Source organism: Meiothermus luteus (assembly GCF_003574085.1).
GTDB classification, from domain to species: domain Bacteria; phylum Deinococcota; class Deinococci; order Deinococcales; family Thermaceae; genus Meiothermus; species Meiothermus luteus.
This window is the reverse complement of record NZ_QWKZ01000012.1, coordinates 1-41,420: the sequence shown is the minus strand read 5'-3', so window position 1 is coordinate 41,420 and position 41,420 is coordinate 1. Positions and strand designations below refer to the sequence as shown.

The window sequence follows — 41,420 nt, the reverse complement described above, 5'->3', positions numbered from 1 at the left end:
CACCACCCCCCAGATGACCGCCCAAAAGGCGATCCCCTCAAACCGCTCGGGGTCAAACCCCCAGCCCTTGAGCAGCCGTTTGGCAATCTCAAAGGCGGCGAAGATGGCCAGCACCAGGAAGAGGCCGTACCAGCGGATTTGCAGCGAACCAATCTCAACCAGGATGGGGTCCACGCAAGGCCTCCAGTTTCTTCTCTAGACGCTCCGGGGTGAACTTGCCCTCGAGCAGCACCCCTCCTCCCAGCAGGAGGACCGGCACCCGGAAGGTGTAGAGCTTCTTGAGCTCCGCATCGGCGTCCACATCCACCCACCGGTAGGCCAGCCCTCGGGCTTTGAGCAGGGCCTCGGCCTCCTCGCAGAGGTGGCAGCCTTTGCGGCTTATGAGCACCAGCTCCATCTGGACGAGTATACCTTTTTAGAGCCTCAGAAGATGGCCCGGAGGACCAGGAGGCCCATCAGGAGATGTATGAGGAACTTGCCCAGGATTCCCCCCAGGAGGCCTAGGATGGCCCCTTGGGTGCCCCTCAGGGCCTCGTCCAGGCTCCGCCCGGCCAGCCTTTCCCCCAAAAAAGCCCCCAGCAGCGGGAGCAGGAAGAGCCCCCAGGGGGGCAGCACGAACACCCCCGCGACGCCGCCAATGAAGGCCCCCCATACGCCGTAGCGGCTGCCGCCGTAGCGCCTGGCCCCAAGGGCCGCGGCGATGTTGTCCACCAAGGAGGAGAGCAGGGTAAGGACCCCTAGGGCTGCCCAGGTAAGGAGGGAAATCTCGGCGAATCCGGTGAAGAGCTCATGCAGGAGGGCCGCCCCGAGGATGATAAAACCGGCAGGGACTATAGGGATGAAGGTGGCTATGAGGGCGGCCCCCCAGACCCCCACGAAGAGCCAGTCAAGAAAGGCTTCCACCGGCCTGAGTCTACCATCAGCGGCCTCGGCCGCTCAGAAGAGGGCCAGCGGCCTGAACTCGGCCCCCAGCACTTCCTTGGGGTTGGCCTCAATCCACTGCAGGGCTGCGGCGTAGACATTGCGGAAGTCGGTCTGGTACTTGAGGGCGTTCAGCTCGAGGTCCTCCAGGTCGGGCTCCCCTCCGTAAAGCCCTCCTTTGACCCCCCCGCCCAGGACCAGCATCAGCCCGCCCTCGCCGTGGTCGGTGCCGTAGGAGGCGTTTTCGGCCACCTGCCGCCCAAACTCGCTGAAGACCAGGATGAGCACGTCCTTGTCCCGCCCTGCGGCCCGCATGTCGGTTCGGAAGGCGGCCAGCCCCTGGGCCAGGTAGCCCAGCAGTTCGGCCTGGCGGGGCGCCTGGCCGGCGTGGGTATCCCAGCCGCCCAGGGTGGTGTAGTAAACGCTGCTGCCCAGGCCCCCGGCAATCATCCGGGCGATGTCGGCCAGGCTTCTGCCAAAGGCGTTCTCGGGGTACTGGGCCTGGTTCTTGACCTGCCTGAGCTGGCCCACCCGGGTGAGGGCGGTGCGCAAGGAGCCCATGGCCCGGCGTACCTCCTCGGCGGTTCCGGAGCGGACCCGTTGCAGCTCCCGCTCAAAGGCCTCCTCCAGCCCCCTGGGCAGGCGTAGGCTAAAGGCGTCAATGCCGTTGATGGCGGGCGCGGTGCGCCGCTGGCCTACCTGGGCCAGCGGGGTGGCTCCCCCTAGAAAGGTTTCGCAAAAGGGGTCTTCCTGGGCATCGCCCCAGCGGCCCAGCCAGCCGGTTTCGGCCTTGCGGCTGGGATCGGCGGTATGCCAGATGGCGGTGGAGATAAAGTGGCTGCGGTTGGGGTTGGGGTAACCCACCTGAGGGATGAGGGCCAGCTCACCGCCCTCCCACATGGAGATCAAGGGCCTTAGGGCGGGGTGCAGCCCAAGCCGCTCGCCCCGCACCCCGAGCTCGAGCACCTCGCTACGGGGGATGGCGATGTGAGGCCGCAGGCGGTAGTACAGCTCGTTGCGGTAGGGCACCAGGGTGTTGAGCTGGTCGTTCCCGCCGAACAGGTTGACCACCACCAGGATTTTGCCCTCCGAGCGGGCGGCCAGGGCGGTGCGGGCCAGGAGCGAGGGGGCCCCTTGGCCCAGGGCCAGGGTTAGGAGGGACTTTTGGATGAACGCGCGCCGATTCATACGCACCTCTAAAGGAGCTGGGCCTCCGGCTTGACCAGGGCCAAGGTGCCGTCCCCCTGGTCCATGAAGACCGACAGGTCAAGGCGGGCCTCCCGCCCTGCGAAGGCGGCGAGCAGGTTGATGCGGGTTAGGAGGGGCGACTCGGCCAGCCAGCTCAAGCCTCCCTCCCAGCCCGACACGTTGGGGGGGTCAAAGGGAATCTGGCCCATGGCGGCCAGGGCCTGGTACAGGCGGCGACCGGACTGGGACGCAAACTCCACCCGGCTGACCCCCGCCGCGTACCACAGGCCCACCAGGTACTCCAGCGGGCTTTTGACCAGGCTGTTGCGGTAGGTGGGGCTGTAGAAGCTCTCGTGGGTGAAAAGCCAGCGCAAGAAGCCCCTGGTGCCATCGGCCTGCAGGACCCCTGCCCCCTCCTGCACCAGGGGCTCGGGGGGTGTAGGGGTTAGGTAGAAGCGGAGCAGCTTTTGGGCCACGAAGCGGTAGGTCTGGGGATGCTGGATGAGCACCTCCAGCACCTCCTCACCGGTTCGGAGCTTCCTTCCCAGGAAGGTCTTGACCCCTCCGTCGTGCCAGGCGGGGCGGAAAATGAACTCAAAGGGCACGTTGGCGCTGGCCTCGCGCGGGCGCAGCCCCCCTTTTAGCCGCACCGTCCATCCGGTAAAAGCCCGCGCGGCCTCCAGGATGTCCTCCTCGGTGTAGTGGCCAGGGCCCAGGGTGTAGAGCTCCAGCAGCTCCCGGGCCCAGTTCTGGTTGGGGTGTTCCTTGCGGCTTTCGGCGTTGTTGAGGTAGAGGAGCATCACCGGGTCCTGGGCGATGGCCTTGAGCAGCTCGCCGTAGGGCCCATACCCCAGCCGGCGAAAAGTGGCGAACTGGTTCCAGAAGTCAATTCCCTGGGCCCCCAGGGTCTCGCGAAACTCCGAGGTCAGATGGCCGTGCCAAAAGAGCACCAGCCGCTCCGCAGCCGGGGTGGGGGTGGTGAGCCAGTGGTTGAGCCAGAGCTGGCTTATCTCGAGGTGCTGCTGGGCGCGCTGGCTCCGGCTGGCGGCGGTCTGGTAGGGGGGGGCTGGGGCGGGTTCGCGGAGCAGGTGGTCCACGGCGGCCTCTAGGCCCATCTCCACCAGCTCTTGGGCCTCCTCCTTGCGCCCCCGGGCCGCAGCCCGGCGGAGGAGGTGGGCGGCTTCGGGGAAGGAAAACCGAATGGGCATGGGCGCTCCTTTTAGCCCTAGCCTACCCCGCTTTTCTGAACCTGCCCTTAAGACTGGCTTGGGCGGCTAGCCCCCCTCCTTCTCGCTTCGGCCCTCCTCGAGCCGGGCAAACTCGTCCAGGGCCGCGCGAATGCGGCTGTGCAGGCCCCGGTAGCCCTCTACCCGGCTCCCGCTCAGCAGCTCTAGGGCCTCCTCCACGGTTTCCACCGCATAGATGTGGAACTGCCCTTTCCGCACCGCCTCCAGCACCTCGGCCCGCAGGGTCAGGTTTGGCAGGTTGGCTCGAGGCAGGACGACCCCTTGGGTGCCGGTCATTCCCAGGGCCTGGCAGACCCGGAAAAAGCCCTCCACCTTGGCGTTGATGGCCCCCACCGCCAGTACCTTGCCGGTCTGGTCCACCGCCCCGGTCACCGCCAGGTCCTGCCGCAGCGGAAATTTACCGATGGCCGAAAGCGCCGCCACCAGCTCGGCGAGCCCCGCCGAGTCGCCGTCTATGGAGACATAGCTCTGCTCAAAGGCCAGGCTTATGGTGGCGGGCAGGGGCCCTGCGTCGGCGTAGCGGCTGCGCAGGTAGCCGGCCAGGGTGAGCACCGCCTTGTGGAATATCTGGCCCCCCAGGCCGGCCTCGCGGTCAATGGAGATCAGGTGATCGTGGCCTGGGGCGGCGCGGGCGGTGAGGCGGGCCGGCCGGCCCCAGTAGGGGGGGGCCTCAACGACCACCAGGCTGTTGACCTCCCCCACCCCCGTGCCCTGGGTCTTCAGACTCCAAACCCCTTCTTGGACCGCCCTGAGGAACTCCTCCTCGGAGAGGAAGCTGCGCGCCTCGCGGGCCGCCACCGCTTTGTCCACCGCCTCGGCGGTGAGGAGCCCCCCGCCCAGCACTGCGGCCTCCTCGGCCAGGGCCCGCAGCTCTACCAGCCGGGCATCCATGCGGTTTTTCTGCTCGGCCATCCGCCGAGCCTCGTCATAAAGCCGCACCAGGCCGCCCCGGGTCAGCCGGAAACCTTGGGCCTGGAGCCAGCCTCCCAGGGCGGTCATGTTCTCCTGGGTGGCCGCTAAGGTAGGGGAGAACTCCACGCGGATGCGGAATATCTCGCCGAAGGCAGGATCGTCCTCCAGCCCCTCAAAGGCCTCGGCGGTGCCCACCAGCATGACCTGCATCTGGATGGGAAAGGGCTCCACCTCGAGGCCGGCTGGGGCCTGGGGCTCGGTTACGGGCTCCACCTGTCCGTTGCGCAGGGCCCGCTTGAAGGCCTCCCAGGTGCCCTCGCGCTTGAGGCTGAGGGCGTCCAGGATCAGGTAGCCTCCCTGGGCCCGGTGCACCGCCCCGGGGCGGATGAGGCTCACATTTGTGCTCCACACCCCCTGCTCCACCACGTAGTCGAGCCGGCCAAAAAGGCGGGGGGCGGTGGCGTAGGGTTCGTAGACGATGGGGGGTGGGGCGCCGCTGCTGGAGGAGGTGAGCAGGTTGGGCCGCCACTGGGCAGGGTCTAGGGCCTCGCCGGTTTCAGCGTAGCGGGCCAGCCGGTTTTTTAGGGCTTCCAGGTAGCCCCGGGCTTGGGGGAACCGCTGAAGGAGCGGTTCAAGGCGGGCGTTCAGATAGTGCAGGGCCCACTCACGCCGCAGCCGCCGAAGGGCCACCTCGAGCGCGGCCCGGGCAGCCAGCCGGCCCAGGCTCACCTCTTCCAGCCTCGCGCTGAGGTCGGCGGGGACGGGGCCTGGCCCACTCAGCTCGAGCCGTTCCCCGTTTGCCAGTAGGGCAAACCCCGCGGCCTGGGCCTCCTGCCGCAACAAGGCGAGCTGGGCCCCTTGCTGCTCGGCAAACTGGGCTTCTAGGCGGCTCTTCTCCCGCAGGAAGGAGGCCTGGCGGAAGAGCTCGTCTAGGTGGCCCACCTCCAGCAGCAGGCCGTCCACCGCCTCGGCCAGCTCAATTTCCTGGCCGCTGGGCAGGGTTAGCACCGCCACCTTCCGTTCCGATAGGGGCACGTAGAGCAGGTCGGGGGGGGTCTCCACCCGCTGGCTGCTGAGGTAGGCCAGCAGGGCCTCGTGCTTTCCCAGGCCAGCAGGGCCCACCAGATAGGCGTGGAACCCCCCTTGCACGGCCAGCTCCAGGGCGGCTTTGGCCCGCTCCTGGCCGAAGAAGGGAGGGGGTGGGGGCAGGTCCAGCACCTGGTCCTGCTCGGGCAGGGGGGTGCGCCATTCCAGGGCCTCGTAGGAAAGCTCCATGGCGGGAAAAGTATACCCAGACCGTCAGGGCTGCCCTTTCGGAGTGAAGCCGCACCTGCTATCTTGGTCTCAAAGGAGGCAACTTTGTCATGGCGATGCGAGTTCTCGGGATGATTCTCGCGGGAGGGCAGGGCTCCCGGCTCTACCCGCTCACGGCCAAACGGGCCAAGCCGGCCGTGCCCTTCGGGGCCCGCTACCGCATCATTGACTTTGTGCTCAACAACTTCCTCAACTCGGGGATTTACGGCATCTACGTGCTCACCCAGTTTAAGGCCCAGTCCCTCACCGAGCACGTGCAGCGGCACTGGCGCTTCGGGGGCTTTCTGGAGGACGCCTTTATTCTGCTGGTGCCGGCCCAGATGTACCGCTACGAGGAGCTGGGGCCGGTCTGGTACCGGGGCACCGCCGATGCCATCTACCAGAACCTCCACCTCATCAACAACCACAAACCCGAGAATGTGGCGATTTTTGGCGGCGACCACATCTTCAAGATGAACATCGCCCACATGGTGGAGTACCACAACGACCACAAGGCCGACCTAACCATCGCCGCCTACCCGGTGCCCATAGAGCAGGCCAGCCGCTTCGGGGTGCTGCAGGTGGACGACCAGTGGCGGATGGTGGGCTTTCAGGAGAAGCCCAAGAACCCCACCCCCATCCCCGGCAGGCCCGATATGGCCCTGGTCTCAATGGGCAACTACATCTTCCGCACCGAGGCGCTGGTGGAGAAGCTCGAGCACGACGCCAAAGACCCCAACTCCTCGCACGACTTCGGCAAGGACGTGATTCCCCGGGCCCTGCAGGAGGGCTACCGCATCCAGGTCTACGACTTCAAGCGCAACCCCATCCCCGGCCAGCAGGGCCCCAACACCTACTGGCGCGACGTAGGGACCATCAGCGCCTACTTTGAAGCCAGCATGGACCTAATCCAGGTGACCCCGGAGTTTGACCTCTTCAACCCCGAGTGGCCCTTGCGGGCGGCCAACTTTAACTCGCCCCCCGCCAAGTTTGTGCACGAGGCCGGCGCCCGCACCGGACAGGCCTTCAACAGCCTGATTGCGGGGGGCTGTATCATCTCCGGGGGCACCATCCGCGAGTCGGTGGTCTTTCGCCGCTGCCGCATCAACTCCTACGCCTTAGTGGAGCGCAGCGTGCTTTTTGACGAGGTGGAGGTGGGCCGCTACTGCAAGATTAGAAACGCCATCGTGGACAAAAACGTCAAGATTCCGCCCCACACCGAAATTGGCTACGACCTGGAGGCCGACCGAGCCCGGGGCTTCACCGTAACCCCTGAGGGCATCGTGGTGGTGCCCAAGAGCTATACCTTCTAGCCCCATCTGGGCGGCCGGCTGCCACGGTGTCTATGGACAAGCACCCCGGCAAGGTTTTCTACCGCCTGACCCGTCTCTTTCCCGGCGATGCGCTGCCCATGGGGCGGGCACCGGCCGCTAAGGTCTACGCCAATCCCTTGGAGTCGGTGGAGCTATCGGAGCCCGTTCGGGACGGGGGCCCGGCGGTCTGGCGGGTGCTGGCCCGGGTGGCCGCCGCAGCGCCCAAGGTGGGCGCCTCGCTAACCCAGGCGGAAATCTCCCAGGTGCTGGCCCCTTTGGCAGTGCGCCGGGATGGGCGGGGCTACCCCTCGGCGGGGGGGGCCTATCCCCTCGAGGTCTACCTGGCCGTGCAGCGGCTGCAGGACACCTTTCCGGGTATCTACCACTACGCCGCCAAGCAGCACCAGCTAGAGCAGCTCTCCGCCCAGTTTGAGCTTGCCCGCTGGAAGGCCGCGCTGATGGACATGGAGGCGGTGGAGGCCTCGGCGGCGCTGGTGGTGTTCAGCGCGGTGCCGGAGCGCTCAGAGGCCGTTTTCGGACTGCGTGGCTTTCGCTATGCGCTGCTCGAGGTGGGCTACGCGGTGGGCGAGGTGCTGGTGGCGGCCACTGCCCTGGGGCTTCAGGCCTACCCTGCGGCCACCTTCTACGACGAGGAGGTGCGCCAACTTCTGGCTTTGCCGGAGGGCGAGCACCCAGTGGTGGTCCTCCTGCTGGGGAGATGATGGAGCCCGAGGCGGTTTTTGTGTACGGCACCCTAAAGCGGGGCCAGCGCAACTTCGGAGTGGCCCGGCGGGCGGGCTGGTTGCGTTCGGAGGCCGCCTACATAGAGGGCTTCCAGCTCTACCACCTGCCCCAGGGGGGTGGCCGGCTTTACCCGTACCCGGCGGTGGTTCGCGGCGAGGGGCGGGTCTGGGGCGAGGTGCAGTGGTTTGCCGGGCTGGCCCAGGCCCTCTCGCTTTTGGACCGGCTCGAGGACGAAGGGCAGGAGTACCGGCGCATCCCTGCCTGGGCCCACACCGAAAGGAGAGGGCTGGTGCGGGTCTGGCTTTATGTCTACCCGAGCCTAGACCAAGTGCGCAGGGCCCAAGGGCGGTGGTTGCCGGGGGGAGTTTGGCCCGGCTAGCGGGTGCCCGCACCCCGTTTAGATGGGCCGCAGGTCCTCCAGGAGCTGCCAACCCACCTCCTTGGGGGTGGCCTGCAGGTAGGGGTCCAGCTCGCGGCTGGCCCACTCGGCCAAGGGTTTTAGCTGGTCGGGCTCCTTTTCGCTGCGCACCAGGAGGGTCACCTGGTAGAACTGCTGGGTCTCGGCGGGCGTGCCGTCCTCAAAGGCGGCGATGGGAGGGGGTACTTTGTCCACCAGGACGTACACCTCCCCGAGCTGCCGGGGGAGCAGGCCCCTGGGGTCAAAGGCCAGCCCCTTGGGGTGCCACAGGTAGCCCTGGAAGAGCCGGATGGCCTGCATCGTTGCTATTTTGGGCCAAGCTCGAGGAGCAAATTGGCCCCCAACCCTCTTTTTCTGGGCGCAGCGTCGCTCACCCCACCCGGGCCACCTCCACTCCCCCCCGCAGGTAGACCCGGGCCAGCCGAGGAGAGAGCCGCACCGCAGGCTCGTAGCTGACCGTTCCGGTGAGCTCGGCCCAGCCCCAGAGGCTGCTGGTGGGGTCGTGATCGGCGGTGGCCACCTCAAAGACCTGGTCTAGCCCGACCGCCTCGGGCAGGCGCACAGTGATCTGGTCCATGGAGACCCTTCCCACCACCGGGCAGGCCAGGGGCTCGGCGCTGCCAGGGGGGCGGTAGCGCACGGTGGCCCGGTTGAAGACCAGCCGGGGTATCCCGTCGGCATAGCCTACCGGCAGGGTGGCGATCCACTCCTCGACTTGGGTGGTGTACAGGCCCCCGTAGCCGATCCGGTAGCCAGCCGGCAGCTTCCTTACCTGGGTGGGTTTGGCCAACAGGCGGGCGATGGGCCGTAAGCCCCAGCCCGGCAGCAAGCCGTAAAGTCCGATGCCGGGCCGCACCGCGCTTAGCCCACACCCGCCAAAGCCCAGCGTTCCGGCGGTGTTGCAGAGGTGGTAGAAGTAGCCGGGCCCAAAGGCCCGCCGTACCTCCATGAAGCGCTCAATCTGCTCCTCCGTCCAGCGGGCGTTCTCCTCGGCGTCGGCGAAGTGGGAGTAGATGCCTTGGATGAGCAGGTTCTCGTATTGGGCGAACCGCTCCCGCACCAGGTGGGCCTCCTCCACCGGGAAGCCTGAGCGGCCCAGGCCGGTGTCAAACTCCAGGTGCACCGGGATGGGCTTGCCAAGGGCGTTTAGGGCTTCGGCGCTCTGTAGGGTGGAGATGGAGGGGATGAGCTCGAGCTCAGCCACCGCCTGGGCCTGCTCGGGGTGTAGGCTGCCCAAAAGCAGGATGCGTCCCACCACCCCCGCCTCCCGCAGTGCCCGGGCCTCCTGGGGGGTGGCCACCGCCAGGCCCCAGGCCCCCAGCCGCAATAGCTCCTTGCCTATTTCCACCGCACCGTGCCCGTAGGCGTTGGCCTTGACCACGCCGATGACCTGGGCGCCGTTGGCCTTTTCCTTCAGCAAGTGGAAGTTGTGCGCGAGGGCGTCGAGGCTCACCTCCAGCCAGGCCGGACGCATGGAAGACAGTTTAGGCTCGAGCCGCCCAACCGAAAAGCCGCCGGACTCAAAGGGCGGGCCGGGAGGTCAACCACTCCTCGGGGAGCAGGCTGTACATGTAGAAGTCCCAAGGCTCCCCGCGAATCCACCGCCAGCGGCGCAGAAGCCCTTCGCGCCTAAAGCCCAACTTCTCCAGGGCCCGCTGTGAGCGCAGGTTTTGCGTGTGGGCGATGGCCTGGACGCGGCGTAGGTCCCAAGGCCCGAAGGCGAAGTCCAGCAGCACCACCTTGGCCTCGGTGTTGAGCCCCTGCCCCCAATAGGGGCGGCCCAGCCAGGTCTCGGTCTCGCCCAGCTTGTGGGGCCAATCTAGGTGCAACCCGATGACCCCTATGGGCTGGCCCCCGAATTCCACGATAAAGAAGCCCTCCTTGTGGCTAAGGCCTTCTAAGTAAGTATAGGTTTGTTGGGGATCTTGGGGAGGGCTCCAGTAGACCCAAGGTGCAAGTGCGGGGTCGGACATCAGGGCGAAAAGGGGCAGGGTGTCCTCGGGACGAGGAGGACGAAGTCGGACGCGGGGGCCTTGGAGTTCCATTTCCTCACAGCATAGAAAAAGCCCCCTCCCCAAGGGAGGGGGCCGAGGAGACCTCCAGTTAGGGCCGGGCCAGGGTGATGGTGGGGGAGGTCCAGGTCTCCCAGTCGGCGGGGTTGCGCTCGTCACCGCGGGGCTTCAGAACGCGGATTTGCAGCTTGTACTGCCCGTTGGGCACCGGTTGGAACTCCGCCGGAATGCGCACCTTGCTGCCGTAGACATCCTCCTTTTTGTACTTGCTGATGCGGGTGCCGTCCCAGGGAATAGCGAAGAAGCCGTTGGCGCTGGTGTTGCGGCTGGTGTACTCGGCGTAGTCGGCCAGGCTGTACCTGGGGTGGATGGGGGTGCCGGTAGCCGCGTCCAGGATGGCTAGTTCGTAGACCCGCGCGCCGTGCTCAAAGTGGACCAGGACGACCGGGATGTCGTTGCCCTGTAGGGTGAAGGTGCCCCCCGTGGGCAGGAGGTCGTAGCCGGTACCCGCGGCGTTGGGCCGGGCCAGCAGGGGGAAGCCGAAGCTGGTGGGGGTTAGGATTTGGATGGCCTGGTAGCCGCCCTGCATGCCCACGTAGGGCACGTTCATCTTGATTCCCGCACCCACCGGCTCGAGCAGCACATACCCGCCGTAGAGGCCCTTGTCCGGAAGGCCCGGCGGTGGGGTAATGGTCACGGTGAGGACAGCCTCGCCCCGGGCTGGAACGGTGATCTGGGTGTGGCTGAAGCTCACCGTGGCCACCGCAGTGGTAAAGCTGGGCGCGTAGATGCTGCCTTGGGCTGAGGGGCCCGGCAGGTGCACCGGACGGTAGATGAGGGGCACGTTGCTGCGGTTCTTGAGCACCAGCCGCTCGGTGTGGGGCCCGGCCTTGGCCGCGAAGGAGATGGCCGAGGGGGTTACGGTGACCCGGTTCTGCACCGCGGCCACGATGTCAATCATGCCCGCCCCCTCGCGGTAGCTGGTCTCGGGGAAGCCGCTGGTGGGGGCTAGGGCAAAGGGTTTGGGCATGGCGGTGTTCTGAAGGTACTTGCGCACCTCGCTGGGCCGCTGATGCCGCCAGAAAGCCGGGTTGCCCTCCAGCAGCAGGGCCACCGCACCGGCCACGTGGGGTGCCGACATGGAGGTACCGCTCAGGATGGCGTAGCCGCCTTGCTCCAGCGGCACCGCGGAGCGGATCAGGCCGCCGGGGGCGCCCAGGTCGGGCTTGAGCTCGAGGTCTTGACTCAGGCCCCAGGAGCTGAAGCTGGAGATGAGGTTGCCGGTGGGGTTGGCCACCTGGGTGGTGTCGGGCGTCCAGGTTAGGGTGGTGGGGGTGGTGAGGGCCCGCAGGGCCAGGCCGTCTTCCCGGGAGATGCTGATGCCGAACTTGCCGGCCACACCGGCCACCCCGCCCCCGGCGAAGAGGCCTGCGACGTTGTTGTGGATGATGACCCCGACCGCGCCGGCGGCCACCGCCCGCTGGTACTTCTCGTTGAAGGTGCAAGCCCCCCGCTCGATCAGGGCCACCTTGCCCGCGGGGTCGGCCAGCAGGGCATCAGCGTTGCAGGCCCGGCCGATCCAGACCACCTCGGCGCTGGTGCCGCTGGTGGGGGGCGCTTCGGCCCCGCCCAGCACCAGATAGCCCAGCGGGTTGCCGGTGGCGTTCACGATGGCCTTCTGGGCGTTGACGCTGATGTTGTCAAAGGAGGCCACGCTGATGACCCCCTGGGTGGCCGCCGGGTCACCGGTGGCAAAGAGGCCCAGGTTGCCGTTGTTGCCCGCCGAGGCCACCACCACCGTGCCGCGCTGGACCATCTTGGTAAGGGCCTTGCCCAGCACGCTCCAACCAAAGGGCGAGCCCAGGCTCATGTTGACCACGTCCATCCCGGCCCGCTCGGCCCGCTCGAGGGCCGCCAAGATCACGTCGTCGCTGGTGGAGCCTTCGCAGCCGAACACCTTGTAGGCTCCGAACTTGACGCCGGGGGCTACCCCGGTGATCTGGCTGTCCTTGCCCCCCACAATGCCCGCCACGTGGGTGCCGTGGCCGTCGCAGTCGTCGGGGTTGGGGTCGGGCACGGGGGTAGACCTGGCCGGGTCAGAGGCATCGTAGTTGTCGCCCACGAAGTCGTAGCCATCCACGATGCGCCCTGCGAAGGCCGGGTGCTCCAGGTCAATCCCCGAGTCAATGATGCCCACCTTCACCCCCCGCCCGGTGAGGCCTAGGTCGTTTTGGGCGATGTCGGCCCCGGTCTGGGTGAGGGCGCTGGCTAAGTCGGGGTTGGCGGGCTCCCTTGGGGGCAGCCCGAAGGTGCCCACCGGATAGACCCCCTCCACCCCCGGTAGGGTGTAGAGCATTTTCCGGTTGTTGCCCGGGATCTCCACCGAGAACCCGTTGAAGAGTTCTGTATAGGCGAAAAGAATCCTGACCCCAGCAGCCTCGGCAGCCTGCCGGAAGGCGGCGTGTTGGGCCTGGATGCTCTGCAAGCTGACCCCGTCGCTGATGGCCCCTCCCTCCAACTCCACGAACCAGCGGGTGGGGGTCTCGTCCACCATCTGCCCGCCGCTTTGCCCGGGCAGGCTGGCGATGACCTCTGGGCTGGGCTGGTTGCCGGACTTAAAGCCGCAGGCCGCCAACAAGATGAGTAAACCTGCCAAAGCCAACCTTCGCATACTGCTCCTTTCTAGCCTCCGATGGCGTACTCCTTGATCTAGATGTGAAGACAGTAAGAATCATAGGACAACCCTTGGGGCCACCGGGTTAATGGAGGAGGTTATCTAGGCGTTTCTTAGACTCCCATTCCGTTACGAGAGGGCTTCGGGCGGCCGGACCCGCACCGCGGCCCATCCGCTATGATGGGTCGGTATGGCGAAGGAGAAGGGCATCACACCCCAGTCGGTGGACTTCAACGAGTGGTACAACGAGGTGGTCTTGCGGGCCGACCTGGTGGACTATGGGCCGGTGCGTGGGACGATGGTCATCAAGCCCTACGGCTACGCCATCTGGGAGAACCTGCAGCGAGAGCTGGACCGGCTGTTCAAGGAAACCGGGCACCAGAACGCCTACTTTCCCCTTTTTATCCCCATAAGCTTCCTGCAGAAGGAGGCCCAGCATGTGGAGGGCTTTGCCCCTGAGTTGGCGGTGGTGACCCAGGCCGGTGGCGAGGCCCTGGAGGAGCCCCTGGCGGTGCGCCCCACCTCCGAGACCATCATCGGCTACATGTGGGCCAAGTGGATTCGCACCTACCGCGACCTTCCCCAGCTCCTGAACCAGTGGAACAGCGTGGTTCGCTGGGAACTTCGCACCAAGCCCTTCTTGCGCACCACGGAGTTTCTCTGGCAGGAGGGCCACACCGCCCACGCCACCCAGGAGGAGGCTGAGGCGGAGGCCCACCGCATGGCCGGGGTCTACGCCCAGGTGCTCAGGGAGTGGTGCGCTATCCCGGGCTGGGAGGGTCTGAAGACCGAGTCGGAGAAGTTTGCCGGGGCGGTCTATACCCTGAGCTACGAGGCCATGATGCGGGATGGCAAGGCGCTGCAGTCGTGTACCTCCCACTACCTGGGCCAGAACTTCGCTCGAGCCTTCGGGATCCAGTTCCAGGACAAGGACCAGGAGAACAAGTACGTCCACACCACCTCCTGGGGCTTTTCCACCCGGGTCATAGGGGCCATCGTGATGACCCACGGGGACGACAAGGGGCTCATCCTGCCCCCTCGGCTGGCCCCCATCCAGGTGGTGGTGGTGCCCATCTACAAGGGTGAGACCCGTGAGGGGGTGCTCTCGGCTGCTGAAGCGCTGTGCCGGGTATTGCGGGAGGCCGGGATTCGGGTTCACCTCGACGACCGCGACCAGTACAGCCCGGGCTACAAGTTCAACGAGTGGGAGCTCAAGGGGGTGCCGCTGCGCCTCGAGCTGGGCCCCCGGGATGTGGAGGGGGGTACGGTGGTCCTGGCCAGCCGCCTGGGGGGCAAGGAGACCCTTAGGCAGGAGGGGCTGGCGGGGCTTTTGCAGGAGCGGCTTAATCGCTTCCAGCAAGACCTCTACCAGCGGGCTCTGGCCTTCCGCGATGCGCACACCTGGGTGGTGGACGGCTACGACGAGTTCAAGGAGAGGGTTGAGCAGGGCTTTGTAAAGGCTTTTCACTGCGGCGACGCGGGCTGCGAGAAGCAGATTAAGGCCGATACCACCGCTACGACCCGCTGCATCCCCTTTGATGAGCCCAAAGCCGAGGGGGTTTGTATCCGCTGTGGTCGGCCCAGCGCCTATGGCAAGCGGATTCTGTTCGCCAAGGCGTACTGAGCATGGCCCGGGCGGTTCCCAAGGGAAGCAAGGGGCCGCAGGGCGGCTCAAAGGCCTCGTTGGAGGCCAGGAAAGCGCGGGCCGCCAAGGTTTTGGCGGTGATGGAGCAGCTTTACCCCCAGGCCACCACCGAGCTTTCGCATGCCAACCCCTTTGAGCTGCTGGTGGCCACGGTGCTCTCCGCTCAGGCCACCGACGCCTCGGTGAACAAGGCTACCCCGGCCCTATTCCAGCGTTACCCCGACGCTTTTGCCCTGGCCCAGGCCCGCCCAGAGGAGGTGGAGCCTTACATCAAGACCATCGGCCTGTACCGCTCTAAGGCCAGGAACCTGGTTCGCCTGGCCCAAAAGTTGGTGGAAAAGCATGGCGGCCAGGTGCCAAAGGACAAAGCCCGCCTGCAGGAGCTGCCCGGGGTGGGTTGGAAGACCGCCACGGTGGTGCTGGGGGCGGCCTTTGGGGTGCCGGGGATTGCGGTGGACACCCACCTGACCCGGCTGGCCCGGCGGCTGGGGCTTTCCGAGGCGAGGACGCCCGAGAAGATGGGGGCCGAGCTCGAGGAGCTGTTCCCTAAGGAAAAGTGGGTCTACGTGCACCACGCCCTAATCCTCTTCGGCCGCTACCGCTGCACGGCCCGCAGGCCGAAGTGCCAGGACTGCCCCCTTTACGCCGAGTGCCTGAGCAAAGGAGCCTGGTAGCCGTCCTCTGGATGGGTTTAGTCCCAGCGCCGCAGGCGCACCGGTAAGCGCCGCCAGCGGCGGGGGCGCAGCCGGGCCTCCAGGCGGCGCCAGCCGTAGGCCAAGGCCCCCACCAGCCCGGCCCCCACCGCCAGTACCCAAAAGGTGGCCAGGAGCCAGAGCACCAGGAAAAACCCCACCGACCCGGCCAGGAATAGGACCAGCAGCCCCAGCGGGCCCTTAGGGAGATAGAAACCTCTCATGCCCACAGGGTAGACCCTCGGGGGATGAGGAGGGTAAGCCTCAGGCCTGGGGCGGGGCCTTTCGCAGGGTCACGTCGATCTTGCAGATGTGCTGGGTGAGCCAGCTCGAGAGGGCCGCGTGAAGCCGCTTTAGGGCCGGGGGGTCCACGGTTTTTGGGGTGTGCTCGCGGCTGAAGTCGGTCCAGAACCCCAGGAACCTTTCGTGGGCCTCCTTGTTCTTTTGGGCTACCGGGCAGCCCCGCAGGGCCATGCACAGCTCCTCGTAGGCGAAGTGGGTGTGGACGTAGGCCTCGAGGAAGGCGAACACGTTCTCCAGTTCGGCTCGGTCTAGGGGCTCATTTTGGGCCTCCTCGAGCAGGCGCTCGAGCCGGTTGATGTACTCAAACAGCTTCTGGTGTTGGCGGTCCACCCGGGCCTCGCCCACGGCGTACTGCTCACTCCACTGGATGGGCATATTCCCTCCCTGGGCTGGATTGTAGGCCCTGGGGGGTGTGAGGAATGTCCTGGCGTGTCTTTTTGGGGGTGGGGTTGACAGGCTTTAGGTTAAGCGATTAACTTACCGATTAACTAAAACCGCCTACTAAGCTGGATTGCATGAGAAAGCTTCGCAAAGCCACTTTGAAGGATGTCGCCCAGCTTGCCGGGGTCTCCACCGTCACGGTCTCTAACGTGATTAACCAACGCCCCAACGTTTCGGAGAAGACCCGGGCTCGAGTTGAGCAGGCCATCCGTGAGCTTGGCTATACCGCCAACCTGGCAGCCCGCAGCCTGGCTGGGGGGCGTACGCAAACCGTGGGCATGCTGGTGCCCGACCTCACCACCCAGTTTGTGGGGGAGATCGTGCGCGGCACAAGCGATGAGCTGAGGGCGGTGGGGATGGAGATGCTCATCTCTACCGCCTCAGATATGGCCCGCGAGCAGCAGCAGGTGGCTTTTTTGCAAAACCTGACCGATGGCCTTTTGCTCATTCTGCCCCAAACCCCTGATCGAATGCTCCTAGCCGTGGAACAGGCGGGGGTTCCGGTGGTGGTGATTGACCACCGGGGCCAGCAAATCCTGCTCCCTTCGGTGGACGTGGACAACTACACTGGGGCCCGCCAGGCTATGGCCCACCTCCTGGAGCTGGGCCACCGGCGCATCGGCTATGTGGCCGGACCGAAGGGCTTTGGGGCTTCAGCAGCCCGATTGAAGGGCTACAAGGAAGCCTTGGCCAGCGCGGGCCTGCCCTTTGATAAGACTTTGGTGGTGCAAGGAACCTTTCAGCAGCCCAGCGGTTTTGCGGCGGGTCAGCAACTGTTTTCGCTGCCCCAGCCGCCCACCGCGGTCTTCGCCGCCAATGACCTGATGGCCTTTGGGGTGATGGAAGCGGCCAAGCAGATGGGGCTGCGAATACCAGAGGATGTTTCCATCGTTGGATTTGACGATATTCCCCAGGCTAGCCAGGTGTATCCACCCCTTACCACCGTTCGCCAGCCGCTCTACCAGATGGGGGTAGCGGCGGCGCGTCTTTTGGTGGCCATGCTGCGGGGGGTCCGACCCCCCACCAGCCGACTCACCCTTTCTACCGAGCTGGTGGTGCGCTCCACCACCACAAGGGCAAAGGAGGTGATGGTATAGCCCCAGGCGGGGTTTTTGTGGGGAGGACCGTTTAGACCAGGCGTTTAGGGATGTCAGGCGACCATCAACAGGATGGGCGGGGGGTGTTTTGCACCCTGGAGTCTACCGAGTTCTTTTGCTTTAGGAGGTAAACCGTGCGCAAAATTTGGCTTTTCGTTCTCGGCTTTCTGGTTTTTTGTGGAGGGGTTCAGGCCCAATCGCTTCCCCGCAAGGAGACCTTGTATGTGGGGGGGCTGCAGTGGGGGCCTCCTTCAAGCTTCAATCCCTTGATGGCCCAGGCCGGTGCAGCCTGGCCGAACACAGCTCCTACCGCCTTTGGCAGCCAACTCCTTTACGAGACCCTCTTTGTCTACAACATGCTGAGCGGAGAGCTGGAGCCCCAGCTCGCAGCGCGCTTGGAGACCCCTAACCCCACCACCTTCCGCATTACCCTGCGCAACGGCACTCGCTGGCAGGATGGAAGGCCCCTCACCAGCCGGGATGTGGTCTATACCTTTGAGCTGGCCAAACGCCATCCCGTGGGGTATGCCCCCTTTTGGGATTACGTGAGATCGGTGAGCGCGAACAGCCCCACCGTGGTAACCATCCAGCTCAACCCGCAAAAGCCGAACCCTGGGTTGGTACGCAACTACCTGGCCAGCGTAACTATTCTTCCTGAACACATTTGGTCGCAGGTGGAAAAAACCGAGCGTTCCATCCTGCAGTTTGCCAACCTCAACCCGGTGGGCTCAGGGCCGTATAAGCTCAAGGAGTACAACAACGAGCGAATTGTGCTGGAGCGCGATCCCAACTACTGGGGCCGCTCGGTTTGGGGCTTGCCCGCACCGCGTTACATCGTGCATCCCATCTTCAAGTCCAACGAGGCTGGAAACCTGGCGCTGGAGCAGGGCCAGGTTGACCTTTCCCAGCAGTTTGTGCCCGAGATTTGGAAAATGTGGGAGCAGAAGCGCCTACCTGTTTCCACGTGGCTCAAGCAGCCTCCTTATCATCTTCCCGGCCACCTTCCCATCATTTTCATAAATGTCAACAAGAAAGGTCTGGACAACCCCTTGGTGCGGCGGGCCATTGCCTATGCCATTAACTACCCTCTTATAGCCCAGACCGCCATGTCCAACTACTCGGTGCCGGTGAACTCGAGCCTTATCATTCCTGAAGGTGGTGAGAAAAAGTTTTTTGATGCCGAGCTGGTTCGGAAGGAAGGCTGGAGCTTTAATCCCAGGCGGGCATTGGAAATCCTGGAGAAAGAGCTAGGCGCAAAGAAGGGTTCCGATGGTATCTACGTTCTTCCCGACGGCACCCGGCTCGGTCCTTGGAAGGTGCAGTGCCCCTTCGGATGGACAGACTGGAACCAGGCTCTGGAGATTGTGGCCGCCAACGCGCGTGCGGTGGGAATTGACCTTCGCACCGAGTTTCCGGAGTATCCGGTGGCCAACCAGAATATGGCCAACGGTACCTTTGACCTGGGGCTTTGGTTTGTGAGCGGGGTGGGGCCGGCTAGCCCCTGGCAGCGCTTCCGCGATGTGCTGGACGGGCGGGGTGTGCCCCCGGTGGGCCAGACTGCTTTCTGGAACTACAACCGCTACAGCAACCCCAAGGTGGGAGAGCTTCTGGATAAAGCCGCTGCGGCCACCAGTGAGGCCGAGCTCAAACGCCTTTACGGTGAGCTAGACAAAATCTTTATGACCGATGTGCCGGTCATCCCGTTGATGTACCGGCCGCTTGAATTCTTCCAGTACAACGAAACGGTCTGGACGGGTTTCCCCAACGCCGCCAATCCCTATGCGCCGCCTATGCACAGTGGGGCTGGGGTGCGGTTTACAAGATAAAGAGCCGCTGAGCTTAGGGAGCTGACCAAGCAATTGGTTCCTGTTGGGGGTGCCCCAAGGGCTTTTGGGGTATCCCCAAAGGAAGGAGGTGAGGAATAAACCCATTCTTGCGCTACGCCTTGAACAAGGCCGCTTGGTATACCATGGCCTTTTTGGCTGCGGTGGTGCTCAACTACTTTCTGCCCCGCTTGATTCCGGGAAATCCGGTGGACACCATTGTGGCCCGCATGGCCCAAGGGGGCGGCAGCGAAGGGGAGGCCCGCCAGCAGATATACCAAACTTTCCTAAAGGAGTTTGGCCTGGACCGGCCTCCTTTGGAGCAGTTCTTGAACTATTTAGGAAACCTCCTGCGGGGTGATTTGGGGACCTCCTTTGGCAATTATCCTGCCAAGGTGGCCGATTTAATTGCGGCCTCGCTGCCCTGGACGGTGGCCTTACAGCTCCCGGCCATACTGCTGGGCTGGATTCTAGGGAACTGGCTGGGGGTGCTGGCGGCCTACCGGGGAGGTTGGGTAGACCGGTGGGCCTTCTTGGGCTTTCTGGCTCTTTCTAACATTCCCTACTACTGCTTGGCCATACTGCTTCTCTATCTCTTCTCGGTGGCCTTGCCCCTTTTCCCTTCCTTCGGTGGCTATGCCCCCGGTACTACCCCTCACCTAAGCCTGGGCTTTGTCCTCAATGTTTTGCACCACTACACATTGCCCTTTTTGTCGCTGGTGCTGGTTCTAATCGGAGGGCAAGCGGTGGGGATGCGTTCCATGGCCATTTACGAGTTGAGCGCTGATTATGTTCACTACCAGCGAAGCCTGGGGGTGGACGACCGCCGTATTGTAAGGAGCATCTTTCGCAACGCCATGCTGCCGCAGATCACGGGGCTGGCCTTGGCCATCGGTTCGCTGGTGGGTGGGGCGCTGCTAACCGAGGTGGTCTTTTCCTACCCCGGTATTGGCAGCCTGCTTTTTACCGCCATCCGCCAGAATGATTACCCCCTTATCCAGGGGATTACCCTTTTGGTGACGGTGGCTGTGCTGGCGGCAAACTTCATCATAGACCTGACCTACGGCCTCATTGACCCTAGAGTTCGCGCGGCCCAGGTAGGTGAGCGATGAACCCGCTTTTGGCCCAACTTTTGTCCAAAGGGCGCTTCCGCTTGAGCGTGGGGATACTCCTTCTGGTGGTGGCTTTTGCGGTACTGGGTCCAATGCTGGACACCCGCAACCCGCTTTTTGCGGTGGGAGGCCGCTACGACCCGCCTTCGGCCAACGCCATTCTAGGCACCGATGTCATTGGCAACGATGTCTTTTTGCAGCTCATGCACGGGCTGGGCACCTCGCTCAAGATAGGGCTGATCGCAGGCCTGGTGGCTACCGCAATTGGTGTGTTGATTGGCACCCTGGCGGGTTTCTTGGGCGGGGTTGTGGATGAGATATTGATGGGCCTCACCAACGTGGTGATTACCATCCCGACCATCGTGATTCTAATCCTGCTTTCGGTGGCCCTGGAGTCGCGCACCCTGGTCTCGCTGGCCCTCATCATCGGCGTCACGAGCTGGCCTTGGACGGCTCGAGCCATTCGGGCCCAAACCGCCTCGTTGCGCGTTCGTGAGCATGTAGACGTGGCCCGGCTTTCAGGGGCAGGCACTTTCTCCATCATTCTTTGGGAGATTCTGCCCTACATGTTCAGTTACATCTTCATGGCCTTTGTGCTTCAGCTAGCCAGCGCCATTCTGAGCGAGGCTGCGCTAAGCCTCTTGGGGCTAGGGCCAGACAACACCATCAGTCTAGGCAAGATGCTGCAGTTTGCCATTCAGGGCGAGGCCATCCGTACTGGGGCCTATTGGGCTTTTTTGCCACCCACGCTGCTGCTCACGGTCATTTCGTTCGCGCTTTTGCTGCTTCAGTCAAGCCTGGACGAGGTGTTCAATCCCCGTCTGCGGAGGGCCTGATGGACACCCTGCTGCGTGTGAAGAACCTCTGTGCGGCTTACGCCCAAGGTGGGCAAAGGGTTCGGGCAGTGGATGGCGTTTCGCTGGAACTGCGCCGTGGTGAGGTGTTGGGAATTGCAGGGGAGTCGGGGTGCGGAAAGTCTACCCTGGCCCAGGTACTGGCCCTTTTGGCCCGCCCCCCCCTTTGGGTGGAGCAAGGGGAGCTTTGGCTGGATGGCGCAGTCTACCCACTGGGGCAGGGGATTCACTTGCCCCGTGAGCTGCGTGGCCGCAAGGTGGCGCTGCTCCCGCAGGGCGCTCTAAACGCTTTGAACCCTACCGCTCGAGTTCGTGAGATTGCCCTGGAGGTCATTCGGGCCCACGAGCCAAAGACTACCCCCCAGGAGGCCTATGCGCGCGCCCGGGAGCGCCTTGAGCAGCTTGGGTTGCCTAGCCGGGTCCTCGAGGCCTACCCGCACCAGCTCTCAGGAGGCATGCGGCAGCGGGTGGTCACGGTGATTTCCACCCTGCTCAACCCCAAGGTGTTGGTTGCCGATGAGCCTACCTCAGCCCTGGACGTCTCGAGCCAGAAGGCGGTGGTGAGGATGCTTAGGAAGCTCCTGGAACAAGGAGTGATTGAGGGGGTCATCTTCATCGCCCACGACCTACCCTTGCTGCGCAGCGTTGCAGACCGAATTGCCATCATGTACGCCGGAAAGGTGGTGGAGCTGGGGCCGAGCGAGGAGCTGGTGGAGGCCCCCCGCCATCCCTACACCCAGGCCCTGGTAGGGGCAGTGCTGGTTCCTGAACCTTATATTCGCCAAAAGCGCGTCGAGGGGATTGAAGGAACGCCCCCCGACCTGCGAAGCCCGCCGCCGGGCTGCCGCTTCGCTCCTCGCTGTAAATACGCCCAGCCTCGTTGCAGCGAGCTAGAGCCGCCCCGGTTTGGCGGCGAGGAGCGTTTCGCGGCTTGTTGGCTGTTGGAGGAGGTGCTGGCATGAAGAGCCTTTTGGAAGTGGAGGCCCTGGGCCGCACCTTTGGGAGTGGGAAGCGAACCTTGCAGGCGGTAAAGGGGGTGACCTTTAGCCTGGCGCCGGGTGAGATTGTGGCGGTAGTGGGCGAGAGCGGTTCAGGGAAGTCCACCCTGGCCCGGCTGATTTTGCGGCTCCTCTCGCCTACCCAGGGCCAGATGCGCTTGGAGGGTCGGGACGTGTTCCGCATACCCCTGCGGGCCTACTGGCGCATGGTGCAGGCGGTTTTTCAGGACCCCTATTCCTCCTTTAACCAGTTCTACAGCGTGCGGCGCTTGCTGCAGAAGTCCCTGGGCCTCCTTGGGCCCCTTTCTTCCCAGGAGCGCGAAGCGCGCATACGCACGGCTTTGCAAAGCGTGGGGCTCGAGCCGGAAGGGATTTTAGGGAAGTATCCCCACCAGCTTTCGGGGGGCCAGCGCCAGCGGGTCATGATTGCCCGGGCCATCATGCTTCGGCCCCGCCTGCTGATTACCGATGAGCCCACCTCGGCCCTAGACGCAAGCCTTCGGGCCACCGTGCTCAACCTGCTCAAAGACCTGCGTCAAGAGCAGGGAACCAGCATCATCTTCATCACCCACGACATCGGCCAGGCCTACTACCTAAGCGACCGCATTCTGGTGATGCACCAAGGGGAGGTGGTAGAGGAGGGGCCGGTGGAGCGAGTGGTGGAGCAGAGCCAGCACCCCTACACCAAGCGTCTTTTGTCCGACGTGCCCAGGTTCCACGGATGACATTGTGCCCGCTCCGGCCATGGTATACCCAGGGTCAGCGCTTCTGCGCCCTGTTTTGGGGTAATTCTGTGGAACCCGCCTCTAAAACCCCTTCTTTGGGCCTGATTTTCATCCTCGGCGCCCTAGCCGCCTACGGCCCCCTTTCCACCGACCTTTACATGCCGGCCCTGCCCACCATCGCCCAGGAGTTCCAAAACCCCCAGGCCCACCAGACCATGGCCGTCTACTTCCTAGGGCTCTCGCTGGGCCAGCTCCTCTACGGCCCCCTGAGCGACCGCCTGGGGCGGCGGCGACCCTTGCTGGTGGGCTCTGGGCTCTTCGTGCTGGCCTCGCTGGGCTGTGCGCTGGCCCCCTCCATGCCCCTGCTGGTCTTCTTCCGCTTTTTGCAGGCCCTGGGGGGCTCGGTGGGGATGGTCACCACCCTGGCCATCGTGCGCGACCTCTTCCGGGGCCGCCAGGCTGCCCAGGTCATCTCCTACCTGACCTTGGTGATGGGGGCGGCCCCTATTCTGGCGCCTTTGGTAGGGGGGCAGATACTCCTGTACCTGGACTGGCGGGCTATCTTTGTCTTGCTGGCCCTGTTTGGCCTTTTGTGCCTGGGTCTGGTCGGGCTGGCCCTCCCCGAAACCCATCCTCCGGCCCGGCGCACCCAAAGCCCACTGTGGGCGGCCCTAGGAGACTACATCCGATTGTTGCGCGAGCGGGCTTTTCTGGCCTACGCCCTACCCAACAGCCTGATGGGGGCGGGTTTCTTCACCTACCTGAGCGCGGCTTCGCCGGTGTTCATCGGGGTATACGGGGTTTCACCGCAGCACTTTGGCTTTATTTTCGGCCTAAACGCCTTCGGCCTGATTCTCAGTTCCCAGCTCAACGCCCTTCTGCTCAAGCGCCGCTCGAGCCGCCGCATCCTGGTAGGGGCCATGGGCCTGATGGTGGGAGCGGCTTTGGGTCTGGTGCTGGCCGCGGCCACGGGTCTGGGAGGAATGTTGGGGGTCTGGGCGGCCCTTTTCGTCTGTGTAGGGGGAATGGGCCTGGTGCGGCCCAACGCCCAGGCCCTGGCCATGGAGCCCTACCCCGAGCGGGCTGGGCTGGCCTCCTCGCTTCTGGGGGCGCTGGGCTCAAGCGCCGGCGCTTTGGCCGGGAGCCTGCTGGGGCTTTTCCCCGAGGCTTCAGCCCTGCCCATGGCCCTCATCATCGCGGTTTGCTACATCCTGGCCTTGGGCTTGTTCGGAGTCTTTCAGCTGTTGTTGCGCACCTCGAGCCAAAACCTTCTTAGGAGTTGACCATGCTTGAAGTTGAGCAAATTCTCTGCCAAATGACCCTAGAGGAAAAAGCCGCCCTTTGCACCGGGGCCAGCGCCTGGACCACCCTGGCCATCCCGCGCCTAGGCATCCCTGAGATGGTGGTCTCCGATGGGCCCCATGGGGTTCGGCGGGTGACCGATGTGCAGGCGGTGGGGGCTAAGAGCCTCCCCGCCACGGCTTTTCCTACCGCCTCCTGCCTTTCCGCCACCTGGGATCGCGAGCTTCTGCGGGAGGTGGGGGCGGCCATTGCCCGGGAGGCCATCGCCCTGGGCGTGGACGTGGTGCTGGGCCCAGGCAACAACATGAAGCGAAGCCCCCTGGGCGGCCGCAACTTTGAGTACTTCGCCGAGGACCCCTACCTGGCCGGGGAGCTGGCCGCCAGCTACATCCAGGGGGTGCAGGCCCAGGGGGTGGGCACCTCCCTCAAGCACTACGCTGCCAACAATCAGGAGTATCAGCGGCTGCGGATTGATGTGCGGGTGGATGAGCGCACCCTGCGCGAGATTTACCTGACCGGCTTTGAGATTGCGGTCAAAAAGGGCCGTCCCTGGACGGTGATGTGCGCTTACAACAAGGTGAACGGAACCTACGCCTCCGAGCACCGCTACCTCCTGCAGCAGATTCTCAAAGACGAGTGGGGCTTTGAGGGGCTGGTGGTCTCGGACTGGGGGGCGGTGGTGGACCGGGTGGCAGCCCTGGAAGCGGGCCTTGACCTGGCCATGCCCGGCCCTAAGGCCCGCTTTACCCAGGCCCTGGTGGAGGCGGTGCGCTCGGGCCGGCTGGAGGAGGCCCGGCTGGACGAGGCGGTGCGGCGCATCCTGCGGGTGGTCTTTCGGGCTAAGGCCACCCCCAAGGGAGGCCAGTTTGACCTTGAGGCCCACCATGCCTTGGCCCGAAGGGCCGCCGCAGAAGGGATGGTGCTCCTAAAGAACGAGGGCCTGTTGCCCCTGAAAAACCCCCAGCGAATCGCGGTGATTGGCCGTTCAGCCCGGTATCCCCAGTTCCAGGGTGGGGGCAGCTCCAACGTCAACCCCACCCGGGTGGACATCCCCTTGGAGGAGCTGCGCAGGCTGGCCGGGGAGGCCCAGATTGCCTACGCCGAGGGATACCCCGAGGGGCTGGCGGAAGACCCCGGGCTCATTGAGGAAGCGGTGGCCCGGGCCAAGGAGGCCGAGGTGGCCTTGGTCTTCGTGGCCCTGCCGCCTGCGGTGGAGTCGGAGGGCTACGACCGCCCCTTCCTGGGGCTTACCCCACAGCAGGAGGCCCTCATCCAGGCGGTGAGCCAGGCCCAGCCCCGCACGGTGGTCATCCTGAACACCGGTTCGGCGGTAGACATGCGGACGTGGATTGGGGGGGTGGGGGCGGTCCTGCAGGGCTGGCTGATGGGCCAGGCGGGCGCTGGGGCCATCGCCGACATCCTCTTTGGCCGGGTCAATCCTTCGGGGAAGCTGGCCGAGACCTTTCCCCTGCGCCTACAGGACACCCCGGCCTACCTCAACTTTCCCGGTGAGAACGGAGAGGTGCGCTACGGCGAGGGGATTTACATCGGCTACCGCTACTACGAGGCCAAGGAGCTGCCGGTGCTCTTCCCCTTCGGCCACGGCCTTTCCTACACCACCTTCCACTACGCCAACCTGCGCTGTCCTCCCCGCTTCAAGGACACCGAGGGCCTGCGCATCGCCTTTGAGGTGACCAACACCGGGCAGATGGCCGGCAAGGAGATTGTCCAGGTGTACGTGCGCGACCCCCAGGCGAGCCTGCCGAGGCCGCCCAAGGAACTCAAGGGCTTCGCGAAAGTGGCCCTGGAGCCTGGCGAGACCAAGACCGTGGAGATAGAGCTTGACTACCGGGCCTTTGCCTACTACCACCCCGGGTTGAAGGACTGGGTGGCCGAGGAGGGGGAGTACGAGATTCTGGTGGGGGCCTCTTCCGCCGACATCCGGCTCTGCCAGACAGTGGTGCTCGAGGCCACCCAGGACTGGCCCTCCTTGCTCAACGAGGAATCCACCCTGCGCGAGTGGCTCCAGGACAAGCGGGGCCGGGGGATAATGGAGCCTTTCCTGGAGGAGATGCTGCCCCGAATCCGAGCCGCCTTCGGGCTGGAGGAAGGGGAGACCTTTATCGGGATGGACCTGATGGGCTTCCTGTTGGACATGCCCCTGCGCAGCGTGCTGGACTTCCAGTCGGAGCAGCTTCCCGCCCCGCCTGAGGCGATGGTGCAGGAGCTGCTCCACCGGGTGCGAGGCGTGAAGAGGTCAGGCGAAGAGCACCGGGTCCTCTAGGTCTATTAGGTATAGGTTGACCTGTCCTCCCTGGTCGGAGGCGTAGAGGATGTAGCGCCCGTCCCAGCTAAAGGTGGGGTGGCAGTGGCTGGCCTGGGTGTGCCAGGAGGTGCCGTGGTAGCAAAGCACCTCGAGCCGGGGGGTGTCCTCGCGCACGTCTATGAGCACCAGCCGTTCGGCGTCGTCCCCCACCAGCAAGGGCCGGTGGGGGTGGGCGTGGTAGTGGTTGCAGTAGTAGGGCATCTCCACCCGCCGGACCAGCCGGCCCTGGGTGTCCATCCAGCCCACGTAGGGGCGGAAGCTGCTGGGGGCGGGCTCATGCACCACTGCCTGGGTTTTGCTCGAGGTGATGGTGCCGTCGTGGCCGGGGCCCCGGTTGTCAAAAAAGACCAGTCCATCCTGCGTCCAAAACTCGTGCCCCACCGCGTCCCCCTCGTCCTGGCGGAAGAGGGGCCGGACCTCCCGGGCCAGCAGGTCAATAAGCCAGATGCGCTGGGTGACCAGGTTCCAAGGCCCCTCGTGGCAGAAGATGGCCAGGGTGGAGTCCAGGGGTGAGAACTGGAAATGGCCCAGCCAATGGGTGTCGCGGAAGACGTCAAACCAGCCCGAGCCATCGGTGGAGGCTAGGGTGATGCGGCCGTCTTTGATCTGGTAGTAGCTTTCCTTAAAGCCGCCGTAGTTGACGTTGGTGTTGACCGCGCGCACCCGCTCGTTGCGGGCGAAGCCCACGTAGCGGCGGTTGGGGCTGATGGAGGGGGAGTAAAGCTGGTAGCGCCCGTCATCCTCGTAGAGGAGGGTGGTTTTTCCGGTAAGAGTGTCCAGCAGCTTGACCTGGCCGGCGGTCAGGTAGGCGATGAGGCGCCCGTCGGGGGTCTTGGTGGCGCTGCCCACCGGGTGGGCTTCGTCGGTGAGCTGGGTGACCTCTCCGGTCAGGAAGTTGAGCTTGAACAGGTTGTAGTGGGGGTTTTCGTGGGGGGCCCGCTGCGCTTTGCTGGCCCGGTCGGAGCGGAAGACGATCTCAGGCCGGTTCAGGACGAAGGCGTTTTCGGTGAAGTAGAGGTGTACGTTGTTGCCTCGGTCGGTGAGCCGGACGATGCGGCGGCGGGTCTTGGGGTCGGTGAGGAGAGTAAAAGGGTTCATACGCGCTCGGGAGATGGGGGCAATAGGTCTTCCCGTAGGGGAGAGAAGATATCCAGCAGCTCTCCTTCCTCCAGGGCCAAAGCGCCGTGTTCCACCCCGGCGGGGATGAGCAGGGTGTCGCCTGGGGCCAGCTCGAGCTCCCTTGCCCCCAGCCAGAATCGGAAGCGTCCTCGCAGCACCTGGGTAATCTGCTCGTGAGGGTGGGCGTGTAGGGCGCCTTCGGCCCCTTCGGAAAAGCGCACCCGGATGGCCATCATCCGCTGGCCTAGGGCCACCAGCCGGCGCGCCACCCCGGGCTCAGCAGCTTCCCAGTCTTGGTCAGGTTGCATCGGGGTTTACTCCTTTGCGGCCAGGGCCTGGGGCCAGGGCCAAGGAGGGATGGCCCCTCGGAAGCCGAGCTTCTGCGCCGCGGCTCGGTTGGCCCGGGCCCCGGCCTCCTCCGGGCTGAGGCCCAAGAGCAGCCCGTGCAGAAAGACTCCGTTCCAGGCATCCCCGGCCCCGGTGGTGTCGCGTATGGCCCCGGTGGGGCTGGGGGGAAGGCGGTGAATCCGGCCCTCCCAGGCCAGCCAGGCCCCCTCGGGGCCAGCCTTAAGGGCCACCCGGAAGCCCTGGGAGGCGAGGGCCTGCAGGGCCTCTGGGGGGCTTTTCCCCTCTAGGGCCAGCGCCGGCAGGTCGGCCGGGTGGCTGGGCAGCAGTAGGTCCACGTAGGGCTTTAGCTCGCTCCAGGCGGTTTGGGCGGCCTCGAGCCCGCCCCTAGGAGCCCAGAGCCGGGGGCGGTAGTTGGGGTCAAAGGCCACCAGGAGGCCGGCCCCTCGAGCCAGCCGGGCGGCCTCTAAGCAGGTGGCCTGGGCGGTTTCCGAGAGGGCCTGGGTGATGCCGGAGAGCAGCAAAACCCGGCCTTGGCGTAGGTACGCGGGGTCTAGAGCCGCGGGGCTGAGCCGTGATGCGGCGCTGCCCGCCCGTCGGTAGGTAAACTCCCGCTCCCCATTGGCCTGTAGGCTGATGAAGTAGACCCCGTTCTCCCCCTCCACCAAAGGTGCGTGCCGGGTGTCTACCCCTTCGGCCTGCCAGGAGGAAAGCAGGCCCGGCCCAAAGGGGTCCTGCCCCACCCGGCTGATGAAGCCTACCCGGGCCCCCAGCCGGGCCGCAGCGATTAGGGCGTTGAGCACGTCGCCGCCGTAGGAACGGCGCAGGTGGGTGGCCTGGCTCAGGGGCTCCTCGGCGGAGAGCTCTACCATGGCCTCGCCGATGCCGATGATGTCTAAGGTCTTCACACCACCCCTCCGGCCTCGTCTAGGGCGGCCCTCGCCGCGGCCTCCACCGCCTCCCAGCGGCCCTCGGCTAGGGCCTGACGGGGAAATAGGTTGGAGCCCAGCCCCACCGCCAGGGCCCCGGCCTGCAGGTAACGGGGCACCTCGCTGGGCCTGACCCCCCCGGTGACCATGGCCTTGAGCCCGGGGAAGGGTCCAAGAAGGTCTTGGAGGTAGACCGCCCCGCCCACCGCGCCGATGGGAAAAAGCTTAATAAGGCTGGCGCCCAGCCGCAGGGCCCGGTGTACCTCGGTGGGGGTGAGCACACCGGGTAGGTAGGGAACCTGGGCTTCCCGGCTTAGCTCGAGGAGGTCCTCGCCTAGGTGGGGGCTTACCAAGAAGCGGGCCCCAGCCTCCAAGGCGGCCTCTCCTTCGGCCCGGGTGAGGAGGGTGCCGGCCCCCAGCAGGATGGGTAGCCCCCGGAGTTCCTGCAGGGCCTCGGTGGCGCCGGGGGTGGTGAAGGCCACCTCTAACACCCGCAGCCCGGCCCGGATGGCCGCTCGAGCCGCTTCTACCGCGATTTCCGCGCTTTGGGCCCGCAGGATGCCCATTATGCGGGCCTGGCGTAGCTCTTCCTCAAACGATGCTGCTGACCTTGGGTTCTGCATAGCACCACCTTTCAACGGGCCAACCAGCCTCCATCCACCACCAGCAGGTGTCCGTGTACATAGTCGGAGGCGGGGGCGGCCAGGAACAAGGCAGCCCCCACCAGGTCCTCGGGACTGCCCCACCGCCCGGCGGGGATGCGCTCTAGAATCTGCCGGGCCCGTTCAGGGTCGTCCCGTAGGGCCTGGGTGTTGTCGGTGGTGATGTAGCCGGGGGCGATGGCGTTCACGTTCACCCCTGAGGCCGCCCACTCGTTGGCCAGGGCCTTGGTCAGGCCGGCCACCGCGTGCTTGGCTGCGGCGTAGGCCGGTACCCGGATTCCTCCCTGGAAGGAGAGCAGCGAGGCGATGTTGATGATTTTGCCCCGGCCTCGAGCCAGCATCCGAACCCCGACGGCTTGGGAGAGCCGCCACAGGGCGTTCAGGTTGAGCTCCAAGACCGCTTCCCAGTCCGCTGGGCTGTAGGCCTCGGCGGGGGCCCGCCGGATAATGCCGGCGTTGTTGACCAGGATGTCCACTGGGCCCAAAGCAGCCTCGGCAGCCTCTACCACCCGCAAAGCTGCTTCTGGTTGGTTCAGGTCGGCCCATATGGGCGCAAAGCGCCGCCCAAAGCCTTCTATGGCCTCACCCACCGCCTTTGGGTCGGTGTGAGCGGTGACCACCGCCACGTCGGCCCCGGCCTGGGCCAGCCCTAAGGCGATGGCCCGGCCGATGCCGGTAGCCCCGCCGGTGACCAGGGCTACCCTGCCCTGCAGGGAAAAGAGCTGGGTTAGGTAGTTTGTGGGAGGTGTGGGCCTCATGGGTCAGAACATCCCCACTGTCTTCTGCACCCAGCCAACCTCTGGGTCAAGCCGCACCCCCTGGGTGCGCCCCTCTCCCGCCAGGAACCACAGGTAGTAGCTGGTGTAGCCGGGGGCCCCCACGTAGGTGTGGTAGCCGTGGGGGATGGCCAGTAGGGTTTCGTCGCGGACGGTGTAGGTTTGGTCGTAGCCACGCTCGGGGCTGTAGTGCCGCACCAGGCCGAAGCCCTCGGGGCTGCTCAGGCGGAAGTAGTACATCTCTTCGTGGAAGACCTCGCCGCCCTCCTCTACCTCGTGCTTGTGGGGAGGGTAGGTGCTCCAGTTGCCGCTGGGGGTGATGGTTTCGCCCACGATGAGGCGGCTTGCGGGCAGGCCGTTGGGCTGTACCAGGATTTCGCGGAACTGGCGGCTGAAGTTGAGGGTGCCCCACTGACCGGTGCGCACCTGCTCGGGGCGGATTTCGTAGGGTTCGGTTTTTAGGTCGCTGGGGGCAGAGGGCAGGGCGGCCTCGAGCCGGCTCAGGGCCTCCACCCGATAGCGCACCCCCCGGGGAAGGTAGACGCTGTGGGGCAGCCCAGCGAAGACGTTGGGCCGGCCCCCCACAGGGGCGAAGACCTTGTCCTCCACCTGCACCCGGGCCTGGCCAGAGAGCACCACCAGCAGCGCCTCCCGGTCACCGGTCTCCCCTTGATGCTGTTGGTGGGGCTCGAGGTTGAGCTTGGCGAAGGCCAGCAGCTTGCAGCTTTGGTCGGGCAAGGGGTGGTATCCGGGGCCTTTGGGAAGGGTGTGGAAGTAGCGCATCGTCACCTCGTGGGCGTGGGCAACAAGTAGCCGTACTCGCGGAGGGTTCTCTCCGCTGCAGCCTCGTACTGCTCAAAGCGAAGGTTCCTGAGGCCGTCCAAGAACTGACGCCAGGTGGTGTCGTTGATGGGCCGCTGCCCCAGCACAAACTGCACCAGGTTCTCCGCGACGTAGCGTTCGATGTCGGCTTGGTTGGGGGCGGCCTTCACCGCCACATCGCCGGTGCGGTTAATCCAGTTGCCCTGAGCCTGGGCTTTTTCCATAAGCTGGTACATCACGAACTTGCGCCCGGCCACGGTGATCTCGGGGTAGCGCCCGCGCATCTCAATAGGGTTGGCGTTGAAGGCCAGCCAGCGCATCTGGGTATAGCTGCCTCGCACGCTGATGGGAACCTGGGTGTTCACCGTGGGCACGTTGTTGACGAGGATGTAGTCCTGCCCTTTGCGGCCCCAGCCCAGCAGGTAGTAGCCCTCCCCGCTGTGGGCCCATTCCAGGAAGCGGGCGATGGCCGCATCCTTTCCGCTGTCCATGGCCCGCTTGGAGACCACAAAGAGCCAGCCCGCCGAGGAATAGGTGCCCATGGAGCTCTTGCCCTCAGGGCCCTTGGGTGGGGCGAGCATGATTAGCTCGGCGTTGGGGTTGTTGGCGTAGAAGTTTTGCAGCCCGGCCTGTAGCCCACCTACGCTCTCGAAGAACATGCCGTAGCGGCCTTGTTGCCAGCGGGTGCGCAGGTCGGCCCGGCGCAGCGTGGCCCAGTCGGGGTCTATCACCTTGGCCTCCACCAGGCGGCGGATGAACTCGGTGGCCCGCCGGAAGTTGGGGTCGCGCAGGTTGGCGGCGAAGGCCCTGGGGTCGTAGTTCCAGGTGCCGGCCACACCGTAGGCGCCGTAGACCCACTGGAAGTGGTTGCCCAGACCAAGGCCTGGCAGGATGCCGGCGGTATCGTAATCAATCACCCCGCCGAAGCCGTAGGTGTCGTTGCGGCCGTTTCCATCAGGGTCGCGTTCGGTAAAGGCCTTGGCCACCTGAAAGAACTCCTCCAGCGTGCTGGGGGGTTGCAGGCCCAGCCTGTCCAGCCAGTCCTTGCGCACCCAGATGGCGTACTGACGGCTTAGGGTGACCCGTTCCTGGAGGCCGTAAATCTGGTCGCGCACGCTCACCAGGCGGTTACGCCGGGGGTCGGAGTAGCGCACCTGGGTGCGGCGGGGCATCTGAGGGAATAGCTTGTTCACTGGGGCGAGCTGGCCTTGTTGTAACAGCCGGTCAAAGAGGGCTAGGCTGCGCACCTCAAAGAGGTCGGGCAGGTCGTTGGCGGCGGCCAGGGCCCCCAGCCGGTTGTCGCCATCGGCCCCGGTGGGCAGCATGGTGAACTTGAGGTTGATGCCCAGTTTGTCCCGCAGAATCTGGTAGACCTCCCAGTTTGGCGGCGGGGCAGGGGCCTCGGGGTTGGCCGCGTACAGCGCCACGTGCAGCTCGGTGGGGCCCTGGGCCTTAGCAGCAAGGGTGGCCAGAACCGCAGCCAACAGCAGGAGCTTTGGACCTTTGCGCATAGCTTCCTCCTTACTATTCCTTCACGCTGCCGATGAGCACCCCTTTGGTGAAGTGGCGCTGGAGCCAGGGGTAGACCAAAAGCATCGGCAGCGTGATAAGGACAACGGAGGCCATCTTCAGGGCCTCGGCTGGGGCAGCCTGGGCCGCGCTGCCCTCCACGTACTCGGCGACGTTGAGCCCGGTGAGGATGTCCCGCAACACCACCGGCAGGGGCATCAGGTTGCGGTCGGAGAGGAAGAGGATGGGTTCGAAGAAGTTGTTCCAATTGGCCACACCATAGAAAAGCCCGATGGTGAGCAGGGCGGGTTTGGAAAGGGGCAGCACCACGTGCCACAGCACCTGGAAGTCGCTGGCCCCGTCTATGCGGGCGGCCTCCTCGAGGCTCTCGGGGATACTCTGGAAGAAGGTCTTCAAGACCAAAAGGTTGTAGACGCTGATGGCCCCATTGAGCAGGATGGCCCAGTAGGTGTTGAGCAGCCCCAGGTCTTTGACCACCAGGAAAGTGGGGATAAGCCCGGCGTTGAAGAGGAAGGTGAACAGGATCAGGCCCACGATCAGCCCCCGGCCTGGGAGGTCGCGTCGGGAGAGGGGGTAGGCGGCCAACACGGTCAGGCTTAGGCTGATGAACACTCCGCCCACGGTCAGGATTACGCTGTTTAGCAGGGCCCGCCAGATGGAGGGCTGGCCTACGAGCTGGGCATAGGCCTCAAACGACCACTTCCAAGGAGGCAGCCATAGGCTAGGCCTTTCGCCAAAGGGGAGGAGGGAGACCATCACCACGTACCACATTGGCACCAGGGTGATGACCAGCACCAGGACCAAGAAGGCGTCCACGCTCCACTCAAACCACCGGTCGCTTCGGGAAAGTATCTTGCGGGCCATGGTTCTCCCTCAGTAAAGGCTGTTGCCCGTCCAGCGCCGGGCCAGGTGGTTGGCCAGCACGATGAGCACTAGCCCAATCGCCCCTTTGAACAGGCCCACCGCGGTGGCCAGGCTGAACTGGAAGTTCAGGATTCCCTGGCGGTAGACCCAGGTGTCAATGATGTCCCCCACGCTGTAGACGGGGAGCGAGTAGAGCACGAAGATTTGGTGGAAGCCGGCGTCCAGGATGCTGCCGATTTTGAGGAGCAGCACCAGCACCAATACCCCGGTCAGACCCGGCAAAGAGATGTAGCGCACCTGTTGCCAGCGTGAGGCTCCGTCTATAGCCGCGGCCTCGTAGAGGGCTGGGTTGATGGAGAGAAGGGCGGCTAGGAACAGGACGGCGCTCCAGCCGGTCTCCTTCCACACCTCGGAGAGCACCACCACCGGTTGGAAGGTCTGCACCGAGGTGAGGAAGGGGATAGGCTCCAGCCCAAAGGCCTGTAGGAACTGGTTTAGAAGGCCGTCGCTCGGTGAGAGCACCGCCAGCAGGATGCCGTAGACGATGACCCAGGAGAGGAAGTGGGGCAGGAAGCTCACGGTCTGCACCAGCCGGGAGAGGAAGCGCCGGCTGGTCTCGTGCAGCGCGATGGCTAAGAGGACCGCTGGGGGGATACCGGCTACGATTTTGGCCACGCTGATAACCAGGGTGTTGCGCAGGAGCTGTTCAAAGTAGTAGGAGTTGAAGAAGTCGTAAAAGTGTTGCAAACCCACCCAGGGGCTGCCCCAGACCCCCAGGACCGGCTGGAAGTCGCGGAAGGCGATCTGGGCGTTCCAAAGAGGCCAGTAGCGGAAGACCAAGAAGTAGAGGAGCCCCGGAAGCAACATCAGGTAAAGCCCTCGGTACCGCCAAAGCCTTTGCCCCAAGGTCCTCATGGCCACCTCCTGGGCGCGGGGCCGCTGGAGGCCCGCACCACCAGCCGGCTGGGAAACTCAATCAGGGTATCCCGCACCGTTTGGCCGGCTCGAGCCTTCAAGAAAAGGTCCACCGCGGCCTGGGCCATGGCCTGGATGGGGTGGGCCACGCTGGTCAGGCTGGGATGGGCGTGGGCTGCGGCCGGGATGTCGTCAAAGCCCACCACCGAGAGGTCCTCGGGCACCCGCAGGCCTTTGGCCCGGGCCGCGTCAATCACCCCAAAAGCGGTCAGGTCGCTGGCGGCAAAAATGGCGGTGGGCGGATCGGGCAGGCTCAGCAGCTCCAGGCCGGCCTCAAAGCCGCGCCTTTGGGTGAAGTCCCCCGGGCGTACCAGGGCCTCGTCCCACAGCCCGGCCGCCACCATGCAGGCCTGGTAGGCCCGGTAGCGTTCGGCGGCCTGGCTCGAGTGGGCCGCTCCGGTTACAAAGCCGATGCGCCGGTGCCCCAGCGAGAGCAGGTGCTCTACCGCGGCGAGCGAGCCTTGAAAGCTGTCCGCCCGCACCACCGGCAGGTGGGTGCTGGCGCCAAAATGGTTGATAAGCACCACCGGGGCCCGGCTCCGCTCCAAATCGGCTAGGAACCCTGCTGCCCCAATCGGTACCACAATGATTAGCCCATCAGCCAGGCCCCCCAGCAGCGCCCCTACCCGCTCCCGTTCCCGCTTGGGATCGCGCGAGGTGGTGAAGAGGGCCAGGTCGTAGCCCTGCCGGCTGGCTGCGTCGGCCGCGGCCCGGGCCACTTCGGCAAAGTAGGGGCTTATGAGCTCTGGGATGACCATCCCCAGAATCTGGGTGGGCCGCCCCCGCAGGCTTCGGGCGGCGGTGTTGGCTACGTAACCGAGTTGGCGAGCGGCCTCCAGCACGCGCTTCCGGGTGTCCTCAGAGATGCGCCCGGTGTTGTTGAGCACCTTGGAAACGGTGACCTTTGAGACCCCCGCGAGGCGGGCCACGTGCTCTAGGGTAACGTTACTATCTGGCATTTTTATTTCCCTTTTCTATGGGTAAAAAATTTTGAGTTATCGTTAACTCAAACTCTAAGCCTCCCACCCCGGCTTGTCAAGCCTGCTAGACTGCGGTTATGCGCGAGCGCATCCTGGCGCGGATTCGCCGGGCGCTGGAGCACCGCCCCCGGCTCGAGCTGCCCCCTTCCTTAGAGCCGGCCTCCCTGGCCCCGGCTGAGGCCCGGGCCCTCTTTCTAAGGCGGCTAGAAGAGAACGGAGCCGAGGCGGTGGTGCTGGAGAGCCTCGAGGCTGCCCAGGCGTGGTTGGCCGGCTTCGCCCAGACCTTTGAGGGGGTGGCTTTGGGGGAGGGGCTCCCTGCTGCGCTCCGCCCTGCCCTCCCGCTTCGTCCGCCGGAGGAGGCCCCCCTGGGGGTCTCCTGGGCCCTAGGGGCGGTGGCCGAGACGGGCACGGTGGTCCTGGGCAGCCGGGAGGGGCGCCGGGTTCAGCTTCTGCCCCCTACCCATCTGGTTTTTGTCCCGGGGAGTCGGGTCTACGCCACGCTTTACGAGGCCCTTCTGTCCTTGTCCCACCGGCCCTCGGCCCTAGCCCTCCACTCAGGGCCCAGCAAGTCTGCGGACATCGGGCAGATCATGGTCAAGGGGGTGCACGGGCCGGGGCGCCTGGTGGTGGCCCTGGTGGACCAATCCCCATCTGATTTACAGACGCCCGAGGCTCCCCAGGCTAAACTGGAGCAATGAGCAAGGCCCGGACCTTAGGCGAGCTGAGGCGCACTTACCCGCTGGAGAAACTTCGCCGCAGCGTCAAGGACGAGGCGCGGGAGAACCTCATCGCCAAGCTCCGCTCCGGCGAGCGGGTTTTTCCCGGCATCCACGGCTACGACGACACGGTCATCCCCGGCCTGATCAACGCCATCCTGGCGCGGCACAACTTCATCCTGCTGGGCCTGCGGGGCCAGGCCAAAAGCCGCATCCTGCGCCAGCTCACCGACCTTCTGGACGAGGAGATTCCGGCTTTGCCCACCGAGCTTCGCGACAACCCCCTGGCCCCCCTATCGGCCGAGGCCAAGCGGCTCCTGGAAGAGGCGGGGGAGGATGCCCCCATCGTCTGGGTTCCTCGTTCCGAGCGGTATGTGGAGAAGCTGGCTACCCCCGACACCACCGTGGCCGACATCTTGGGCGATATAGACCCCATCAAGGCGGCCCGGCGGGGCAGCGGGCTTTCCGACCTGGAGGCGGTTCACTACGGGCTTTTACCCAGGGCCAACCGGGGCATCTTCGCCATAAACGAGGTGGCCGACCTGGCCCCTAAGGTGCAGGTGGCGCTTTTCAACATCCTTCAGGAAGGGGATGTGCAGATACGGGGTTACCCTGTGCGCCTTGCGCTGGACGTCTGGCTCACCTTTACCGCCAACCCCCAGGACTACACCGCCCGTGGGAAGATTGTCACCCCCCTCAAGGACCGCATCGGCTCGGAGATTCGTACCCACTACCCGCGCACCCTGGAGGAGGGCCTGGCCATCACCCGTCAGGAGGCCTGGGTCGCCCGCGAGGAGGGCATATACGTGCCGGCCTACGTGGCGGAAGCCTCGGAGGCGGTGGCCTTTGTGGCCCGGGAGGACAAGCGGGTGGACAAGACCTCGGGGGTCTCCCAGCGCCTGTCCATAAGCCTCTTGGAGCTGGTGGTCTCCAACGCTGAGCGCCGGGCCCTGCGCTTTGGCGAGCGGCCGGTGGCCCGGCCCCTTGACCTCTACGCTGCTTTGCCAGCGATTACCGGAAAGATAGAGCTCGAGTACGAGGGTGAGCTCCAGGGGGCCGAGCGGGTGGCCAAAGACCTCCTGCTGAGGGCCTTTGGCATGGTTTATGGGGAGCGCGCACGAGGCTTGGCCACCGATGAGATCGTGCAGTACTTCTCTGAAGGCCATCTGCTAACCCTGCCCGAGGCCGGGGCCAAGGAGGTGCTCGGGGAGATGGAGAAGGTACCAGGGCTGCTGGCCGCAGCCCGGAAGCTGGAGCCGCAGGCCACCCCAGAGGCCCTGGTGGCGGCGGCTGAGTTCATCCTGGAGGGCCTGGCGGGCCGGCGCAAGATTGCCCGAGGAGAGGAGAGCTACAGCGCCCCCTTGGAGCGGGGGGAGCGTTGGGGCAGTGGGAATTGAGGAGGAGCCATGCGCGTCCGTTACTCCAAGTACGAGCCCGGCTTTGACGACCTCAGCGGGGCCGACCTGATGGAGATGATCCAGGACTTCCTGATGGATTCGGGCTTTTCCGACCCCTACAACCGCTACCAGCCCGACCCCAACCGGGGCCCCACCCTGGAGGACCTCTACGACGCGCTTTTGCAGGCCCTGCTGGAGCAGGACCGCATCCCCGAGGAGTGGCTGCGGGAGGCCCGGTTCGCCAACCGCAAGGAGGAGACCCGGCTTTACCGGGAGATACAGAAGCTCATCCAGCGCCTGCAGGACGAGGGTTACATCCGGCTTCCCGGGACTGATCCCAGCCAGCCGGGCCAGGGCTACCAGGGCCAGGCCCAGGAAGCCCGGCTCGAGCTCACCAACAAATCGGTGGACTTCCTGGGTATGAAGAGCCTGCGGGCCCTGCTCGGTGCTCTGGGGAAGAATGCCCCAGGGGCCCACCCCACTCGGCACTACGCCCCAGGGGTAGAGTCCAGCGGCGAGACCAAACCCTACGAGTTCGGCGACCAGCCCAACCTGCACATCGGGGAAACCCTAAAAAACCTGGTCATGAAGGGCCTGGACAACCTGGGGCCGGAGGACCTGGTGGTTGAGCTCTCCGAGTACACCGCGGCCATGAACACGGTGGTGTTGCTCGACTGCTCCCACTCCATGATCCTCTACGGGGAGGACCGCTTTACCCCGGCCAAGCGGGTGGCGCTGGGCCTGGCCCACCTTATCCGTACCCAGTACCCGGGCGACCAGGTGCGCTTCGGCATCTTTCACGACAGCGCCGAGGAAGTCCCCCTGGGCCGGCTTCCCACGGTGCAGGTGGGGCCCTACCACACCAACACCGCTGAGGGGCTGAGGCTGGCCCGCAAGATGCTGCGCAAGATGAGCGGAGAGATGAAGCAGATCATCATGATCACCGACGGGAAGCCCTCCGCCCTTACCCTGCCCTCGGGGCAGATATACAAGAACGCCTGGGGGCTTGACCCCGTCATCCTGGCCGAAACCCTCAAGGAGGCCACCCTGGCCCGTAAGGAGGGCATTCCCATCCACACCTTTATGCTGGCCCGGGAGCCGGAGCTTCTGGCCTTTGTCAAGAAGATCACCCAGATCACCCGGGGAAAGGCCTACCTAACCACCCCGGCCAACATTGGCAAGTACGTCTTGATGGACTTTTTGAACCGCAAGGTGAGCCGCAACTAGCCGAGGGTGCGGGCAATGGCAGGTAGGTAGCCGGAGCCAAAGAGATGGAGGTGGAGCAAAAGGTAGTAGAGCTGGTACCGGGGCAGCGCGGCCTCCACCTCTGGGGGGATGGGGTAGTGGGCCTGGTAGTGCTCCCAGAATTCCCGGGGAAAGCCGCCGAAGAGCCGCATCATCGCTAGGTCAACCCCGCGCTCACCCCACCAGGCCGAAGGGTCCAGCAGGGCCGGGCCTTCCTCTGCGTGCAGCACGTTGCCATGCCAGAGGTCGCCGTGGATGAGCACTGGGCCTTCCTGGGGTAGAGGGGTCTTCAAGCTGGCCTCTACCCGGGGCTCGAGCCCCTCGAGCCTCCCCCAGGTGGCCTCCAGCAGGGGCTGCATCCGTTTTTCTGCCCAGAAGCGGGCCCAGTCGTCCGAGGTGCCTCCTGGAAGGGCGAACCGGCCCAGATAGGCTGGGACCGGACTGCCGTAGGTGGGGGCTTTGTGGCGGTGCAGGCGGGCCAGCATCTCAGCCAAAGCGGGCCAGTCGGGCTTCCCGGGGGGTAGGTAGGCCAGCACCAGCCCCTCCTCCCCCGCCCAAAGGACCTCTGGCGTCCGCACCTCGGCCCCTCGCAGCGCCTGCAGGCCCCGGGCCTCGGCTAGAAAAAGGCCCGCGGGCGGGTTTGGGCAGGTCTTGACCACGTAGGGGCCGGCCCGCCAGACCCGGCCTGTGTCCCCCCCTGGGAGGGGCCGCGCGGGGTGTTGTGGGAGCCGGGCCAGGCGCAGGATTTCAGCGGGGCGCATGGGTGTTCAAGAAGACCTCCAGGGCCTCGTCCAGCATCCGGTAGACCTGCTCAAAGGCCTCCATCCCGCTGTAGTAGGGGTCGGGCACCTCTCCCCCGCCGTTTAGCTCCAGAATTAGCCGGGCCTTGCCTTTGTGCTCGGGGAACATGCGCTCGAGGGTGCGCAGGTTGTCGTGGTCCATCACGAAGATGTGGTCAAAGCGCTCCAGGTCCTCGGCCCGGACCTTGCGGGCGGTGTGGGGGAAGAGGGCACCGTGCTTGACCAGGACCTCTTCGGTGCGCGGGTCGGCGGGCTCGCCCTGGTGCCAGCCGCCGGTGCCGCAGGAGTCCACCTCGAACTGCCCTTCCAGGCCGCGCTCGCGCAGCTTTTTGCGCAGAATGCCCTCGGCCATGGGGCTGCGGCAGATGTTGCCCATGCAGATGAAGAGCACCCGTTTCATAGCTTCACAATCACGCCCTCGTGGGGCCGGAGCTCGAGCACGCCCCCCACCTTTTCATACCGGTCCAGGTGGGTTGAGAGGAGGATTTCCCCTCCTGGTGTGGAGAGCCTCTTGGCTTCCCCGGTGAAGTTCAGCGCCACCAGCACCTCGCCTCCCCGCAGGTAGGCAAAGACCCCTGGGGGGGCCTTGTAGGCCTGGTAGTCCCCATGGAGAAGGGCCTGGGTCTCCCGTCGCACCACCAGCAGGGTGCGCACCAGGGTCAGCATGGAGAAGGGGTCGGCATCCTGGGCCTCCACGTTGCGCTCGGGGTAGTCGGGGTTGATGGGCAGCCAGGGCTCCACCGTGCTGAAACCCGCGTAGGCGTGAGGCGTCCACTGCATGGGGGTACGCTCGGGGTCGCGGCCTGGGTCGAGGCCGTGCTCGCCGGCGGCCCCGCGCTGGCGCAGGGCGGCGGGGTCTTGCACCTTTTCGGGTGGGATCAGCCCATCCACCATGCCGATCTCGTCGCCGTAGTACCAGGTCGGCGAGCCCCGCAGGGTAAAGAGCATCATCGCGGCTACGCGGGCCTGGTCGTGCCCGATGCGGCTGGCCAGGCGGTGCTGGTCGTGGTTGCCCAGTACCCAGTTGGGGGTGGCGAAGGGGGGCAGACTCTGCTCGTACTCCTCCACGATGGCCCGGATGTTCTGGGCCGTCCAGTTGGAAAGCCCCCTAAAAATCAGGTGGAAGTTGAAAGGCAGGTGGCAGCCGGGCTTCTCTGCGGTGCCGTAGTAGGGGATAAGTTGCTCGTAGGGCAGGTAGATTTCCCCCACCATCACCCGGTCTCCCGGATACTCGTCCAGCACCTTGCGCATCTCCTGGACAATCTCGCGGGTCTCGGGCTGGTCTTCCTGGTAGATGTGAATATGGCGGAAGCGGTCTACCTGGCCGGGTTGGTACAGGGGGTTCTCGGGCTCATCGCGGAAGAGGGCATCCTCTACCAGGAGCCACAGCACGTCTACTCTAAAGCCGTCCACCCCCCTATCCAGCCAGAAGCGCATCACGTCGTACATGGCCCTCCGCACCTCGGGGTTGCGCCAGTTGAGGTCGGGTTGCTCGGGCAGAAACTGGTGCAGGTAGTACTGGCCGGTTTTTTCGTCCAACGTCCAGGAGGGCCCGCCAAAGTAGGACATCCAGTTGTTGGGGGGGCCGCCATCGGGGGCCGGGTCGCGCCAGACGTACCAGTCGCGCTTGGGATTGTCGCGCGAGGAGCGGGACTCCAAGAACCAGGGGTGCTGGTCGGAGGTGTGGTTGGGTACGAAATCAATGAGCACCTTCAGCCCCAGCCGGTGAGCCTCGGCCAGGAGGTCGTCAAAGTCCTTCAGAGTGCCGAAGATGGGGTCTACATCGCAGTAGTCGGCCACGTCGTAGCCGAAGTCCTTCATGGGGCTTTTGTAGAAGGGCGAGAGCCAGATGGCATCAAAGCCCAGGTCGCGGATGTAGCCGAGTCGCTTGCGGATGCCCGGCAGGTCGCCTACCCCATCGCCGTTTGAGTCCTGGAAGCTGCGGGGGTAAATCTGATAGATGCTTGCGGTTCTCCACCATTCCATAAGTCTCCTAGGGGCGTTGGATAAGCCAGAGCCGCTCGTAGGGCCGCAGGTAGGCCGGGGCTGGGGCCTCGGTAATCCGGTCAAAGGGTTGGACGATGCCCTCCTGGCGCAGGGCCTCAAAGGGGAAGGGTTGTTCCTCTTCGCTGAAGTTGTACACCTGTACCAAAGGGCCTAAGGGGTGTTCCCGCTTTAGGAGCAGGAGGTGGGGGTTGGCCTGCCAGAGGGGCCGGGTGG

General features: G+C 65.2%; 41 protein-coding genes and 1 pseudogene. 16 read left to right on the top strand and 26 right to left on the bottom strand.

From position 1 onward, the window contains the following. The 6 genes from Mlute_RS03165 to Mlute_RS03140 form a co-directional block, all read right to left on the bottom strand. On the bottom strand, positions 1–174 hold a 174-nt coding region (locus tag Mlute_RS03165), incomplete at its 3' end, for a prolipoprotein diacylglyceryl transferase family protein (RefSeq protein ID WP_147371025.1). Next, the gene (locus Mlute_RS03160; protein WP_119359302.1) at positions 155–397 is read right to left on the bottom strand and encodes a glutaredoxin family protein; all 243 of its coding nucleotides are present in this window, start codon (positions 395–397) and stop codon (positions 155–157) included. The genes Mlute_RS03165 and Mlute_RS03160, both read right to left, overlap by 20 nt. Positions 398–423: 26 nt before the next feature. Further along, entirely contained in the window at positions 424–903 is a 480-nt protein-coding gene (locus tag Mlute_RS03155; RefSeq protein WP_119359301.1) for a DUF456 domain-containing protein, read from the bottom strand. 33 nt (positions 904–936) lie between these two features. Further along, positions 937–2,109, bottom strand: a complete 1,173-nt coding sequence (locus Mlute_RS03150; RefSeq protein WP_119359300.1) for a DUF1501 domain-containing protein — start codon at positions 2,107–2,109, stop codon at positions 937–939. Positions 2,110–2,117: 8 nt separating this feature from the next. Further along, positions 2,118–3,317 carry a DUF1800 domain-containing protein gene (locus tag Mlute_RS03145; RefSeq protein WP_119359299.1) on the bottom strand — a complete coding sequence of 400 codons (1,200 nt, stop codon included), beginning with the start codon at positions 3,315–3,317 and terminating at the stop codon, positions 2,118–2,120. A gap of 66 nt (positions 3,318–3,383) precedes the next feature. Continuing rightward, on the bottom strand, positions 3,384–5,543 hold the full coding sequence (locus tag Mlute_RS03140; RefSeq protein WP_119359298.1) for an AAA family ATPase: 2,160 nt from the start codon (positions 5,541–5,543) through the stop codon (positions 3,384–3,386). Positions 5,544–5,632: 89 nt separating this feature from the next. Here Mlute_RS03140 and glgC point away from each other — a divergent pair, with 89 nt between their 5' ends. The 3 genes from glgC to Mlute_RS03125 are packed head-to-tail and all read left to right on the top strand — an operon-like array spanning position 5,633 to position 7,997. After that, entirely contained in the window at positions 5,633–6,874 is a 1,242-nt protein-coding gene (gene glgC, locus Mlute_RS03135) for a glucose-1-phosphate adenylyltransferase (RefSeq protein ID WP_119359297.1), read from the top strand. Between the two features lie 32 nt (positions 6,875–6,906). Beyond that, positions 6,907–7,596: a SagB/ThcOx family dehydrogenase gene (locus tag Mlute_RS03130; protein ID WP_119359296.1), complete on the top strand. Its 690-nt coding sequence runs from the start codon at positions 6,907–6,909 to the stop codon at positions 7,594–7,596. Then, positions 7,593–7,997 (top strand): gamma-glutamylcyclotransferase family protein, encoded by a 405-nt coding sequence (locus tag Mlute_RS03125; RefSeq protein WP_119359295.1) that lies wholly within the window; start codon positions 7,593–7,595, stop codon positions 7,995–7,997. Before Mlute_RS03130 ends, Mlute_RS03125 begins: the two co-directional genes overlap by 4 nt. A gap of 18 nt (positions 7,998–8,015) precedes the next feature. Here Mlute_RS03125 and Mlute_RS03120 read toward each other — a convergent pair whose 3' ends face one another. The 4 genes from Mlute_RS03120 to Mlute_RS16405 form a co-directional block, all read right to left on the bottom strand. Next, positions 8,016–8,336 carry a DUF3208 domain-containing protein gene (locus Mlute_RS03120; protein WP_119359294.1) on the bottom strand — a complete coding sequence of 107 codons (321 nt, stop codon included), beginning with the start codon at positions 8,334–8,336 and terminating at the stop codon, positions 8,016–8,018. 70 nt (positions 8,337–8,406) lie between these two features. Further along, positions 8,407–9,510, bottom strand: a complete 1,104-nt coding sequence (alr, locus tag Mlute_RS03115) for an alanine racemase (RefSeq protein WP_119359293.1) — start codon at positions 9,508–9,510, stop codon at positions 8,407–8,409. A 46-nt stretch (positions 9,511–9,556) separates the two neighbouring features. Beyond that, the gene (locus tag Mlute_RS03110) at positions 9,557–10,081 is read right to left on the bottom strand and encodes a GNAT family N-acetyltransferase (RefSeq protein ID WP_119359292.1); all 525 of its coding nucleotides are present in this window, start codon (positions 10,079–10,081) and stop codon (positions 9,557–9,559) included. 58 nt (positions 10,082–10,139) lie between these two features. Beyond that, positions 10,140–12,719: a S8 family serine peptidase gene (locus tag Mlute_RS16405; protein WP_119359291.1), complete on the bottom strand. Its 2,580-nt coding sequence runs from the start codon at positions 12,717–12,719 to the stop codon at positions 10,140–10,142. A gap of 193 nt (positions 12,720–12,912) precedes the next feature. Here Mlute_RS16405 and proS point away from each other — a divergent pair, with 193 nt between their 5' ends. Then, complete coding sequence (gene proS / locus Mlute_RS03100; protein ID WP_119359290.1) at positions 12,913–14,346, top strand: proline--tRNA ligase; 1,434 nt, start codon at positions 12,913–12,915, stop codon at positions 14,344–14,346. A gap of 2 nt (positions 14,347–14,348) precedes the next feature. Then, positions 14,349–15,041, top strand: a complete 693-nt coding sequence (gene nth, locus Mlute_RS03095; protein WP_119359289.1) for an endonuclease III — start codon at positions 14,349–14,351, stop codon at positions 15,039–15,041. 17 nt (positions 15,042–15,058) lie between these two features. Here the strand turns inward: nth and Mlute_RS03090 are convergent, their stop codons facing one another. Both Mlute_RS03090 and Mlute_RS03085 read right to left on the bottom strand, forming a co-directional pair. Next, positions 15,059–15,283, bottom strand: a complete 225-nt coding sequence (locus tag Mlute_RS03090; protein WP_119359288.1) for a hypothetical protein — start codon at positions 15,281–15,283, stop codon at positions 15,059–15,061. A 40-nt stretch (positions 15,284–15,323) separates the two neighbouring features. After that, the gene (locus tag Mlute_RS03085; protein WP_119359287.1) at positions 15,324–15,737 is read right to left on the bottom strand and encodes a bacteriohemerythrin; all 414 of its coding nucleotides are present in this window, start codon (positions 15,735–15,737) and stop codon (positions 15,324–15,326) included. 140 nt (positions 15,738–15,877) lie between these two features. Here Mlute_RS03085 and Mlute_RS03080 point away from each other — a divergent pair, with 140 nt between their 5' ends. From Mlute_RS03080 to Mlute_RS03045, 8 genes are all read left to right on the top strand, one after another. Beyond that, a complete protein-coding gene (locus tag Mlute_RS03080) occupies positions 15,878–16,900 on the top strand; it encodes a LacI family DNA-binding transcriptional regulator (protein WP_119359286.1) in 1,023 nt (340 codons plus the stop codon). 134 nt (positions 16,901–17,034) lie between these two features. Then, the gene (locus tag Mlute_RS03075) at positions 17,035–18,726 is read left to right on the top strand and encodes an ABC transporter substrate-binding protein (protein ID WP_220452057.1); all 1,692 of its coding nucleotides are present in this window, start codon (positions 17,035–17,037) and stop codon (positions 18,724–18,726) included. 107 nt (positions 18,727–18,833) lie between these two features. Next, a complete protein-coding gene (locus tag Mlute_RS03070) occupies positions 18,834–19,835 on the top strand; it encodes an ABC transporter permease (protein WP_220452056.1) in 1,002 nt (333 codons plus the stop codon). Further along, on the top strand, positions 19,832–20,671 hold the full coding sequence (locus tag Mlute_RS03065; protein WP_119359285.1) for an ABC transporter permease: 840 nt from the start codon (positions 19,832–19,834) through the stop codon (positions 20,669–20,671). The genes Mlute_RS03070 and Mlute_RS03065 overlap by 4 nt, the downstream gene beginning before the upstream one ends. Next, positions 20,671–21,651, top strand: coding sequence for an ABC transporter ATP-binding protein (locus Mlute_RS03060; protein WP_119359284.1), 981 nt, complete (start codon positions 20,671–20,673; stop codon positions 21,649–21,651). Before Mlute_RS03065 ends, Mlute_RS03060 begins: the two co-directional genes overlap by 1 nt. Beyond that, positions 21,648–22,412, top strand: coding sequence for an ABC transporter ATP-binding protein (locus Mlute_RS03055; protein ID WP_119359283.1), 765 nt, complete (start codon positions 21,648–21,650; stop codon positions 22,410–22,412). The genes Mlute_RS03060 and Mlute_RS03055 overlap by 4 nt, the downstream gene beginning before the upstream one ends. A gap of 68 nt (positions 22,413–22,480) precedes the next feature. Beyond that, positions 22,481–23,695 (top strand): Bcr/CflA family multidrug efflux MFS transporter, encoded by a 1,215-nt coding sequence (locus Mlute_RS03050; protein WP_182482459.1) that lies wholly within the window; start codon positions 22,481–22,483, stop codon positions 23,693–23,695. A gap of 2 nt (positions 23,696–23,697) precedes the next feature. Continuing rightward, on the top strand, positions 23,698–25,998 hold the full coding sequence (locus Mlute_RS03045) for a glycoside hydrolase family 3 C-terminal domain-containing protein (protein WP_220452055.1): 2,301 nt from the start codon (positions 23,698–23,700) through the stop codon (positions 25,996–25,998). Here the strand turns inward: Mlute_RS03045 and Mlute_RS03040 are convergent. The 10 genes from Mlute_RS03040 to Mlute_RS02995 are packed head-to-tail and all read right to left on the bottom strand — an operon-like array spanning position 25,972 to position 35,021. Beyond that, positions 25,972–27,138: an oligogalacturonate lyase family protein gene (locus Mlute_RS03040; protein ID WP_119359281.1), complete on the bottom strand. Its 1,167-nt coding sequence runs from the start codon at positions 27,136–27,138 to the stop codon at positions 25,972–25,974. The genes Mlute_RS03045 and Mlute_RS03040 overlap by 27 nt on opposite strands. Continuing rightward, positions 27,135–27,467 (bottom strand): cupin domain-containing protein, encoded by a 333-nt coding sequence (locus tag Mlute_RS03035; RefSeq protein ID WP_119359280.1) that lies wholly within the window; start codon positions 27,465–27,467, stop codon positions 27,135–27,137. The genes Mlute_RS03040 and Mlute_RS03035 overlap by 4 nt, the downstream gene beginning before the upstream one ends. A gap of 6 nt (positions 27,468–27,473) precedes the next feature. Next, positions 27,474–28,412, bottom strand: a complete 939-nt coding sequence (locus Mlute_RS03030) for a sugar kinase (protein ID WP_119359279.1) — start codon at positions 28,410–28,412, stop codon at positions 27,474–27,476. After that, positions 28,409–29,056 carry a bifunctional 4-hydroxy-2-oxoglutarate aldolase/2-dehydro-3-deoxy-phosphogluconate aldolase gene (locus Mlute_RS03025; RefSeq protein WP_119359278.1) on the bottom strand — a complete coding sequence of 216 codons (648 nt, stop codon included), beginning with the start codon at positions 29,054–29,056 and terminating at the stop codon, positions 28,409–28,411. Before Mlute_RS03025 ends, Mlute_RS03030 begins: the two co-directional genes overlap by 4 nt. Positions 29,057–29,067: 11 nt before the next feature. After that, a complete protein-coding gene (gene kduD, locus Mlute_RS03020) occupies positions 29,068–29,853 on the bottom strand; it encodes a 2-dehydro-3-deoxy-D-gluconate 5-dehydrogenase KduD (RefSeq protein ID WP_119359277.1) in 786 nt (261 codons plus the stop codon). Positions 29,854–29,856: 3 nt separating this feature from the next. After that, positions 29,857–30,654 (bottom strand): 5-deoxy-glucuronate isomerase, encoded by a 798-nt coding sequence (iolB, locus tag Mlute_RS03015; RefSeq protein WP_119359276.1) that lies wholly within the window; start codon positions 30,652–30,654, stop codon positions 29,857–29,859. A gap of 2 nt (positions 30,655–30,656) precedes the next feature. Continuing rightward, complete coding sequence (locus Mlute_RS03010) at positions 30,657–32,204, bottom strand: extracellular solute-binding protein (protein WP_119359275.1); 1,548 nt, start codon at positions 32,202–32,204, stop codon at positions 30,657–30,659. A 13-nt stretch (positions 32,205–32,217) separates the two neighbouring features. After that, a complete protein-coding gene (locus tag Mlute_RS03005) occupies positions 32,218–33,087 on the bottom strand; it encodes a carbohydrate ABC transporter permease (RefSeq protein ID WP_119359274.1) in 870 nt (289 codons plus the stop codon). A gap of 9 nt (positions 33,088–33,096) precedes the next feature. Beyond that, entirely contained in the window at positions 33,097–34,002 is a 906-nt protein-coding gene (locus Mlute_RS03000; RefSeq protein ID WP_119359273.1) for an ABC transporter permease, read from the bottom strand. After that, complete coding sequence (locus Mlute_RS02995; protein WP_119359272.1) at positions 33,999–35,021, bottom strand: LacI family DNA-binding transcriptional regulator; 1,023 nt, start codon at positions 35,019–35,021, stop codon at positions 33,999–34,001. The genes Mlute_RS03000 and Mlute_RS02995 overlap by 4 nt, the downstream gene beginning before the upstream one ends. 98 nt (positions 35,022–35,119) lie before the next feature. On the opposite strand from Mlute_RS02995, the gene Mlute_RS02990 reads away from it, so the two are divergent. The 3 genes from Mlute_RS02990 to Mlute_RS02980 are packed head-to-tail and all read left to right on the top strand — an operon-like array spanning position 35,120 to position 38,382. Then, on the top strand, positions 35,120–35,740 hold the full coding sequence (locus Mlute_RS02990) for a LutC/YkgG family protein (protein WP_119359271.1): 621 nt from the start codon (positions 35,120–35,122) through the stop codon (positions 35,738–35,740). Continuing rightward, positions 35,737–37,155: a sigma 54-interacting transcriptional regulator gene (locus Mlute_RS02985; RefSeq protein WP_119359270.1), complete on the top strand. Its 1,419-nt coding sequence runs from the start codon at positions 35,737–35,739 to the stop codon at positions 37,153–37,155. Before Mlute_RS02990 ends, Mlute_RS02985 begins: the two co-directional genes overlap by 4 nt. Positions 37,156–37,164: 9 nt before the next feature. Next, the gene (locus tag Mlute_RS02980) at positions 37,165–38,382 is read left to right on the top strand and encodes a vWA domain-containing protein (RefSeq protein ID WP_119359269.1); all 1,218 of its coding nucleotides are present in this window, start codon (positions 37,165–37,167) and stop codon (positions 38,380–38,382) included. Here the strand turns inward: Mlute_RS02980 and Mlute_RS02975 are convergent. From Mlute_RS02975 to Mlute_RS02960, 4 genes and pseudogenes are all read right to left on the bottom strand, one after another. Continuing rightward, complete coding sequence (locus Mlute_RS02975; protein WP_119359268.1) at positions 38,379–39,161, bottom strand: fructosamine kinase family protein; 783 nt, start codon at positions 39,159–39,161, stop codon at positions 38,379–38,381. The two genes, Mlute_RS02980 and Mlute_RS02975, sit on opposite strands and share 4 nt — an antisense overlap. Further along, positions 39,148–39,600 (bottom strand): low molecular weight protein-tyrosine-phosphatase, encoded by a 453-nt coding sequence (locus tag Mlute_RS02970; protein WP_245958833.1) that lies wholly within the window; start codon positions 39,598–39,600, stop codon positions 39,148–39,150. Before Mlute_RS02970 ends, Mlute_RS02975 begins: the two co-directional genes overlap by 14 nt. Then, a complete protein-coding gene (locus tag Mlute_RS02965) occupies positions 39,597–41,186 on the bottom strand; it encodes an alpha-amylase family glycosyl hydrolase (RefSeq protein ID WP_119359267.1) in 1,590 nt (529 codons plus the stop codon). Before Mlute_RS02965 ends, Mlute_RS02970 begins: the two co-directional genes overlap by 4 nt. 7 nt (positions 41,187–41,193) lie before the next feature. After that, a pseudogene (locus Mlute_RS02960) lies at positions 41,194–41,420 on the bottom strand (alpha-amylase); the annotation flags it as partial.

Excerpts from the sequence above, each read along its gene's own strand:
- Mlute_RS03160 (WP_119359302.1), bottom strand. The coding sequence starts at position 397 with ATGGAGCTGGTGCTCATAAGCCGCAAAGGCTGCCACCTCTGCGAGGAG.
- Mlute_RS03150 (WP_119359300.1), bottom strand. The coding sequence starts at position 2,109 with ATGAATCGGCGCGCGTTCATCCAAAAGTCCCTCCTAACCCTGGCCCTG.
- Mlute_RS03145 (WP_119359299.1), bottom strand. The coding sequence starts at position 3,317 with ATGCCCATTCGGTTTTCCTTCCCCGAAGCCGCCCACCTCCTCCGCCGG.
- Mlute_RS03140 (WP_119359298.1), bottom strand. The coding sequence starts at position 5,543 with ATGGAGCTTTCCTACGAGGCCCTGGAATGGCGCACCCCCCTGCCCGAG.
- glgC (WP_119359297.1), top strand. The coding sequence starts at position 5,633 with ATGGCGATGCGAGTTCTCGGGATGATTCTCGCGGGAGGGCAGGGCTCC.
- Mlute_RS03130 (WP_119359296.1), top strand. The coding sequence starts at position 6,907 with ATGGACAAGCACCCCGGCAAGGTTTTCTACCGCCTGACCCGTCTCTTT.
- Mlute_RS03125 (WP_119359295.1), top strand. The coding sequence starts at position 7,593 with ATGATGGAGCCCGAGGCGGTTTTTGTGTACGGCACCCTAAAGCGGGGC.
- Mlute_RS03120 (WP_119359294.1), bottom strand. The coding sequence starts at position 8,336 with ATGCAGGCCATCCGGCTCTTCCAGGGCTACCTGTGGCACCCCAAGGGG.
- alr (WP_119359293.1), bottom strand. The coding sequence starts at position 9,510 with ATGCGTCCGGCCTGGCTGGAGGTGAGCCTCGACGCCCTCGCGCACAAC.
- Mlute_RS03110 (WP_119359292.1), bottom strand. The coding sequence starts at position 10,081 with ATGGAACTCCAAGGCCCCCGCGTCCGACTTCGTCCTCCTCGTCCCGAG.
- Mlute_RS16405 (WP_119359291.1), bottom strand. The coding sequence starts at position 12,719 with ATGCGAAGGTTGGCTTTGGCAGGTTTACTCATCTTGTTGGCGGCCTGC.
- proS (WP_119359290.1), top strand. The coding sequence starts at position 12,913 with ATGGCGAAGGAGAAGGGCATCACACCCCAGTCGGTGGACTTCAACGAG.
- nth (WP_119359289.1), top strand. The coding sequence starts at position 14,349 with ATGGCCCGGGCGGTTCCCAAGGGAAGCAAGGGGCCGCAGGGCGGCTCA.
- Mlute_RS03090 (WP_119359288.1), bottom strand. The coding sequence starts at position 15,283 with ATGAGAGGTTTCTATCTCCCTAAGGGCCCGCTGGGGCTGCTGGTCCTA.
- Mlute_RS03085 (WP_119359287.1), bottom strand. The coding sequence starts at position 15,737 with ATGCCCATCCAGTGGAGTGAGCAGTACGCCGTGGGCGAGGCCCGGGTG.
- Mlute_RS03080 (WP_119359286.1), top strand. The coding sequence starts at position 15,878 with ATGAGAAAGCTTCGCAAAGCCACTTTGAAGGATGTCGCCCAGCTTGCC.
- Mlute_RS03065 (WP_119359285.1), top strand. The coding sequence starts at position 19,832 with ATGAACCCGCTTTTGGCCCAACTTTTGTCCAAAGGGCGCTTCCGCTTG.
- Mlute_RS03060 (WP_119359284.1), top strand. The coding sequence starts at position 20,671 with ATGGACACCCTGCTGCGTGTGAAGAACCTCTGTGCGGCTTACGCCCAA.
- Mlute_RS03055 (WP_119359283.1), top strand. The coding sequence starts at position 21,648 with ATGAAGAGCCTTTTGGAAGTGGAGGCCCTGGGCCGCACCTTTGGGAGT.
- Mlute_RS03045 (WP_220452055.1), top strand. The coding sequence starts at position 23,698 with ATGCTTGAAGTTGAGCAAATTCTCTGCCAAATGACCCTAGAGGAAAAA.
- Mlute_RS03040 (WP_119359281.1), bottom strand. The coding sequence starts at position 27,138 with ATGAACCCTTTTACTCTCCTCACCGACCCCAAGACCCGCCGCCGCATC.
- Mlute_RS03035 (WP_119359280.1), bottom strand. The coding sequence starts at position 27,467 with ATGCAACCTGACCAAGACTGGGAAGCTGCTGAGCCCGGGGTGGCGCGC.
- Mlute_RS03025 (WP_119359278.1), bottom strand. The coding sequence starts at position 29,056 with ATGCAGAACCCAAGGTCAGCAGCATCGTTTGAGGAAGAGCTACGCCAG.
- kduD (WP_119359277.1), bottom strand. The coding sequence starts at position 29,853 with ATGAGGCCCACACCTCCCACAAACTACCTAACCCAGCTCTTTTCCCTG.
- iolB (WP_119359276.1), bottom strand. The coding sequence starts at position 30,654 with ATGCGCTACTTCCACACCCTTCCCAAAGGCCCCGGATACCACCCCTTG.
- Mlute_RS03010 (WP_119359275.1), bottom strand. The coding sequence starts at position 32,204 with ATGCGCAAAGGTCCAAAGCTCCTGCTGTTGGCTGCGGTTCTGGCCACC.
- Mlute_RS03005 (WP_119359274.1), bottom strand. The coding sequence starts at position 33,087 with ATGGCCCGCAAGATACTTTCCCGAAGCGACCGGTGGTTTGAGTGGAGC.
- Mlute_RS03000 (WP_119359273.1), bottom strand. The coding sequence starts at position 34,002 with ATGAGGACCTTGGGGCAAAGGCTTTGGCGGTACCGAGGGCTTTACCTG.
- Mlute_RS02995 (WP_119359272.1), bottom strand. The coding sequence starts at position 35,021 with ATGCCAGATAGTAACGTTACCCTAGAGCACGTGGCCCGCCTCGCGGGG.
- Mlute_RS02990 (WP_119359271.1), top strand. The coding sequence starts at position 35,120 with ATGCGCGAGCGCATCCTGGCGCGGATTCGCCGGGCGCTGGAGCACCGC.
- Mlute_RS02985 (WP_119359270.1), top strand. The coding sequence starts at position 35,737 with ATGAGCAAGGCCCGGACCTTAGGCGAGCTGAGGCGCACTTACCCGCTG.
- Mlute_RS02980 (WP_119359269.1), top strand. The coding sequence starts at position 37,165 with ATGCGCGTCCGTTACTCCAAGTACGAGCCCGGCTTTGACGACCTCAGC.
- Mlute_RS02975 (WP_119359268.1), bottom strand. The coding sequence starts at position 39,161 with ATGCGCCCCGCTGAAATCCTGCGCCTGGCCCGGCTCCCACAACACCCC.
- Mlute_RS02970 (WP_245958833.1), bottom strand. The coding sequence starts at position 39,600 with ATGAAACGGGTGCTCTTCATCTGCATGGGCAACATCTGCCGCAGCCCC.
- Mlute_RS02965 (WP_119359267.1), bottom strand. The coding sequence starts at position 41,186 with ATGGAATGGTGGAGAACCGCAAGCATCTATCAGATTTACCCCCGCAGC.